At 69.4% G+C, this 56,624-nt stretch carries 49 protein-coding genes and 1 tRNA gene (2 of these 50 running past the window's edge); 27 read left to right on the forward strand and 23 right to left on the reverse strand.

What is annotated here, in order from left to right; genetic code table 11:
* From AC6CH0_RS11210 to AC6CH0_RS11220, 3 genes are all read right to left on the reverse strand, one after another.
* Positions 1–186, reverse strand: the beginning of a protein-coding gene (locus tag AC6CH0_RS11210; protein WP_498100704.1) for an O-antigen ligase family protein. Its footprint begins 1,155 nt before the window's first position; the window shows 186 of its 1,341 coding nt (coding positions 1–186); it begins with the start codon at positions 184–186; the stop codon falls past the left edge of the window.
* A gap of 52 nt (positions 187–238) precedes the next feature.
* Positions 239–1,600, reverse strand: a complete 1,362-nt coding sequence (locus AC6CH0_RS11215) for an O-antigen ligase family protein (RefSeq protein WP_498100706.1) — start codon at positions 1,598–1,600, stop codon at positions 239–241.
* Positions 1,601–1,691: 91 nt separating this feature from the next.
* Positions 1,692–2,870, reverse strand: a complete 1,179-nt coding sequence (locus tag AC6CH0_RS11220) for an acyl-CoA dehydrogenase family protein (RefSeq protein ID WP_498100708.1) — start codon at positions 2,868–2,870, stop codon at positions 1,692–1,694.
* Between the two features lie 105 nt (positions 2,871–2,975).
* On the opposite strand from AC6CH0_RS11220, the gene manA reads away from it, so the two are divergent.
* Positions 2,976–4,229: a mannose-6-phosphate isomerase, class I gene (gene manA / locus AC6CH0_RS11225; RefSeq protein ID WP_498100710.1), complete on the forward strand. Its 1,254-nt coding sequence runs from the start codon at positions 2,976–2,978 to the stop codon at positions 4,227–4,229.
* Here manA and AC6CH0_RS11230 read toward each other — a convergent pair.
* A complete protein-coding gene (locus AC6CH0_RS11230) occupies positions 4,226–5,182 on the reverse strand; it encodes a GlxA family transcriptional regulator (protein ID WP_498100712.1) in 957 nt (318 codons plus the stop codon). The two genes, manA and AC6CH0_RS11230, sit on opposite strands and share 4 nt — an antisense overlap.
* Before the next feature lie 87 nt (positions 5,183–5,269).
* Here AC6CH0_RS11230 and AC6CH0_RS11235 point away from each other — a divergent pair, with 87 nt between their 5' ends.
* From AC6CH0_RS11235 to AC6CH0_RS11255, 5 genes are all read left to right on the forward strand, one after another.
* Positions 5,270–5,419, forward strand: coding sequence for a hypothetical protein (locus tag AC6CH0_RS11235; protein ID WP_498100714.1), 150 nt, complete (start codon positions 5,270–5,272; stop codon positions 5,417–5,419).
* Positions 5,420–5,542: 123 nt separating this feature from the next.
* Positions 5,543–6,511, forward strand: coding sequence for a UDP-glucose 4-epimerase GalE (galE, locus tag AC6CH0_RS11240; RefSeq protein WP_498100716.1), 969 nt, complete (start codon positions 5,543–5,545; stop codon positions 6,509–6,511).
* A 152-nt stretch (positions 6,512–6,663) separates the two neighbouring features.
* Positions 6,664–6,984, forward strand: a complete 321-nt coding sequence (locus tag AC6CH0_RS11245; RefSeq protein ID WP_498101116.1) for a WhiB family transcriptional regulator — start codon at positions 6,664–6,666, stop codon at positions 6,982–6,984.
* Between the two features lie 164 nt (positions 6,985–7,148).
* Entirely contained in the window at positions 7,149–10,307 is a 3,159-nt protein-coding gene (locus tag AC6CH0_RS11250; RefSeq protein ID WP_498100718.1) for a glycosyltransferase family 2 protein, read from the forward strand.
* Positions 10,297–11,769 carry a DUF5719 family protein gene (locus AC6CH0_RS11255; protein ID WP_498100720.1) on the forward strand — a complete coding sequence of 491 codons (1,473 nt, stop codon included), beginning with the start codon at positions 10,297–10,299 and terminating at the stop codon, positions 11,767–11,769. Before AC6CH0_RS11250 ends, AC6CH0_RS11255 begins: the two co-directional genes overlap by 11 nt.
* 10 nt (positions 11,770–11,779) lie before the next feature.
* On the opposite strand, the gene AC6CH0_RS11260 is transcribed toward AC6CH0_RS11255, so the two are convergent.
* Positions 11,780–12,223 carry a hypothetical protein gene (locus AC6CH0_RS11260; protein WP_498100722.1) on the reverse strand — a complete coding sequence of 148 codons (444 nt, stop codon included), beginning with the start codon at positions 12,221–12,223 and terminating at the stop codon, positions 11,780–11,782.
* Positions 12,224–12,285: 62 nt separating this feature from the next.
* Here AC6CH0_RS11260 and AC6CH0_RS11265 point away from each other — a divergent pair, with 62 nt between their 5' ends.
* From AC6CH0_RS11265 to ahcY, 3 genes are read left to right on the forward strand one after another with little or no spacing between them, the layout of a single operon-like run.
* A complete protein-coding gene (locus AC6CH0_RS11265; RefSeq protein WP_498100724.1) occupies positions 12,286–12,501 on the forward strand; it encodes a DUF3499 family protein in 216 nt (71 codons plus the stop codon).
* The gene (locus AC6CH0_RS11270) at positions 12,498–13,931 is read left to right on the forward strand and encodes a phosphomannomutase/phosphoglucomutase (protein WP_498100726.1); all 1,434 of its coding nucleotides are present in this window, start codon (positions 12,498–12,500) and stop codon (positions 13,929–13,931) included. The genes AC6CH0_RS11265 and AC6CH0_RS11270 overlap by 4 nt, the downstream gene beginning before the upstream one ends.
* 45 nt (positions 13,932–13,976) lie before the next feature.
* Positions 13,977–15,455: an adenosylhomocysteinase gene (gene ahcY / locus AC6CH0_RS11275; protein ID WP_498100728.1), complete on the forward strand. Its 1,479-nt coding sequence runs from the start codon at positions 13,977–13,979 to the stop codon at positions 15,453–15,455.
* Positions 15,456–15,524: 69 nt separating this feature from the next.
* Here ahcY and AC6CH0_RS11280 read toward each other — a convergent pair whose 3' ends face one another.
* Entirely contained in the window at positions 15,525–16,367 is an 843-nt protein-coding gene (locus AC6CH0_RS11280; RefSeq protein ID WP_498100730.1) for an RDD family protein, read from the reverse strand.
* A gap of 17 nt (positions 16,368–16,384) precedes the next feature.
* Here AC6CH0_RS11280 and AC6CH0_RS11285 point away from each other — a divergent pair, with 17 nt between their 5' ends.
* Entirely contained in the window at positions 16,385–17,380 is a 996-nt protein-coding gene (locus tag AC6CH0_RS11285) for a stage II sporulation protein M (protein WP_498100732.1), read from the forward strand.
* A gap of 99 nt (positions 17,381–17,479) precedes the next feature.
* Here the strand turns inward: AC6CH0_RS11285 and AC6CH0_RS11290 are convergent, their stop codons facing one another.
* From AC6CH0_RS11290 to AC6CH0_RS11310, 5 genes are read right to left on the reverse strand one after another with little or no spacing between them, the layout of a single operon-like run.
* A complete protein-coding gene (locus AC6CH0_RS11290; RefSeq protein WP_498100734.1) occupies positions 17,480–18,817 on the reverse strand; it encodes a DUF58 domain-containing protein in 1,338 nt (445 codons plus the stop codon).
* 1 nt (position 18,818) lies between these two features.
* Positions 18,819–19,808 carry an AAA family ATPase gene (locus tag AC6CH0_RS11295; protein ID WP_498100736.1) on the reverse strand — a complete coding sequence of 330 codons (990 nt, stop codon included), beginning with the start codon at positions 19,806–19,808 and terminating at the stop codon, positions 18,819–18,821.
* Positions 19,805–21,091, reverse strand: coding sequence for a DUF4350 domain-containing protein (locus AC6CH0_RS11300; RefSeq protein ID WP_498100738.1), 1,287 nt, complete (start codon positions 21,089–21,091; stop codon positions 19,805–19,807). The genes AC6CH0_RS11295 and AC6CH0_RS11300 overlap by 4 nt, the downstream gene beginning before the upstream one ends.
* The gene (locus AC6CH0_RS11305) at positions 21,088–21,774 is read right to left on the reverse strand and encodes a DUF4129 domain-containing protein (protein WP_498100740.1); all 687 of its coding nucleotides are present in this window, start codon (positions 21,772–21,774) and stop codon (positions 21,088–21,090) included. Before AC6CH0_RS11305 ends, AC6CH0_RS11300 begins: the two co-directional genes overlap by 4 nt.
* Positions 21,771–22,991, reverse strand: coding sequence for a hypothetical protein (locus tag AC6CH0_RS11310; RefSeq protein WP_498100742.1), 1,221 nt, complete (start codon positions 22,989–22,991; stop codon positions 21,771–21,773). The genes AC6CH0_RS11305 and AC6CH0_RS11310 overlap by 4 nt, the downstream gene beginning before the upstream one ends.
* Before the next feature lie 158 nt (positions 22,992–23,149).
* Here AC6CH0_RS11310 and mtrA point away from each other — a divergent pair, with 158 nt between their 5' ends.
* The 6 genes from mtrA (at position 23,150) to secA (ending at position 31,943) form a co-directional block, all read left to right on the forward strand.
* Positions 23,150–23,830, forward strand: coding sequence for an MtrAB system response regulator MtrA (mtrA, locus tag AC6CH0_RS11315; protein ID WP_498100744.1), 681 nt, complete (start codon positions 23,150–23,152; stop codon positions 23,828–23,830).
* An 8-nt stretch (positions 23,831–23,838) separates the two neighbouring features.
* Entirely contained in the window at positions 23,839–25,578 is a 1,740-nt protein-coding gene (gene mtrB / locus AC6CH0_RS11320; protein ID WP_498100746.1) for an MtrAB system histidine kinase MtrB, read from the forward strand.
* Positions 25,571–27,259, forward strand: coding sequence for an LpqB family beta-propeller domain-containing protein (locus AC6CH0_RS11325; protein WP_498100748.1), 1,689 nt, complete (start codon positions 25,571–25,573; stop codon positions 27,257–27,259). The genes mtrB and AC6CH0_RS11325 overlap by 8 nt, the downstream gene beginning before the upstream one ends.
* Before the next feature lie 95 nt (positions 27,260–27,354).
* The gene (locus AC6CH0_RS11330; protein ID WP_498100750.1) at positions 27,355–28,206 is read left to right on the forward strand and encodes a ComF family protein; all 852 of its coding nucleotides are present in this window, start codon (positions 27,355–27,357) and stop codon (positions 28,204–28,206) included.
* A gap of 23 nt (positions 28,207–28,229) precedes the next feature.
* Complete coding sequence (gene hpf / locus AC6CH0_RS11335) at positions 28,230–28,937, forward strand: ribosome hibernation-promoting factor, HPF/YfiA family (RefSeq protein WP_498100752.1); 708 nt, start codon at positions 28,230–28,232, stop codon at positions 28,935–28,937.
* 222 nt (positions 28,938–29,159) lie between these two features.
* The gene (gene secA, locus AC6CH0_RS11340; protein WP_498100754.1) at positions 29,160–31,943 is read left to right on the forward strand and encodes a preprotein translocase subunit SecA; all 2,784 of its coding nucleotides are present in this window, start codon (positions 29,160–29,162) and stop codon (positions 31,941–31,943) included.
* Between the two features lie 128 nt (positions 31,944–32,071).
* Here the strand turns inward: secA and AC6CH0_RS11345 are convergent, their stop codons facing one another.
* On the reverse strand, positions 32,072–32,524 hold the full coding sequence (locus AC6CH0_RS11345; RefSeq protein ID WP_498100756.1) for an Rv3235 family protein: 453 nt from the start codon (positions 32,522–32,524) through the stop codon (positions 32,072–32,074).
* 181 nt (positions 32,525–32,705) lie between these two features.
* Here AC6CH0_RS11345 and AC6CH0_RS11350 point away from each other — a divergent pair, with 181 nt between their 5' ends.
* Positions 32,706–33,305 carry a hypothetical protein gene (locus tag AC6CH0_RS11350; protein WP_498100758.1) on the forward strand — a complete coding sequence of 200 codons (600 nt, stop codon included), beginning with the start codon at positions 32,706–32,708 and terminating at the stop codon, positions 33,303–33,305.
* A 66-nt stretch (positions 33,306–33,371) separates the two neighbouring features.
* On the opposite strand, the gene AC6CH0_RS11355 is transcribed toward AC6CH0_RS11350, so the two are convergent.
* A complete protein-coding gene (locus AC6CH0_RS11355; protein WP_498100760.1) occupies positions 33,372–33,665 on the reverse strand; it encodes a helix-turn-helix domain-containing protein in 294 nt (97 codons plus the stop codon).
* Positions 33,666–33,789: 124 nt separating this feature from the next.
* Here AC6CH0_RS11355 and AC6CH0_RS11360 point away from each other — a divergent pair, with 124 nt between their 5' ends.
* The 3 genes from AC6CH0_RS11360 to AC6CH0_RS11370 are packed head-to-tail and all read left to right on the forward strand — an operon-like array spanning position 33,790 to position 37,188.
* Complete coding sequence (locus tag AC6CH0_RS11360; protein ID WP_498100762.1) at positions 33,790–34,419, forward strand: SAF domain-containing protein; 630 nt, start codon at positions 33,790–33,792, stop codon at positions 34,417–34,419.
* Position 34,420: 1 nt separating this feature from the next.
* Positions 34,421–35,668 carry a CpaE/TadZ family protein gene (locus AC6CH0_RS11365; RefSeq protein ID WP_498100764.1) on the forward strand — a complete coding sequence of 416 codons (1,248 nt, stop codon included), beginning with the start codon at positions 34,421–34,423 and terminating at the stop codon, positions 35,666–35,668.
* Between the two features lie 26 nt (positions 35,669–35,694).
* A complete protein-coding gene (locus AC6CH0_RS11370) occupies positions 35,695–37,188 on the forward strand; it encodes a sensor histidine kinase (protein ID WP_498100766.1) in 1,494 nt (497 codons plus the stop codon).
* 81 nt (positions 37,189–37,269) lie between these two features.
* Here the strand turns inward: AC6CH0_RS11370 and sigJ are convergent, their stop codons facing one another.
* Entirely contained in the window at positions 37,270–38,187 is a 918-nt protein-coding gene (gene sigJ / locus AC6CH0_RS11375) for an RNA polymerase sigma factor SigJ (RefSeq protein ID WP_498100768.1), read from the reverse strand.
* 104 nt (positions 38,188–38,291) lie between these two features.
* Here sigJ and AC6CH0_RS11380 point away from each other — a divergent pair, with 104 nt between their 5' ends.
* Both AC6CH0_RS11380 and AC6CH0_RS11385 read left to right on the forward strand, forming a co-directional pair.
* Entirely contained in the window at positions 38,292–39,227 is a 936-nt protein-coding gene (locus AC6CH0_RS11380) for an NAD-dependent epimerase/dehydratase family protein (RefSeq protein ID WP_498100770.1), read from the forward strand.
* Positions 39,228–39,350: 123 nt separating this feature from the next.
* Entirely contained in the window at positions 39,351–40,271 is a 921-nt protein-coding gene (locus AC6CH0_RS11385; RefSeq protein WP_498100772.1) for a cation diffusion facilitator family transporter, read from the forward strand.
* Positions 40,272–40,346: 75 nt separating this feature from the next.
* Here the strand turns inward: AC6CH0_RS11385 and AC6CH0_RS11390 are convergent, their stop codons facing one another.
* The 3 genes from AC6CH0_RS11390 to AC6CH0_RS11400 all read right to left on the reverse strand — a co-directional run bounded on the left by AC6CH0_RS11390 (position 40,347) and on the right by AC6CH0_RS11400 (position 42,461).
* On the reverse strand, positions 40,347–41,087 hold the full coding sequence (locus AC6CH0_RS11390) for a DedA family protein (protein WP_498101118.1): 741 nt from the start codon (positions 41,085–41,087) through the stop codon (positions 40,347–40,349).
* A gap of 174 nt (positions 41,088–41,261) precedes the next feature.
* Positions 41,262–41,915 carry a biliverdin-producing heme oxygenase gene (locus AC6CH0_RS11395; protein WP_498100774.1) on the reverse strand — a complete coding sequence of 218 codons (654 nt, stop codon included), beginning with the start codon at positions 41,913–41,915 and terminating at the stop codon, positions 41,262–41,264.
* Between the two features lie 72 nt (positions 41,916–41,987).
* The gene (locus AC6CH0_RS11400; protein WP_498100776.1) at positions 41,988–42,461 is read right to left on the reverse strand and encodes a MarR family transcriptional regulator; all 474 of its coding nucleotides are present in this window, start codon (positions 42,459–42,461) and stop codon (positions 41,988–41,990) included.
* A gap of 76 nt (positions 42,462–42,537) precedes the next feature.
* Here AC6CH0_RS11400 and AC6CH0_RS11405 point away from each other — a divergent pair, with 76 nt between their 5' ends.
* Together AC6CH0_RS11405 and AC6CH0_RS11410 are read left to right on the forward strand one after the other, a co-directional pair.
* Complete coding sequence (locus tag AC6CH0_RS11405) at positions 42,538–43,743, forward strand: FAD-dependent oxidoreductase (protein ID WP_498100778.1); 1,206 nt, start codon at positions 42,538–42,540, stop codon at positions 43,741–43,743.
* 10 nt (positions 43,744–43,753) lie between these two features.
* Positions 43,754–44,620 (forward strand): LLM class flavin-dependent oxidoreductase, encoded by an 867-nt coding sequence (locus AC6CH0_RS11410; RefSeq protein WP_498100780.1) that lies wholly within the window; start codon positions 43,754–43,756, stop codon positions 44,618–44,620.
* Positions 44,621–44,660: 40 nt separating this feature from the next.
* Here the strand turns inward: AC6CH0_RS11410 and AC6CH0_RS11415 are convergent, their stop codons facing one another.
* Together AC6CH0_RS11415 and AC6CH0_RS11420 are read right to left on the reverse strand one after the other, a co-directional pair.
* Entirely contained in the window at positions 44,661–45,359 is a 699-nt protein-coding gene (locus AC6CH0_RS11415; protein ID WP_498100782.1) for a response regulator, read from the reverse strand.
* Positions 45,352–47,025 (reverse strand): ATP-binding protein, encoded by a 1,674-nt coding sequence (locus AC6CH0_RS11420; protein ID WP_498100784.1) that lies wholly within the window; start codon positions 47,023–47,025, stop codon positions 45,352–45,354. The genes AC6CH0_RS11415 and AC6CH0_RS11420 overlap by 8 nt, the downstream gene beginning before the upstream one ends.
* A 163-nt stretch (positions 47,026–47,188) precedes the next feature.
* On the opposite strand from AC6CH0_RS11420, the gene AC6CH0_RS11425 reads away from it, so the two are divergent.
* Together AC6CH0_RS11425 and AC6CH0_RS11430 are read left to right on the forward strand one after the other, a co-directional pair.
* Positions 47,189–48,616 carry a cation:dicarboxylate symporter family transporter gene (locus AC6CH0_RS11425; RefSeq protein WP_498100786.1) on the forward strand — a complete coding sequence of 476 codons (1,428 nt, stop codon included), beginning with the start codon at positions 47,189–47,191 and terminating at the stop codon, positions 48,614–48,616.
* Positions 48,606–49,502: an HpcH/HpaI aldolase/citrate lyase family protein gene (locus AC6CH0_RS11430; RefSeq protein WP_498100788.1), complete on the forward strand. Its 897-nt coding sequence runs from the start codon at positions 48,606–48,608 to the stop codon at positions 49,500–49,502. Before AC6CH0_RS11425 ends, AC6CH0_RS11430 begins: the two co-directional genes overlap by 11 nt.
* A 4-nt stretch (positions 49,503–49,506) precedes the next feature.
* On the opposite strand, the gene AC6CH0_RS11435 is transcribed toward AC6CH0_RS11430, so the two are convergent.
* From AC6CH0_RS11435 to AC6CH0_RS11450, 4 genes are all read right to left on the reverse strand, one after another.
* Entirely contained in the window at positions 49,507–49,656 is a 150-nt protein-coding gene (locus AC6CH0_RS11435) for a hypothetical protein (RefSeq protein WP_498100790.1), read from the reverse strand.
* Positions 49,657–49,815: 159 nt separating this feature from the next.
* The gene (locus AC6CH0_RS11440) at positions 49,816–54,024 is read right to left on the reverse strand and encodes a metallophosphoesterase (RefSeq protein ID WP_498100792.1); all 4,209 of its coding nucleotides are present in this window, start codon (positions 54,022–54,024) and stop codon (positions 49,816–49,818) included.
* Complete coding sequence (locus tag AC6CH0_RS11445; protein WP_498100794.1) at positions 54,021–56,021, reverse strand: purple acid phosphatase family protein; 2,001 nt, start codon at positions 56,019–56,021, stop codon at positions 54,021–54,023. Before AC6CH0_RS11445 ends, AC6CH0_RS11440 begins: the two co-directional genes overlap by 4 nt.
* A 337-nt stretch (positions 56,022–56,358) precedes the next feature.
* Positions 56,359–56,440 (reverse strand) — tRNA-Leu (locus tag AC6CH0_RS11450).
* Between the two features lie 152 nt (positions 56,441–56,592).
* On the opposite strand from AC6CH0_RS11450, the gene AC6CH0_RS11455 reads away from it, so the two are divergent.
* Positions 56,593–56,624 carry the 5' end (the start) of a TadA family conjugal transfer-associated ATPase gene (locus AC6CH0_RS11455; protein ID WP_498100796.1) on the forward strand. It continues 1,201 nt past the right edge of the window, so 32 of the gene's 1,233 nt are visible here — the first part of the coding sequence; its start codon is at positions 56,593–56,595; the stop codon falls past the right edge of the window.

The raw sequence follows: 56,624 nt of genomic DNA on the forward strand, positions 1-56,624 counted from the left end.
GCCCGCCGTGCCCATGAGCGTGCCCAAGGCATGCGTCGAGAATGCAAGGCCGACGGCGAGCAGCGTCAGCGCTTGGGCGAAGCGTGCGGATCCGGCGAATTCCCGCACTGCGGCGATGACGCGCGTCGAGCGACTCGCCGGTGTGCGGTCATCGCCTCGTCCGCTTCCCCCGTCGAATGCCTTCATCGACGTACAGCTCCGAGGCGAGAGTACGCGCGCGGGCGGGTGGGCGGGCACATCATCGAGCCACCTCTGGCGGCGGCATCCGCGATGCCGGAACCCGCATCGGTGCCGCCGGGAGTGGTTCATGCTCCCACTGCCGCCGTTTCGTCGCCCAGGCGACCGCGATGAGCAGCAACCAGCCGCTTTCGACGAGGATGCGGCTCTCGGCGAGGCTCTGCCCGATCAGCGCGATGAGGACGAGCAGCGGCACGAGGGCGGCGGCGGAGTGGGGGAGCGGCCTCCCAGCGGCATCCATCGGTCGGTCGACGGCGAGGAACCACGAGCGCCAGAGCGCGCCGATCACGATCGAGGCGAATGCGATCACGCCGATGACCCCGAGCTGCATCCAGACGTCGAGCCATGCGTTGTGCGCCTGGAGATATTGCACGCCCTTGCGCACCGCGAGGCCGTCGAACGGCTCCACCCAGGGCGCCCAGTATCCGACCCAGCCCCAGCCGAACCAGGGTCGTTCCGATGCCAACCCGGTCACGGCGCTCCAGATGTCGAACCGCCCGGTGAGGTCTTCACTCTTGCCGAAGAGCTCGAGAAGTCGGCTCCAGAACGCGATGAGCAGCACGACGGATGCCACGAGCGCGCCGCCCGCCGTCCAGTAGACCGCTGCTCGTCGATCCGGCCCCACGCGACGGGCCCAGAGTGCGAAGCCCACTGCGGCGAGCACGAGGACGCCGACCAGGATCACCGTCGCCGACCGGGTGAGCAGCATGACTGCTCCGGCGGTGACGACCCAGCCGATGCCGGATGCCCGGCGCACACTGCCTGCGGCAAGCATTGCTCCGAAGACGATGAGCCCGAGCAGCGCGATCATTCCGAGCAGGTTGCGGCTTGCGACGATCCCCTCGATCGGGCCACCGTCGAACAGCAGACCCCGCGACCAGTAGAACGCCATCGGGATCTTGTCGCCGGTGACCTCGAAGTCGGGGAAATTCGGGATGACTGGCCCGCCGACGAAGACCGCGACCCACAGCTCGAATGCGAGCGAGAGTCCGAGCACCCACTTGATCGCCCCGCCGAGGCAGCGCACGAACCGAGCCCAGTCGAGGCACAGCACGAGTGCAACAGCAGTGAAGCTCGTAGCGAGCGTGATGCCCACGCCCAGCGCGGAGGCGCCCGGGTAGAACGACCAGGCGATCGAGATCGTCGCCAAGATCAGGAAGACGAGCGTCGATTTCGGCACTCGGCGCCAGACCCACGTCGGGCGGAGCTGTGCGACGAGCGCGACGGCGCCGACGAGCACGAGCACGACCACGACGCCGAAGCCCCACCAGCCGAGGAGGTTGCGCCAGAACTGCCCCGCGAGCACCGTGAACAGCGCGAACGTCGCGTACGCCGTGATCCAACGTCGTCGGGCGATGCTCATGCGGTACAGGCTATCGCGGTGCGCATTGCGACCAGATGACGGATGCCGTGACGGGAACGCCCCGCCGCGGCATCCGCTGCCGTGCCCGACGTCAGACGAACGCCGCCCTGCCGGTGATCTTGCGACCGACGATGAGCGTGTTCATCTCCCGCGTTCCCTCGTACGAATAGAGCGCCTCGGCGTCGGCGAAGAAGCGGGCGACGTCGTACTCGAGCGTGATGCCGTTGCCGCCGACCGCCTCACGGGCCCACGCAACGGTCTCGCGCATGCGCGCCGTCGTATACGCCTTGGCGAGCGCCGAGTGCTCGTCGCGCTGCTCGCCCCGGTCGAGCATCTCGGAGACGCGTACGACCATTCCGATCGACGCGGTGATGTTGCCGAGGCACTTGACCAGCAGGTCTTGGATCAGCTGATGCGAACCGATCGTCTTGCCGAACTGCACGCGCTCGCCGGCGTACTTCACGGCGGCTTCGTATGCGCCGATCGAGGTGCCGACGGCCGCCCATGCCACCTCGGCGCGGGTGAGCCGCAGGACGCTCGCGGTGTCGCGGAACGAGTTCGCGTTCGCGAGGCGGAGCGACTCGGGCACGACGACGTTCTCGAGGGTGATGTCGGCGTTCTGCACGGCCCGCAGGCTGATCTTGCCCTCGATCTTCGTGGCGGTGTAGCCGAGGGTCGCGGTCGGCACGATGAAGCCCTTGACCTGGTCGTCGGCGACGTCTTTCGCCCAGATGATCGTGATGTCCGAGAACGTGGCGTTGCCGATCCAGCGCTTGGAGCCGTTGAGCACCCACGTGTCGCCGTCGCGCCGCGCGGTCGTGCGCAGGCCCTGCGCCGAGTCGGAGCCCGAGAGCGGCTCGGTGAGCCCGAACGCGCCGATCACCTCGCCGCTCGCGAGCTTCGGGATCCACTCGTCGCGCTGCTCCTTCGAGCCGCACACGCTGATCGTGCCGGTGGCGAGCCCGTTCTGCACGCCGACGAAGGTCGCGACCGACGGGTCGACCCGGGCGAGTTCGAGCGCGACGAAGCCGCGGAAGACGGCCGAGTTCTCGAACGGCCTGGTCTCCTCCCAGTTGTACGAGAGGGTGCCGAGGTCGGCGAGGGGCTTCACGATCTGCATCGGGAACTCCGCGCGCTCCCAGTAGTCGCCGATGATGGGCTTCACGTCGGACTCGAGCCACGCGCGCAACTCGGCGAGCGCTGCTTTCTCCCGGTCGCTGAGGAGGGACTCGTAGGCGTAGAAATCGCTTGCGAGAGGCTCGAAGGTCATGACAGCTCCAGTACGTCGTCGGATGTCCCGAGCCTATGTCGCGACCGGGCGACCGACTGCGGCGTTGGTAGTTTTGACCCAAACGATCGAGAGGAACACCCGAGCATGTTTGTGGCCATCGGCAACACCCCGCGGGACTACGCATGGGGCTCTACGACGGCGATCGCGGAGTTCCGTGGCGCCCCGGCGTCCGGTGGACCTGAGGCGGAGCTCTGGCTCGGGGCGCACCCGGCTTCACCGGCGCAGGTGCTCGACGCGGCATCCGTCGGTCACGGCGACCTCGCCGCGTGGATCACCGCTGCGCCCGAAGCCGCCCTCGGATCGCAGCTCGCGGTGCAGGGCGCCCGCTTGCCGTTCCTCCTGAAGCTGCTCGCAGCGGCCGAGCCGCTCTCGCTGCAGGCCCACCCGACGCCCGAGCAGGCTCGTGCTGGCTTCGCCCGCGAGGAAGAGGACGGCGTGCCGCTCACGGCGTACGACCGAAACTACAAGGACCAGTTCCACAAACCCGAGCTGATCGTCGCGGTGAGTGAGACGTTCGACGCGCTCTCGGGATTCCGCCCGCTCGATGAGGTGCGCGGCGTGCTCGAGGTGCTGCGGGCCGCGGATGCCGCGTCACCGGAGCCGGAGGCCGGTGCCCTCGATCTCCTCGAGGGTCACCTCACGGGGGAGCACGCCCTGCGCGATACCGTCGAATGGCTGCTCCGAGACGGGCGCGGTGGCGACACCGGTGAAGCGACGTGGGTCATCGAACGGGTCACCGCTCTCGCGGCGTCCGAGACCGCTCTGGCATCGGGATTCGCCCGGTCGTTCGAGACGGTCGCCGCGCTCGCCGAAACCTACCCCGGAGACCCGGGCGTCGTCATCTCGCTCCTGTTGAATCGGGTACGCCTGCAGCGCGGCGAGGCGCTCTACCTCGCCGCGGGCAACATCCACGCCTACCTCGACGGGCTCGGCATCGAGCTCATGGCGGCGAGCGACAACGTGCTCCGCGGTGGCCTCACTCCGAAGCACATCGACGTCACCGAACTCATCGACGTGCTCGACTTCACCCCGATCGCGCCACCGCTGCTGGCACCCGAGGAACCGTCGCCGGGCGTCACCGTCTTTCGGCCGGATGTGCCCGACTTCGTGCTCTACCGGGTCGAGCCGGGCACGGATGTCTCTCGCGTCGTGCTCGAGGGCCCCGCGATCGTGCTCGTGGAGGGTGGGGGCGTGGCGTTGCAGGGCGAGGGCGGCGATGTCGCCCGACTCGCACGCGGCGAGTCGGCGTACATCACGCCCGATGAGGGTGCTCTCGCGGTCACCGGCCCCGGCATCGCGTGGATCGCGACGACCGGGACCGCGACTCCCGCAGGCTAGGAGGCGACCCGCACGCCGAAGAGCCGGCGGTACGCCGTCGGCGTCGTCTGCAGCACCTTCACGAAGTGGTGACGCATGACGGCGGCGGCGCCGAAGCCGGTGTCACGTGCGATCTCCTCGAGCGTGAACGAGGTCTCTTCGAGCAGCTGCTGTGCGCGAAGCAGGCGTTGCCGGTTGAGCCACGCGTTCGGCGTGGTGCCGGTCTCGGCTCGGAACCGCCGGGCGAAGGTGCGCGGCGACATGAGCGCCTTCCGGGCGAGGAGGTCGACGGTGAGGTCTTCGTCGAGGTGCTCGATCATCCACTCGGTGATTCTCGCGAACGAGTCGCTGCGGCATTCGACGACCGGCGTCTGGATGAACTGCGACTGGCCCCCGTCGCGCTGGGGAGGCACGACCATGCGGCGGGCGATGTTGTTGGCGGCGCTCGCGCCGAGCTCAGTGCGCACGATGTGCAGTGCCGCGTCGATGCCGGCCGCGGTGCCGGCGCCCGTCACGATCTTGTCGTCGTGCACGAAGAGCACGTCGGCGTCGACCACGGTCTCGGGGAACATCTCTGCGAGCAGGTCGGTGTACATCCAGTGCGTGGTGGAGCGGCGGCCGTCGAGCACGCCGGCGTGGCCGAGGGTGAAGGCGCCGGAGCAGACCGAGAGCACCCAGGCGCCCCGCTCGACCGCGTGACGGATGACGTCGAGCACCCGGTCGTCTGGCCGGGTGCCGATGAGCGAGGCGGGAACCGCGACGAGGTCGGCGGTGTACGCCGCGTCGAGCCCCTCGTGGACGACGACGTCGAAGCCGAGTTTCGTCGGGATGGGGCCGGGCTCTGCGGCGACGACACTGAAGTCGAAGTTGGGTCCGCCGGTCTCGGTGCGATCGATGCCGAAGACCTCGCAGATCACGCCGAACTCGAAGGGCGCCATCTGCGGCATGGCGATACAGGCGACGGACTGGAGCATGGGTGCCTCCGGGTTTGGCAGGAATCGATCGTTTGATGGCTACTCTGCCACTGTCGGCAGGATCTGACAAGCCATAGATTTACTGCCATGACCACGATCATCTTCCTCGTTCTCGCGGGACTCGCCGTCTGGGGTGTACTCGCCACCGTGCTCCGACTCGACACCGACGGCTATGGTCGCCCCGAGATCCGTGACCGCACTCGGCACGTCGAGCACCAGCAGGTGCGCCGGGCCTGAGCACTCCGCGGGCCGAGCTCGGCGTATCTGCTGCATCGCCCGGGGCCGCCGAGAGGCTCGCGCCCGCACTCCGGCGGATACGATCGTTCCCGGTGTGGAGACTCCGCGCCGGGAGGCGGGAACATGAGCTGGCTGGTCACCGGAGGAGCGGGATACATCGGGGCGCACGTGGTGCGCGCGTTCAACGCGCAGGGCATCGATGCGGTCGTCCTCGACGACCTCTCCTCGGGGCGACATGATTTCGTCCCCGAAGGCACCCCGATCGTCCATGCCAGCATCCTCGATGGCGGCGCCGTGGAACGCGCGATCGATCGCTACGAGGTGCAGGGCGTCGTGCACCTCGCGGGCTTCAAGTACGCCGGAGTCTCGGTCGATCGCCCGCTGCACACCTACCAGCAGAACGTGACAGGCACCGCGACGCTGCTCGCCGCCATGGAAGCCAAGGGCGTCGACCGCATCGTCTTCTCGTCGAGTGCTGCGGTCTACGGAACTCCCGACGTCGATCTCGTAACCGAATCGACGGCGAAGCAGCCGCAGTCGCCCTACGGCGAGTCGAAGCTGATCGGGGAGTGGTTGCTGGCCGACCAGGCGAAGGCCCGTGGCCTCGCGCACACGAGCCTCCGCTACTTCAACGTCGTCGGGTCGGGCACGCCCGAGGTCTTCGACGTGAGCCCGCACAACCTCTTCCCCCTCGTCTTCGACGCGCTGCTCGACGGGCGCACCCCGCGCATCAACGGCGACGACTACCCGACGCCCGACGGCACCTGCGTGCGCGACTACATCCACGTCGCCGACCTCGCCGAGGCCCACGTCGTCGCGGCTCGGCGTCTCGACGCAGGGGAGCCGCTGGAACCCGTCTACAACCTCGGTTCGGGCGACGGGGTCTCGGTCGGAGAGATCATGGAGGCGGTCGCCGAGGTGACGGGCATCGCCTTCACCCCGGAGGTCGCGCCGCGCAGAGCGGGTGACCCCGCGCGCATCGTCGCATCCGGTGAGCTCGCTGCCCGCGACCTCGACTGGCGCATGCGGCACACGCTCGCCGAGATGGTCGAGAGCGCCTGGCGAGCCCGCCGCGCGGCGTCCGATTCATAACGTCTGGTCAACACCCGGCGTGTCGATGCGGCCTTCAAGCCTCGACAGGGGCTTGAGGGTTTACGATCTGCGACTTGACTCTCACGAATTACACCGGTGTAATTGTCATGACACACCCTCTGGGTGGTCGGTACAACTGGGTGGGAGACGATATGGGCAATCCTGAATATCGTTCTGGAGTACCTGACGATTGGTTCGTCGATCCGGTCAGGCTGGGCGTTCCGGGGGTTCGTTCGGTCGCAGACGATGACAATCAGCTGGCATGGCAGAGCGACGCGTTGTGCGCGCAGACCGATCCTGAGGCGTTCTTCCCCGAAAAGGGCGGATCGACGAGGGACGCGAAGAAGATCTGCACCGGATGCGAGGTGCGGAACCAGTGCCTCGAGTACGCGCTCGGCAACGACGAGCGCTTCGGCATCTGGGGCGGTCTGTCTGAACGTGAGCGTCGCAAGCTCCGCAAACGAGCGGTCTGAGTGGCGGGGTCTGCTTCGGCCGGCCCCGCACTCGTTCGGCACGGCGTGGCAAGACCTCGCCGGGTGCCGCCTCGACCCGATCGAGGCGCGTCTCGCGGTTTCGAGGCACGCCACGCCCGGCTCGGTGACGGATGCCGCGGAGTGCGCCGCTTAGGCTGACCCCGATGTTCCCCAGAGTCACCGCCGTCCTCGTCGCACATCATGGTGGCGACCACCTCAGACGCACCCTCGAAGCGCTCCGCGCTCAGCGTCGTATGCCCGATGCGCTGATCGTCGTGCTCACGGAGGCCGACTCGGAAGCCCGTGAGCTCGTCGCCTCTGCGTCGCCCAGCCACATCGTCGAACTCTCGCAGCGGCTCTCGTTCGGTGAGGCGCTGCGCGCCGCGGAGCGCGTGCTCGACGCGCCGACGTCCGACGGGGATGCCCTCTGGCTCCTTGCGGAGGACTCGGCTCCTGCGCCCGATGCGCTGGAGCGCCTCGTCGCGACCCTCGAGACGGCCAAGTCCGTGGCGATCGCCGGCCCGAAGCTCCGCACGTGGGACGATCCCGATCGCATCGCGACGTTCGGTCGCACGATCACGCGATTCGGTCGCAGCGTGCCGCTCGTCGCCGACGAGCTCGACCAGGGCCAGCACGACGGACTGAGCGATGTCCTGGGGCTCGATCCTGCGGCGATCCTCGTGCGCCACACGGTCTGGCGCTCGCTCGGCGGCTTCGACCCTGGCCTGCCCACCGTCGACGACGCACTCGACTTCTCGATCCGGGCACGTCTCGCCGGTCACCGGGTGTCGGTCGTGCCCGAAGCGCACGTGCACTTCGCAGGTGATGGGGTCGCCGGGCCGACGACCGATCCGCGGGCGCGCGCCCATCGGCGTCGAACGCGGGCTGCCCGCGCCGCTGCACTGCATCGTCGACTCGTCTACGCGCCCGCCGCCGCGGTGCCGCTGCATTGGTTGGTCTTCCTGCCGCTCGCGATCATCAGATCCATCCGGCTGCTGCTGGTGAAGTCACCGGGCGCGATCCCCGGGGAATTCTCCGCCGCGTTCGGCACGATGTTCTCCGGCATGCGCATCGCCCGCTCCCGACGCACGCTCAAGTCGGCACGCACGGTCGGCTGGTCGGCGATCGCGCCACTGCGGATGCAGCCCGATGAGGTACGGCGCCGTCGCCAGCATGCTGCGGAGGCACGACGGGCCCGGGCGCGCGGGCGGAAGCACGAGCTGCAGTTCCTCGGAACGGGCGGCGGCTGGGTGCTGCTCGCATCGGTCGCGGCATCCGTGGGCCTCTTCACCTGGCTGCTCGGCGCGCGAGGGCTCAGCGGCGGCGGCATCCTGCCCCTGTCGAGCGGACTCGGCGAGCTCTGGCGGAACGCCGGATACGGATGGCGCGACATCGGCGTCGGCTTCGTCGGCGCTGCCGACCCCTTCGCCGGCGTGCTCGCGGTGCTCGGAACGATCGCGTTCTGGGCCCCGTCGTTCGGCCTGGTACTGCTGTGGCTCCTCGCCGTGCCGGTCGCGACGCTCGGCGCATGGTTCGCAGCTTCGCGACTCACCGAGCGTGGTTCCGTGCGAGCTGTCGCCGCGTTGCTCTGGGGCCTCGCACCGCCCTTGCTCGTTGCGCTCGCCGACGGCCGGCCGGGCGCCGTGCTCGCGCACGTCTTGCTCGGCTGGCTCGCCTTCGCGGTGTTCGGCGCTGCCACGTCATGGGCTGCCGCCGCGACGGCGTCGTTGCTCTTCGCCGCGGTGGTCGCCGCAGCTCCGAGCCTCGCACCTGCACTGCTCGTCGCCTGGCTGGTCGGGCTCGCCGTGAGCGGACGCGCCGCAGTTCGCCTCGCCGGCCTGCCACTGCCTGCCGTGGTGCTCTTCGGGCCGCTCGTCATCGCCCAGCTCGGCCGCGGAACGCCGCTCGCCCTGCTCGCCGACCCTGGTCTGCCGCTCGACAGCACCGCACCCTCGGTCTGGCAGCTCGCGCTCGGCTTCCCCGGAGCGCCCTGGGGCGGGTGGGGTGAGTTCCTCGCCGACACGGCGCCCGTGGATCCGAAACTGCTCGTCACCGTGCTCATGCTGCCGCTCCTCCTCACCGCGCTCGCCGCAGTGCTCGCGCCGGGCATCCGGGGGGCGGCGCTCAGCCTCGGTACCGCGCTGCTCGGATTCGCGACGGCCGTCGCGGCGGCCCATCTCGCCGTGGCCCTCGCCGGTCCCGCAGCGGTGCAGCTCTGGCCGGGTGGCGGCCTCAGTATCGCCTGGCTGGGTATCGTCTTCGCTGCCGTGGTCGCTCTGAATTCCCTTCGTCGCGGCGGAGCCGTCATCCCGTGGGTCGTCGCCGTTGCGGCTTTCGTCGCCGTGCTGCCAACCGGACTCGGCATCGCGACAGCATCGACGGCGATCGCACCCGCTGCGGAGCGCACCCTTCCGGCGTTCGTCGGTGCGGAGGCCGACGGCGATCCGCGCGTGACGACACTGCGCATCCAACCGGAGTCCGACGGCAGTATTCGTGCGACGCTCGAACGGGGTGCCGGCACGACACTCGATGAGCAGTCCACGCTCGAGCAGACCCGCGTGGAGATGACCGACTCGGAGCGGGAACTGGCCGAGGTGGCAGGCAATCTCGCCTCCCGCAGCGGCTTCGATCCTGATGCCGCGATTCGCGAGTTCGGCGTCTCGTTCGTGCTCCTGACCGCACCGGCGGGCGACGACCGCGAAGCCGAGGCGACGACCGAGCGGGCACGCACCGCTCTCGACGGGAACGCGGCACTGGTCTCGGTCGGGGAGACCGACTTCGGCACGCTCTGGCGCTTCGGCGCCGCGGAACCGGATGCGCCGGCGGCGAAGATTCCCGCCGGAGCGGGCGGTGCGCTCGCGGGGGTGATCACCGCGGTGCAGATCATCGTGCTCGGCGCGACCCTGCTGCTGTCCATTCCGACCGGAGCCGGTCGCGAGGCGGATCGGCGTCCGCCGCGTCGCCGACCCGTGCTGCGGCGGCCGCAACGGAAACCTCGCGGGAAGCCTGCGGCGGGGCAGGGCGACGAGGTGCACACCGAGTCGACCACCGACGCGGGCGATGAGCCGGCGACCCCGCCGGTCGACCGCGTTGCAGAGAGCGATCCTGTCGAGGCTGCGTCTGCGGACGATGCCGACGCAGATCCGCGGGCGCCCGACGAGCCCGAGTCGGCCGAGGGGGTCAGCCGGGCCGAGCCGGCCGATCACGACGCCGAGCCCGATGCCGGCGATGCCTCGGCGGAGATCGCCGCCGAGCCACCGCCGGCCGCGGCGCCCGCCTCAGCCGAACCCCGCGATCCGAAGGGAGACGACGATGCGCGTTGACCGCCGCACCCTCGCCCGCATCGGCGGACGCGCCGCCGGGTTCCTCGTGGCAGCGGCGCTGGCCGCCGCCGCCCTCGCGGCAGCCGCCCTCGTCCCGTGGCCGGAGCATCGCGCGGATCCATCGTCGCTCGTCGTGCAGCCTGCCGAGAGCAGGCAGCAGCGCGTCTGCGCCGGCCCCTTGCTCACCCTCGCCGACGACGCAGCCGCTGCCACCACCGTCTCCTCGATCGGCGCGGCCGAGCTCATCGCGGGCGCCGACCCCGACGACGTCGAGATCACCGAGACGCCGCTCGTCGCGCCCGGCAACCCTCAAGCCGATCGCGACGGCACCCCGGTGGTGATCAGCGTCGAGCCGGGAACCGTCGAGGCCGGCATGCTCGCCGGTGCGCAGTCGCAGTCGGCCGGCACCGAGACGATCGCCGGATTCGCCGCGACTGCATGCGCGGAGGCGAGTGCCGAGTCGTGGCTCGTGGCGGGAGCGACGACGCTCGGGCGAACGAGCCTCGTGTCGCTCGCGAACCCCACCGACGTCGCCGCCACCGTCGATGTGCGCGTGATCGGCGAGACGGGCGCCGTCGAGGCGGGGTCCTCGCTCGGCATCATCGTTCCGGCGGGCAGCCAGCGGGTGGTGTCGCTCGCGGGTCTCGCCCCGAACCTGACCTCGCCCGTCGTGCACGTGACCAGCACAGGTGGCATGATCGCCGCGGCGCTCGAGCAGTCGGCCGTCGACGGGCTCGCGCCTGCCGGTGTCGAGTTCACAGGTGCCGCCGCGACACCGGCCTCGAGCCAGGTGATTCCCGGCTTCCTCGTCGCCGAATCCGGTGGTGTCGATCCGGCCGACGACCACGCCGACGGCGATGACTTCCCCGCCGTCCGGTTGCTCGCCACCGGCGATGAGCCGGTCGACGTCTCCATCGGTCTCATGCCCGAAGGCGGCTCGGGTGCCGGAGGTTCCACGATCGAGGTGACGCTGCAGCCCGGCCGCACGACCGATGTGCCGCTCGGAGTGCTCGAATCCGGCGCCTACACCGTGCGACTCGATGCAGACGGCCCGATCGTGGCCGCTGCGCGCGCGACGACCGGGACGCCCGCTGCCGCGCCCGCTCCGGGGCAGCCGGATTCCGCGGGATCCGTCGATCTCGCCTGGACCGTGTCGACGACTCCGCTCCTGGCCGACGCGGTCGTCGCCGTGCCCGACGGGCCGTCGCCGGCGCTGCATCTGGCGAACGCCGGCGGCGATGAGGCCCAGGTGGAGTACACGATCGACGGGGAGACCCGGACCGTGAACATCGAGGCGGGCAGCGCGACTTCCGTCGACGTCGAGGCCGGCGTGATCATCAGGCTCACCGGCGTCGAGGGCGTGCACGCTTCGGTCTCGTTCACCGACGCGGGAGAGCTCGCGTCATTCGGCGTGCAGCCGCCCGGACCGCTGGACTCGCCGATCCGGGTGTTCCCGCGGTAAGCGGGTCGCCTCAGAGGTGCCGGTACCGGCCGGGAGCGAGCTCCCAGGGGTCTTTGCCGAGCAGATCGGCGATCGCGCGGAACACGCAGCTCTCGATGAGCAGCTTCTCTTCGCGTTCCTCGCCCTCCTGCAGTCGCAGGAACCGAACGATCGGCAGACGGTAGAACACGATGCGGCGTTCGTCGTGGAAGACCTTCCAACGGTCGACGTGGTCGTCGTGGATCGCCTCGGCCGGGCCCTGCGCCACCTCGAAGACGACGCCCTCGAGCTCGGGCCAGAGGCCCCTGAGGTAGGCAGCGGTGGTACCGACGGTGAGCTCGAACTCGTCGAGCCGGTTGTGCAGCATCGGCAGGTGCGGGCCGGTCACGGCTGAACGAAGACCTCGGCCATGGCGATCTCGGGCGAGTCGCCGGGGCGAGCGCGGCTCGGGGGCGACACGACGAGATCGGGGCATGGCTCCATCGTACTGAGTCGTTCCCTGCGAACGGCCGCGGCGCTCGCTACTCTGGTGGAGCCATGAGACGTTGTTCGCGCACCGCCTGCGCCGCCGAAGCGGTCGCCACGCTCACGTTCGACTATGCCGATTCCATGGCAGTGCTCGGGCCGCTCGCGCTCACCCGGGAGCCGCACGGCTACGACCTCTGCGCCCGTCACGCCGAGCGCACCTCCGCGCCCGTCGGCTGGCAGGTCGTGCGGCACGTGAGCCTCGGTGAGGTAGGTTTCAAGTCATGAACTCCGCTGCTCCATCGGGCGCTCGTGCGCGCCTCGACGCCATCGTGAAAGCCTACGACGTGCGAGGAATCGTCGGCGAGGGGCTCACCACTGAGACGGTCGAAGCGCTTGCCGCGGCGTTCGTCGACGAGGTCGGCGCGGCCGGCGGCCGGGTCGTCGTCGGGCACGACATGCGCGACTCCTCGCCCGGGTTCGCCGAGGCGTTCGCGCGCGGTGCCGTGGCGCGCGGAGCCGACGTCGTGTCCATCGGGCTCTGCTCGACCGATGAGAGCTACTTCGCGTCCGGGTCGCTGGACGCTCCTGCCGCGATGTTCACCGCGAGCCACAACCCCGCCGCATACAACGGCATCAAGTTCTCGCGAGCCGGAGCCCAGGGCATCTCCCTCGACACCGGTCTCGCCGCCATCCGCGATCGCGCCCTCGACTACCTCGAGCAGGGCATCGCGGCGGTTCAGGTGCCGGGTTCGGTCACGCACGTCGACGTGCTCGCCGACTACGCGGCGCACCTGCGTTCGCTCGTCGACCTCAGCGACGTTCGTCCGTTGAAGATCGTCGTCGACGCGGGCAACGGCATGGGCGGGCTGACGGTTCCAGCCGTGCTCGGCACCGCCGCCGGCCTGCCCGGGCTGCCGCTCGAGATCGTGCCGCTCTACTTCGAGCTCGACGGCACGTTCCCGAACCACGAGGCGAACCCGCTCGAGCCCGCGAACCTCGTCGACCTGCAGCGTGCCGTCGTCGAGAACGGAGCCGATCTCGGACTCGCCTTCGATGGCGACGCCGATCGCTGCTTCGTCGTCGATGAGCAGGGCGGCGCGGTGAATCCGTCGGCCGTCGCAGCCATCGTGGCGCTCCGCGAGATCGCTCGGGTGCGTGCGGCGGGCGAGAGCGATGTCTCGGTCATCCACAACCTCATCACCTCGCGATTCGTACCCGAGGTCATCGAACAGGCCGGTGCCGTGCCGGTCCGCACCCGCGTCGGGCACTCGCTCATCAAAGACCAGATGCGGTCGACGGGTGCCGTCTTCGGTGGTGAGCACTCGGCGCACTACTACTTCCGGGACTTCTGGGGAGCCGACAACGGCATGCTGGCCGCGATGCACGTGCTCGCCGAGTTCGGCGCGCAACTCGCACCGCTCTCAGAGATGTCGACGCGGTTCACGCCGTACGCGCTGTCGGGCGAGATCAACTCGGTCGTCGACGACGTGCCGTCGGCCTACACGCGCATCGTCGAAGCGTTCACCGGCCGTGCGGAGTTCGACGAACTCGACGGGCTGACGGTCACGGGCACGACCGATGGCGACGAGCCGTTCTGGTGGTTCAACGTGCGCCCTTCGAACACCGAGCCGCTGCTGCGCCTGAACGCCGAAGGCCGAGACGCCGCAACGATGACGGCGGTTCGCGACGAGGTGCTCGCACTCATCCGCGGCTGATCGGCGGGGCGACTCGCGCGGCCCGAGCCTGCGAGAATGGTCGGCATGGATGCTGCCGTCACCACCTCCCTCCCGTACAAGGTCGCCGACCTCTCGCTCGCCGAAGCCGGCCGCCACCAGCTGCGCCTCGCCGAGAACGAGATGCCGGGCCTGATGGCCCTTCGCGCGGAGTTCGGCGAATCGAAGCCACTCGCCGGAGCCCGAATCGCCGGCAGCCTGCACATGACGGTGCAGACCGCGGTGCTCATCGAGACGCTCGTCGCGCTCGGCGCGCAGGTGCGCTGGGCGAGCTGCAACATCTTCTCCACGCAAGACGAGGCGGCCGCGGCCATCGTGGTCGGCCCCGATGGCAGCGTCGACGCGCCCGCCGGCGTTCCGGTCTACGCGTGGAAGGGCGAGTCGCTCGAGGAGTACTGGTGGTGCACCGACCGCATCTTCGACTGGTCGGCGGAGGCGGCGGCATCCGGCGCTGACTGGATCGGCCCGAACATGATCCTCGACGACGGCGGCGACGCGACGATGCTCGTGCATCACGGCCGGGACTTCGAGGCGGCCGGCGTCGTGCCCGCGGCGGCCGATGACGCGAGCCACGAGTACCGGGTCGTCCTCGATACGCTCCGCCGCTCGCTCGAGCTCAGCTCCGACCGCTGGACCCGTATCGCGGCAGAGCTCCAGGGCGTCACCGAAGAAACCACGACCGGCGTGCACCGGCTCTACGAGCTGCACGCGAACGGCGAGCTGCTCTTCCCGGCGATCAACGTCAACGACTCGGTCACGAAATCGAAGTTCGACAACAAGTACGGCATCCGCCACTCGCTGCCCGATGGCCTGAACCGCGCCACCGACGTGCTCATGGGAGGCAAGGTCGCTTTCGTCGTCGGCTACGGCGACGTCGGCAAGGGTGCAGCAGAGGCACTGCGCGGGCAGGGTGCTCGGGTCATCGTCTCCGAGGTCGACCCGATCTGCGCGCTCCAGGCGGCGATGGACGGCTACCAGGTCGCTCGACTCGGCGACGTCGTCGGCGATGTCGACATCTTCGTCACCTGCACCGGCAACAAAGACGTCGTGCTCGTCGAGCACATGCTCGGCATGAAGCACCTCGCGATCGTCGCGAACGTCGGCCACTTCGACAACGAGATCGACATGGCCGGGCTCGAGTCGCTCGCCGGCGCCGAGCGCATCGAGATCAAGCCGCAGGTGCACGAGTGGCGGCTGCCGAACGGGCGCTCGATCCTCGTGCTCTCGGAGGGGCGGCTCATGAACCTCGGCAATGCCACGGGGCATCCGTCGTTCGTCATGTCGAACTCGTTCACCAACCAGGTGCTCGCGCAGATCGAGCTGTGGACCCGACCCGAGCAGTACCCGGTCGGCGTCTACGTGCTGCCGAAGCACCTCGATGAGAAGGTCGCCCGGCTGCACCTCGACTCGCTCGGGGTCGAACTCACCGAGCTCACCGTCGAACAGGCGGCGTACATCGGCGTTCCCGTCGACGGGCCGTACAAGGTCGACCACTACCGGTACTGATCCGGTGCAGGATGCCGCGATTCCGCGGCATCCGTTCGGCCGGTGGCATGTACGACCGACCGCGTGAGCCTACCGCTCGGGGAACCCGGGTGGCGTCGCGGTGAGCACCGGCGCGAGCGCCGTCATGCGCGCGTCGACGAGGGCGAGCGCGGTGGCGTCGCGATCGCGCCGAAGGGCGGCGACGCCGGCGAGGAACCGCTCGGGTGCGGCATCGGGCAGCGGCGAGACGAACGGCGCGACCTCGACGGCGAGGGATGCCGCGACGCGTGCGCGACTGTCGGGCACGAGGTGCCCGGCGTTCGTGAAGAATGAGGCCACTCGACGTGCGAGCGGGTCGGGCAGCCGGCCGACGTCGGCGATGGCGGCCCACCCGGCGAGTTCGGCCGGTACGCCGAACGCGGTCGACGGGAGCTTCGGCACGCGCTCCACCTGGGCATGGGTGCCCGCGAGCAGGTCGCCGAGGCGCTTCGACGACGGGTTCAGGAAGCCGACGAGCACGGCGAGGCCGCCGAAGGTGAGGTAGATCTCGACGACACCGGTGAGCGCGCGGATGAAGGCGTGCCGGAACCCGATGGCGCCGCCGTCATCGCGAACCACCCGCAGACCCAGGGCGAGCTTGCCGAGCGATCGGCCCCGGCTCGACGTCTCGACCGCGGTCGGAACGATGACGATGCAGGTCACGATGCCCGCAGTGAGAATGGCCTGGAACCCGGTCGGGTCGACGCCGAGACCCGCGAGTGCGAACAGCAGGCCGATGATCAGAACCACCGTGACGAGCACGTCGATGGCCGCGCCGCCGGCTCGGATGAGCGCACTCGCCGGGCGGATGTCGAGGGAGACGGCTTCGCCGGTGAGCACGCCTTCGTCGTCGAATCGGGCGATGCGCTGTGCGCCGACGGGGGCTTGTGCCATGGGTAGTATTCAAGCAGATGGACCTCGATGCGCTCGCCTCCGCCCGACATGACGACTGGGAGCGGCTCGACGCGCTCGCTCGCCGCCGGCGTCTGGCCGGCGACGAGACCGACGAGCTGATCGAGCGCTACCAGAGCGCCGCATCCGACCTCTCGCTCGTGCAGACCACCGCGGGTTCGACCGCCCTGGGTGACCGCCTGTCGGTCTCGCTGGCTCGTGCGCGACTGGCCTTCACCGGCGCGCCCGAGAACCCGCTGCGCCAGTTCACCCGCTTCGCTGTCGTGAGCCTGCCTGCGGCGTTGTACCGGCTGCGATGGCTGACGCTCGCGGTCGCGGTGGTGACCGTGGCCGTCGCTGCGCTCTACGCATGGTGGCTCGGCGGCGACCCTCGCGCCCTCGCCTCCATCGGCAGCGAGGCGGAGCTCCGCCAGATCGCAGAGGAGGGGTTCGTCGCCTACTACTCCGAGAATCCTGCTGCGTCGTTCGCGGGTGCGGTGTGGACGAACAACGCGTGGATCGCCGCGCAATGCGTCGCGTTCGGCATCCTCGGTGTCTGGGTGCCCTGGGTCATCCTGCAGAATGCACAGAACCTCGGCATCAATGCCGCCGTGATGTTCGCCTACGACGAGGCCGACACCTTCTTCCTCTACCTCGCGCCGCACGGCCTGCTCGAGCTCACGTGCGTCTTCGTGGCTGCGGCCGCCGGCCTTCGGATCTTCTGGGCATGGGTCGCACCGGGCGCGCGCTCTCGCGGCGTCGCCCTGGCCGAAGACGCCCGGTCGCTCTTCAGCGTCGCGCTCGGCCTCGTCTTCTTCCTGTTCGTCTCCGGCATCATCGAGGCCTTCGTGACGCCGGCACCCTGGCCGTGGCCGGTGAAGATCGGCATCGGCGTCGCCGCGCTCGGTGGGTTCCTCGCGTACATGCTCGTGCTCGGCGGCCGGGCGTGGCGGGCCGGCGAGACGGGCGACCTGGTCGAGTTCGACGCCGGCGCGCGTCGCATCGTGGCCGGCTGAGTTCCTGCAGCGCTCGATCGGCCGCGACGAAGCATCGGCGATGCGTTCACGGGGTGCCGGCGCGGGCGCGTGAGGCGAGAATCAGCGATGGCAGGCGGCTCAGAGCTTGCCGGATGCCTTCAACTCGAGGTAGAGGTCGGCCAGCGCCGGTGGCAGTTCCTGAGGGGCAGCCGTGACCGTGAGCCCGCCCAGTCGACGGATCGCCGCACCCACGCGCTCGCCGTCGAGCAGTCCCCGCTCGGCGGCGGCCGCCACGTAGACCTGCTCGAGGTCGTCGCGTGCGCGACCGGCCTCGATGAGTGCCGGGTCGGCGACGGATGCCACGACCACCGTGTGCCGAGCGGTCAACTGCGGGAGCACCGAGAGCAGCCCTCGCGCACTTCCGGGCGAATCCGCCGCGGTGAGCAGCACGACGAGCGCGTGCCGGCTCGTGATGCGCCGCACCTGCCCGGGCACGGACGCCCAATCCGCTTCGATCAGTTCGGCATCGATGCCGGCCATGGTGTCGACCATGCGGGTCAGGAGTTCGGGTCCGCTGGCACCGTGCACGCGACCCCGCAGGCGGCGATCCCAGGCGAGGAAGTCGACCCGGTCGCCGGCGTGCGAGGCGAGTGCGGCGAGCAGCAACGAGGCCTCGAACGCTGTATCGAGGCGTGGCTCGTCGGCGATGCGGGCGGCCGCGGTGCGTGACGTATCGGTGACGATCACGATGCGTCGATCGCGTTCGGGGCGCCACGTGCGCACCATGAGCCGCATGTTGCCCGGCACCTCGGGGTCGGTGTGACGCGCGGTCGCCCGCCAATCGATCGAGCGCACGTCGTCGCCGCGCACGTACTCGCGGATCGAGTCGAACTCGGTGCCTTGGCCTCGGATGAGTAGAGGCGTGCGTCCGTCGAGTTCACGCAGGCGCGTGAGTCGCGACGGCAGGTGCACTCTGGAGTGGAACGGCGGCAGCACGCGGAGGCGCCCGGGGGAGGCGAGCGTGGCCTGTCTCGACCAGAGTCCGAGTGGACCCGCCGAGCGCAGCGTCACCTGCTCGGTGCGGCGGTCGCCGCGCCGCCAGGGCGTCAGCTGGAGAGTGAGGCGACGACGTTCTCCGGCTGGCACCCGCAGTCGCGCGCGGTTGCGCCCGGCGACTCCGGCCGACGGCTCCCAGCCGTCTCGCACCGTGGCCCGGAGCATCCGCTGCCCGAGGTTCTCGACGCTGAGCACGGCCGTGATCGTCTCGCCGAGCCGCACCCGGTCGGGCACTTCACGTCGCAGGGCGACCCGCCGTGGCGACGCGGCCAGCGACAGGTCGAGCACGCCGGCGCCGATCGCGAGCACGAGCCAGCCGAGGAGCGCAAGCCAACCTTCGGGCGCGCCGACGGAGCCAGCCACGACGACGGGCACGACGCCGAGCGCGACGAGGAGTGCGAACCGACCGGAGATCGTCATATCAGAGCGGCACCTGCACCTGCTGCACGATGGACTGCAGCACCGCATCGACCGACACGCCCTCGAGCTCGGCCTCGGGCCGCAGCTGTACGCGGTGCCGCCAGACGGGCAGGAGCATCGCCTGCACGTGGTCGGGGGTGAGCGATTCGTAGCCGGTGAGCCAGGCCCACGCCTTCGCGGCGGCGAGCAGGCCGGTCGTGCCGCGCGGGCTCACTCCGAGACGTATCGAGGGGCTGCGACGCGTCGCGCGCGCGAGATCGACGAGATAGCCGAGCACGTCGTCCTCGACGCGAACGGCGGATGCCGCGGCGCGCGCCGCCGCGAGTTCGGTCGCGCCCAGCACCGGCGTGACGCCCGCAGCGGCGAGGTCGTGCGGGTCGAAGCCATCGGCATGACGGCGGAGCAGCGACAGCTCGGCATCGCGCTCGGGCACATCGAGCACGAGCTTCAGCAGGAACCGGTCGAGCTGCGCCTCGGGCAGCGTGTACGTGCCCTCGTATTCGATCGGGTTCTGGGTGGCGGCGACCATGAACGGGTCGGGGAGGGGGCGGGTCACCCCGTCGGCTGAGACCTGGCGCTCCTCCATCGCCTCGAGCAGCGCCGACTGGGTCTTCGGCGGTGTGCGGTTGATCTCGTCGGCGAGCAGGATGTTCGTGAACACCGGTCCCTCGCGGAACGCGAAGTCGCCGGAGCGCGGGTCGTACGCGAGCGAGCCGGTGACATCGCCCGGCATCAGGTCGGGGGTGAACTGCACGCGCCGAGTCTCGAGCTGCAGGGTGCGGCTGAGCGTTCGTACGAGCAACGTCTTCGCCACGCCGGGCACGCCCTCGAGCAGCACGTGGCCGCGGGTGAGCAGGGCGATGATGAGGCCCGTCACGGCGCCGTCCTGGCCGACGACGGCCTTGCCGACCTCGGTGCGGACGCGGTTGAGCGCGGCGCGGAGCTCTTCGTCGGTCGCTGCGCCCGTCGGTGCGGAGATGGGGTCGGTCATGGTCGCCTTCCTGTGGGGTCGTCGCGATCGAGAGGTGCGTCGGGGCTCGTAGCGGAGCGCGCGGAGCTGCGCGGGTCGAGCGTGCGTTGCACTTCGGCCTCGAGGCGGGCGAGTTCGCCCGCGAGCTCCACGAGTTCGCGGTCGTGGGCCGGCTGTGCGTCGGCGAGCAGCCGACGAACGGATGCCTCGTCGCGGCCGGTCGCCCGTGCTGCGGCATCCGTCACCTCGGCGAGCTCTGCGGAGCGGGGGAGCCGAAGCACGCGTGCGATACGACGGATGGTGCCGATGCGCAGCTGGTCGAGCGCGTGGGTGCGCGAAGCGGTGCGCGCGTAGAGGCGTGCGCGGCCGGCACTCGTCTCGCCGGCCGGCACGTGCACGGGCAGGTTCTCGACGACGAGCGGCCCGAACCGTCGGCCGCGCCAGATACCGGCGACGATGACCACCACGATGGCCAGCACCATGACGGGGCTCACCCAGCCGGGCGTGAGCTCGCCGATGGTGGGGGCATCGGCTGCATCGGCGTCGCCCGGGCCCGGCAGGTACCAGACGAGCTCGTCGGATGCGCCGGTGAGTCCGATGGCGAGTGCGGCGTTGCCCGACTCGACGATGGCCTCGTTGGTGAACGGGGTGGCGGAACCGACGATCGTGAGGTCGCCGCCGTTCGGACCTGCACCGGCGACGACCGCGAAACCGAAGTCTCCGTCACGGAAACAGCCCTGCCAGCCGTCGTCGGCCGCCTCGTCGTCGATCGTGAGCAGGCGCTGCCCCTCGGAGAGCGCTTCCGCGCGCTCCGCCGGGCCGAGCTCGCACTCGACGTCGTCGATCGTGCCGCTCGCGGCGCCCGCGAGGCGCACACCGGGAGCGAGTGCCTCGAGTGCGGCGAAGCCGGGCTCGACCACGACGAGGCGCTCGGATGCCGCGGCGAGTTCGCCGAGTCGCCGATCGTCGAGAATGCCGAACTCGTCGTACAGCAGCACCGTGGCACCGCGCTCGGCGCCCTCGACGGCGAGTTCGAAGGTGCGCGCCTGTTCGACCGCGACGCCGTGCGAGCGCAACACCTCGACGAGCGCCTTCGCGCCGGCGGGTGCGGGATTGTCGGCCGCGAGCGGTGCGCCGGGCTGTCGCGCCCCGCCCTGGATCGCGATGACGAGCAATGCGCCGAGCACGAGCACGGCGGCGATCACGAACCAGGCTCGGCGGCGGCGGAGGAACGCGCGAACCGTGGGCGTCACCGCAGGAGCCGTGGTCGCCGCTTCGCGGGCGGCGGTCGCGGGCGCGGTCATGGAGCGACCTCGGCATCTTCGCGGTGGGCTGCTGCGGCTGCATGCTGTTCGGCGCCCGCCGGTCGAGCGTCCGAGATGGAGCGCTCGAGCGTCGTCACTCGCTCGTAGTCTTCGGCAGAACCGCCGCGGCCGAGATAGCGAACGCCGTCGAAGTCGGCCGCCGCGGAGTCGAGACCGGCGCCGAGGTCGGGGAACGACCGCGCTGCGGCGACCGAGAAGCCTCGCGCCGTGGTGCCGGGGTGCACCGTGACGACCTCGCGGTCGACGAGGCCGCGAACGAGTGCACGGAATCGCTCCTCGATCGCGAGCGGCCAGTCGGCCGCGGCCGCGGCATCGGCGGCGGCTCGCCGGAGTGTCTCGAGATCGCGCCGGTCGTGATCGTCGAAGAGCGCCACGTCGCTGCGACGGCGACGGCGCAGCCGGGGCAGCCCGAACACCAGGAGACCGACGACCACCACGGCGATCGCGAGCAGCACGAGGAGCAGCGTGAGGAGCGGACCCGGCAGCCCTGTGGCCCCGTCGAACAGCCCGAAGAACCAGTCACGGATCGCCTGCATGGCGAGATCGAACGGATTCGGCTTCGCGGCCTGGTACTCGGGCTTCATGAGCTCGTCTTCGAGCCACCGGCGCGCCTCGGGCGCGTCGGGGTCGAGCGGCGTGCCGCGGAGCCTCGTCGGGATCACGTCGTCGCGGGAGCAGCGCCCGGGTAGGTGGCCGCGGTGGCCGGTGCCCGGTAGGGATCCGACACCGGATGCCCGGCGTCGCGCTGCTCGATGTGCCGCACGAGCTCGAGGTCGAGCGCCTCTTTCCGCATGCGCAGGTCGATGTAGATCACGGCGATGAGCGCAGCCTGCACGACCGCGGTGATCGCCCCGATCAGGAGCGAGAGGATCATCGTGACCACGAGCGTCACGACGGTGATCGCGATGGCCGCGCCGTTGCCGGTCGGATCGATGATGGCGGCGACGATGGTGCCGATCAGCGACACCGGTTGCACGACGACCTGGGCGGCGAGGTTGAGGATGAAACCGACCAGCAGCAGCGTGCCGAACGTACGCCAGAAGAACCCGTCGGTCAGGCGCCAGGAACGGCGCATCGCGGTGCCGATGCCGGCACCCTCGAGCACGATGACGCTCGGAACGAGTGAGAGCTTCGTGCCGAGCCACGCCACGACGACGAACACGCCCAGCCCGGCGAACAGCAGCACGAGGACCGTGACGATGATCGTCACGGGATCGAAGAACGTCGCGACCACGATGATGGCGACGAAGGCGGCGAAGATGAGGACGATCGCGGCGGTGATCATCGCGGTCCAGCCGAGCAGTGGCCAGATGCGCTTCGCCGCACGTTTCCAGAGCGCGCCGAATCGAAGCCGTTCGCCGAGCGTGCCGCTCGCCACCTCGATGACCATCACGCCCTGCAGGAACGCGCTCGCGATGAGGGAGACGATCACCGGCACGAGCATCAGCAACAGGAATCCGCCGATCGCGCCCGACATCAGCGCATCGGCGTCGTCGGAGTTCGTGGCTCCCTCGACGCGGGTGATGATGAAGATCGAGAACGGCACGAAGACCGCGAGCGTCGCGACGACCGAGATGAGCTGCACCACGAGACCGGTGCCGAAGGTCGCGGCAGGATTGCGGCGGAGCACCTTGAACGGCGCCCAGAGCACCGTCCCGAAGCCGAGCGGGTGCAGCGGGATGAGACCGGGCTTCGGCGGGGGCGTCCAGCCCAGCGTGCCGACGGACTGCGGCGCCGGGGCCGCCCAGTTCTCCACCGGGGGAGCAGGCCAACCGCCCGGCGCCTGTGCCGGCTGGGGAATCGGCGTCTGTGGAGCCTGCGCCGGGCCAGGGTTGGGGGCGGAGGCGCCGCCGGGCGCCTGCCAGTCGTGGTCTGACACCTATGGGGCTCCTTCCGGCGGATTCCACCATGCTCGCACATTTCGTCCGGCCGCCGATGCCCCTCCACCGGGCGCTCGGGTAGCCTGCAGGCAGTGACCGACTACGCTTGACGCACTGGTTTCGGCCGCGGGCCGGCAGTGCTGACAGGAATGAACGGATGACTCCACGCGTACTCGTCGTCGACGACGACACGGCCCTGGCCGAGATGATCGGCATCGTGCTGCGCACCGAGGGCTTCGAGCCCTTCTTCTGCGGCGACGGCACGAGCGCTCTCGCGGCGTTCCGCGAGACGAGGCCAGACCTCGTGCTGCTCGACCTCATGCTGCCCGGCATCGACGGCATCGAGGTGTGCGGGCGCATCCGTGCCGAGTCGGGCACGCCGATCATCATGCTCACCGCGAAGACCGATACGGCCGACGTCGTCAAGGGACTCGAATCGGGTGCCGACGACTACATGGTGAAGCCGTTCAACCCGAAGGAGCTCGTCGCCCGCATCCGCACCCGGTTGCGCCCGGCACCCGATCCGGTCGCGGCGACCCTCGGCATCGGCGACCTCACCATCGACGCTGCTGGTCACGAGGTCCTCCGCGGAGAGACCCGCATCAACCTCACGCCGCTCGAGTTCGACCTGCTGCTCACGCTCGCCTCCAAGCCGCAGCAGGTCTTCACGCGCGAGATGCTGCTCGAGCAGGTGTGGGGCTATCACTACAAGGCCGACACGCGCCTCGTGAACGTGCACGTGCAGCGACTCCGCGCGAAGGTCGAACACGATCCCGACAACCCGCGCATCGTGATGACCGTGCGCGGCGTCGGCTACCGAGCCGGCGCGACCACCTAGGCGAGCGGATGTCGCAGGCGGAGGCCCCGGCCTTCTTCAGCACGGGATCATGGCGCGAGCTGATGGCTCGCGCTGCCGCCCTGCCTCGGCAGGTGACCGAGCTCTGGCGGCGCTCCCTGCAGTTCCGCACCGTCGTCATCACGCTGGCGCTCTCATCGCTCTCGATCTTCGTGATCGGGCTCTACATCTCGTTCAGCGTGGCGTCGGGGCTCTTCCAGACCCAGCTCGACGACGCGCTCGACGACGCCAACAATGCGACCATCGCGGCCGAGAGCATCCTCGAGGCGGCCGACGCCGCCGATCGCGATTCACTGCCGCAGGTGATGGCGCAGGTCGAGAGCTCGGTGCGCACGGTCTCGGGCAGCTCCGCGATCGGGTACTTCCGGCCTGACGACGCGTCGAGCGGCGCGCCGCCGACCCGCATCGCGCGGAATCTAAGCAAGGTCGTCACTCCGGAACTGCGCGAGCAGGTGCGAACAGGCGACGGCGCACAGTACTGGCAGTCGGTCTCCCTCGAGGGCGACGACGGCGCAGGCGACCCCGGCATCGTCGCCGGCAGTACGATCTTCGTGCCCGGCGCCGGAGAGTACGAGCTCTTCATCGGCTACAACTTCGCGGCGGCGCAAGAGACGCTGGCGTTCATGCAGCTCGTCGGTCTGATCGGAGCGGCGGCACTGCTCGTGCTCCTCAGCGCGATCACCCTGCTCGTCGTGCGCTGGGTCATCGAGCCGATCCGCTCCGCGGCGACCACGAGTCGCCGGCTGGCTGCGGGCGACCTCGGTGTGCGCATGCCCGAGAAGGGCGAAGACGAGCTCGCGACGCTCGCGGCCTCGTTCAACGGCATGGCCGACAGCCTGCAGGCGCGCATTCGCGAGCTCGCCGAGCTCTCGGTGATGCAGCAGCGGTTCGTCTCCGACGTGTCGCACGAGTTGCGCACCCCGCTCACGACCATCCGGCTCGCCGGAGACGTGCTCTACGGCCAGCGCGAGGACTTCCCCGGCCCCACTTCCCGCACCGTCGAATTGCTGCACACGCAGACCGAGCGGTTCGAGACGCTGCTCTCCGACCTGCTCGAGATCAGCCGGTACGACGCGGGTTCGATCGAACTGGCGACCGAACCGACGAACCTCGTGCATCTGGCGGGCGACGCGATCGAGTCGATGCACGAGCTCGCGCACAGCCGCGGCAGCGAGTTGCGACTCGATGCCCCCGGCGGTCACCTCGACGCGAAGGTGGACCCGCGCCGCATCCGCAGGATCGTGCGCAATCTGCTCGGCAACGCCATCGAGCACGGCGAAGGCCGTCCCATCGTCGTGGCCGTCGACAGCAACGAGAGCGCCATCGCGCTCTCGGTGCGCGACTACGGCCTCGGCATGACCGCCGATGATGCGGCTCGCGTGTTCGACCGTTTTTGGCGGGCCGACCCGAGCCGCACTCGCACGATCGGCGGCACCGGCCTCGGCCTCGCGATCGCCCTCGAAGACGCCGTCGCTCACGGCGGCACCCTCGAGGTGTGGTCCCGACGCGGCTCGGGAACGGTGTTCCGCCTCACCCTGCCGCGTGACGCCGCCGACGCAGAGGTGGTCTCACCGTTGCCGCTCGAGCCCGATGACATCGATGCGAATGGACCGCCGCGGACCGGGGTGGTACGCGCTGTCGAGACGGAGACGAAGATCGAGACGGATGCCGCGGGGCGGGCGGCTGCAGCGAGGCGGGCCGATGCCCGGCGGGAGGTGCACGATGCGTAGACGTGTGATCGGGGCGTCCGTGGTGCTCGTCCTCTCGGCGCTGCTCGTCGGCTGCGTTTCGATACCGAGCTCGGGCGGAGTGAATGCGGGCGGGCCGGCGGCCAACGAGGAGCCCCCCGAGCTCGACACGATCGTGCCGCCGCCCGCGAAGGATGCGACGCAGGAGGAGATCCTGCAGGGGTTCTTCGCGGCGGCGGCGAGTCCGCGTAACAACTACCAGGTGGCACGTCAGTTCCTGACGCCGGCGTTCTCCGAGGAGTGGCGCGCCGGTGATGCTACGACGATCGACGTGCGGGCCGACCGCGAGTTGACGACGGTGAGCGAGACCTCGATGGCCGTCGAAGCGACTCCGGCGGCGTCGCTCACCGAGAGCGGGCAGTACGACGTGTCGGAGTCCAGCGCGCCGCTCTCGTTGTCGTACACCTTCAAGCAGATCGACGGGCAGTGGCGCATCTCGGCGGCGCCGCCGGGTCTGCTCATCGACGAGACGACGTTCACCCAAGTCTTCCGAAGCTACGCCCTCTATTTCTTCGACCAGGGTTTCGACCACCTGGTGCCCGACCTCCGCTGGTTCGCCGGCCGCGATTCGGCGCAAACGAGCATCGTGCGGGCGCTGCTCGCCGGCCCCGCGGAGTGGCTCGACCCCGGGGTGGTCTCGGCGTTCCCCGACGGTGCACGACTCGACTCTGCGTCGGTGCCGATCGCAGGCCGAGAGGCCAGCGTCGACCTCTCCGGAGCTCCGTCCGACGACGTCTTGACGGTGCAGCGCATGGAGTACCAGTTGCAGCAGAGCCTCGATGGCGTTCCCAATGTTGACGGGGTCGCGCTGTCGCTGAACGGTGTCGCGCAGGACGTTCCCGAACTCTCGCCGGCCCCGCTGAGGAATTCGCCCGTCGATCCGCGCCCCGTAGTCTTCGACGGCACGACGTTCGGCTATCTCGCTGCGTCGAGCGAGGGCATCGAACAGATCCCCGACGTCTCGCCGCAGGTCGAGTCGCTCGCGCCCACCGGCGTGTCGCTCGGGGCGGGAGGCGAGGCCGCTGCGGTGCGCAACGCCGAGGGGGTCTCTCTCGTGCGCGCCGGCGAGGAGCCGGTGCTGCTCGATCCGCGCGACGGGCTCATCGTGCCGGCCATCGACGGCGCGGGATACGTCTGGTCGGTGCCCGCCGCCAACCCCGATCAGCTGGTCTGGTTTCCGGCCGACGGATCGGCAGAGGGCGTGCAGATGCCGGTGCCGTGGACGGCATCGTCGATCGCGGCGCTCGAGATCTCGCGGGACTCCACTCGCCTCGTCGCCCTGCTCGGCGACGGCGCGAGCACGCACTTCGTCGCCGCATCGATTCAGCGCGATGCCGCCGGCGTGCCGATCGCCCTGAGCACGGTCACGCTCGGCCTCGCGGATGTCGCGGGCGTACCCCTCGACGTCACGTGGCTCGATGCCCGTACGGTCGCTTCGCTCACGGCGCTCCCCGGCGGCGGCACGCGAGTGATCACGCAGGAGCTCGGTGGCTTCGCCCTGCCGAGGCAGGGGCCCGAGGGCGGCATCGCCATCGACGGCGGCAACAGCGTGCGCGACATTCGGGTGCTGCTCGGCAACGGCGACCTCGACGCGCCGAGCGGCGTCGGCTGGCAGGCGCGGGCGAGCGGCATCCGGCTGCTCGCGGCGCAGCAGCCGGACTGATCCGACCCGTCCTCCACAGGACCCGATCGGGCGCCGTCGTGCGGTGCGTGCGGCAGGTCAGGTCAGGCCCGCTCGGGTCGCACCAGAGTCATTCCATGGATCACGGGCTCGAGGCCGCGCGCCGCACCGTTCGAACGCGACTGCTCGACCTCGGCGGGCCCGTCGGCGATGCAGCGCGCGACGCCGTCGCCGTCCTGTTGCCGGTGACCTGCTCAGGCTGCGGGGAGCCCGACCGAAGCGTCTGCAGCGACTGCCGCCGCTCGCTCGTCGCACGCCCGCGTCGGGTGGAGCGCGCCGGCATCGAGATCTGGGCGGGCCTCGAGTACGCCGGCATCGTCGCCGCGGTCCTCGGCGCGTTCAAGGACGGCGGGCGCACCGATGCCGCGCGGGCACTCGCGCCCGCCCTGCACGCGACACTGCTCGCCGCGCTCGCCGAGGTTCAGAACGGTCGGCCGATCGAGGTGTGCACGATTCCCTCGTCGCCCACCGCGCGGCGTTCGCGCGGTTACGTCCCCGTCGAGGTGCTGCTCGGGCGATGCGGCATCCGCTCGACGCCGGTTCTCGCCCTCGCGCGGGAGCATGTCGATCAGGCGGGCCTCGACGTCGATGCCCGACGGCGGAACGCGATGGGTGGACTGGTCGCCCGGGGCGGTCGCAGGTGGAGCCTGCACGCGGCAATCGGCGCGGAACCACCGGCCGCCGACCTCAGAGGGCGCCGTTTCGTGCTCGTCGACGACATCGTGACGACGGGCTCGACGCTCGCTGAAGCCGTGCGTGCGCTCGCCACGGCCGGCGCCGAGACGGCGGCGATCGCGGTGCTCGCCGAGACGCCGCGGAGGTTCCCGCGACGTGCAGGGATCTCACGGGAAACGTTCCGTGACTTTGCCGCGCAAGGGGGCTACCGTGGCAGGACAGGCGTGGTCGATCCACCCTTCAGAACCGGGTGACACGTCGGTGAACGGAGGTCGTCATGGAACTGAACATCGTCGGACGAAACCTGGGGATCACGGACCGATTCCGCGCGTACGCGGCGGAGAAGTCCGAGAAGGTGACGCATCTGGCCGAACGCGCGATCTCACTCGACGTGAAGCTCAGCCGTCACAACGAGAAGAACGGCAACCCCGGCCCCGACCGCGTGGAACTCACTCTCGTCGGCAAGGGACCAGTGGTCCGGGCCGAGGCAGACGGCTCCGACAAGTACGCGGCGTTCGACGTCGCGCTCGGGCGATTGCTCGAGCGCATCCGGCGGGCGAAGGACCGCCGCAAGGTGCATCGCGGCGGGTCTCGTCGACCCACCTCGCTTCGCGAGGCGACCGATGGCGGATTCTCCGACGTCGGCGTGCAGGCCGCGGCATCCGAAGTGCTCGCGCAAGTGCGAACCGGCAGCATTCCGGTCGTCGACGAAGCCGAGCCGCACGTTGAGGAAGACGAGGTGTACTGCCCCGTCGTCATCCGGCGCAAGGTGTTCGCCTCCACGCCGATGACGGTCGACGACGCCCTGTACTTCATGGAACTCGTCGGGCACGACTTCTACCTCTTCGTCGACGCCGAGTCGGGTCGGCCGAGCGTGGTCTACCGGCGCAAGGGCTGGGACTACGGTCTGATCGGAATCGACGAGCAGGCCGAAGAGCGATCGCCCGCGACCTCGCCCGTCGATCTTCAGCGGGCGAGCGCATGACGCCAGCGCGCTGAGCGGCCGGCTCGACGGTTCGCCGCCCCGAGCCTGCCGCCCCTGTGTCCTGAGCCCGTCGGAGGACATCGGCTTCGCCGGTCCTTCGGCGGGCCAGGGCGCCCGGCCTGTTCACCGCTAGCATGGCTATGATGGCCGTCTGCATGGCGGCAACGGGCGTGCCCGGCTTCGACCCGCGGCCGTGCGCCCAACGACAACAGGAGAACATTCGTGGCTTCGATTCTGGAAAGGGTCCTCCGCGTCGGTGAGGGCCGAACCCTCAAGCGGCTGGAGAACTACGCAGCGGCGATCAACGCCCTCGAAGACGGATTCAAATCCCTCAGCGACGACGAACTGCGGGGCGAGACCGTCGAGCTGCGTGAGCGCTACTCCAACGGGGAATCGCTCGACGACCTGCTGCCCGAGGCGTTCGCCGCGGTGCGCGAGGCCAGCCGTCGTACTCTCGGCCTGCGTCACTTCGACGTACAGCTGATGGGCGGCGCCGCCCTGCACCTCGGCAACATCTCCGAGATGAAGACCGGTGAGGGCAAGACCCTCGTCGCGACCACTGCTGCGTACCTCAATGCGCTCACGAGCCGCGGCGTGCACATCATCACGGTCAACGACTTCCTCGCGAGCTATCAGTCCGAGCTCATGGGCCGTGTCTTCCGCGCGCTCGGCATGACCACCGGATGCATCGTGGCCGGCCAGAACCCCCAGGTCCGTCGCGAGCAGTACGCCGCCGACATCACCTACGGCACGAACAACGAGTTCGGCTTCGACTACCTGCGCGACAATATGGCGTGGCAGGCGAGCGACATGGTCCAGCGCGGCCACTACTTCGCGATCGTCGACGAGGTCGACTCGATCCTCATCGATGAGGCCCGCACCCCGCTCATCATCTCCGGCCCGGCGTCAGGAGAGGCCAACCGCTGGTTCACCGAGTTCGCCGGCCTCGCCAAGCGGCTCGTGCCCGATGTCGATTTCGAGGTCGACGAGAAGAAGCGCACCGTCGGCGTGCTCGAACCCGGCATCGAGAAGGTCGAAGACTATCTCGGCATCGACAACCTGTACGAGTCGGCGAATACGCCGCTCATCTCGTTCCTCAACAACTCGATCAAGGCCAACGCACTCTTCAAGCGCGACAAGGACTATGTGGTCATGAACGGCGAGGTGCTGATCGTCGACGAGCACACCGGCCGCATCCTGGTCGGCCGCCGCTACAACGAGGGCATCCACCAGGCGATCGAGGCGAAAGAGGGTGTGCAGGTCAAGGCCGAGAACCAGACCCTCGCGACCGTCACGCTGCAGAACTACTTCCGCCTGTACTCGAAGCTCTCCGGCATGACCGGTACCGCCGAGACCGAGGCCGCCGAGTTCATGGCGACCTACAAGCTCGGCGTGGTCGCGATTCCCACCAACAAGCCGATGGTGCGCATCGATCAGCCCGACCTCGTCTACAAGAACGAGGAGGCGAAGTTCGCCCAGGTCGTCGAAGACATCGTGGAGCGGCACAAGCAGGGCCAGCCGGTGCTCGTCGGTACCACCAGCGTGGAGAAGAGCGAGTACCTCTCTCGCCTGCTCGCCAAGAAGGGCGTCCGGCACGAGGTGCTGAACGCGAAGAACCATGCGCGCGAGGCCGCGATCGTTGCTCAGGCCGGCCGGCACGGCGCGGTCACCGTCGCGACGAACATGGCCGGTCGAGGCACCGACGTCATGCTCGGCGGCAACGCCGAGTTCATGGCTGTGCAGCTCATGCACGAGCGTGGCCTCAGCCCGGTCGACACGCCCGAGGAGTACGAGGCTGCTTGGGACGAGGTGTTCGAAAAGGTCAAGGCCGAGGTCGCCGTCGAGGCCGAGAAGGTGCTCGAGGCCGGCGGGCTCTACGTGCTCGGCACTGAGCGTCACGAGTCGCGACGCATCGACAACCAGCTGCGCGGTCGCTCCGGTCGCCAGGGCGATCCCGGAGAGAGCCGCTTCTACCTCTCGCTCACCGATGACCTCATGCGCCTCTTCAACGCGGGCGCCGCCGAGAGCCTGATGTCCCGTGGTGTTCCCGACGACGTCGCCATCGAGTCGAAGGTGGTCTCACGTGCCATCCGTTCGGCGCAGTCGCAGGTCGAGGCGCGCAACGCCGAGATCCGCAAGAACGTGCTGAAGTACGACGATGTGCTGAACCGCCAGCGCGAGGCCATCTACGGCGATCGTCGGCACATCCTCGAGGGTGACGACCTGCACGAGCGCACGCAGAAGTTCCTCGAAGACGTCATCGACGAGGTGCTCGACAGCCACACGGCGGAGGGCACTCCCGAGGAATGGGACTTCGACGCGCTGTGGACCGAGCTCAAAACCCTCTACCCGATCGGCATCACCATCGACGAGGTCGTCGCAGAAGCCGGCGAGAAGGGTCGAGTCAACCGCGACTTCATCCGTCGCGAGATCCTCTCGGACGCCAAGGTCGCCTACGCTCGCCGAGAGGAGCAGCTGGGGTCGCCCGCCATGCGCGAGCTCGAGCGACGGGTCGTGCTCTCGGTGATCGACCGGCGCTGGCGCGACCACCTCTACGAGATGGACTACCTGAAAGACGGCATCGGCCTGCGTGCGATGGCGCAGCGCGACCCGCTCGTCGAGTACCAGCGCGAGGGCTACGCGATGTTCCAGCAGATGATGGGCTCGATTCGCGAAGAGACCGTCGGCTTCCTCTTCAACCTCGAGGTCGAGGTGGCTCCCCAAGCCGGGGCCGGGGCGACGATCCAGGCGAAGGGTCTCGGTCGACAGGGTGCTGCAGAAGACAAGCTGAGCTACTCGGCGCCGAGTGATGCCGGTGGCGTCGAGGTGCGAAACCAGCGCGGCCAGGTGCAGCAGGCCGCGACCCAGCGTGCGCGCCGTGCAGTCGCAGAGAGCCAGGCGCCGGCAGCTGAAGAAGCTCGCGGCGCATTCGGGCAGCGCACCGGCGGCGAGGTCGAGCCGAAGAATCGTGCCGAGCGTCGAGCTCAAGATCGCAAGGGTCGCTGACCCGTCGGCTCATCCCACGCGAGGGGCCCCGGCCCGGTGCAGTGCACCGGGCCGGGGACTCTCATTTGCTCGGCGCGCCCGCGTGGCCCGGGCGCGTCGGTACAGTGCGTCGCTCGCGGAGACGCGGGTCAGAGCACGCCGATGGCGCTGGCACGCCAGCGCTGATCGAAGCCCTCGATGCGGATGGCGACCGCTCGCGACCGCGCCTTCTGGTGCACCATCACGACCGCTTCGACGACGCCGTCGGCGGGTTCGCAGATGTGCACGCGGCCGACTGAGAATGCCGGCCGCTGGGGGGATTGCCCCTTGACTCGGCGGGCGCGTGCCGCGAGTACCACGCGCTTGGAGAGGTTGCGATAGACGTCGTCGTTCACCCACCTCGCGAGTTGCTCGAGATCGCGAGCGCCGGACAACGCCTCGATGATGCAGTGGGTGAGGTTGCGCAGCATCGGCTCAGGGTCGGGCAGTTCGGTGCGGCGCGCGGGTTGGCGCGCGAAGTACTCGTCGTCATCGTCGAGGTAGTGCGCTGCGGATCCTCGGATCACTGCGGTTCGGATGGCGATCGCGTCGCGTGCGGTCATCTGTGCTCCAACGGGGAGGAGGGTTCGCCTGCCCTTCGGCGTGGCGATGGGATCACCCCCGGATGGGGGACATCCGGGGGTCCCTGAATGAACCGTATTGAGGGCCCGGAACCGTGTCAAGAGATTTCCGCGCCTGTGGAAAACGTTCCTGCCCGTTCATCGATGCCTGTAGCGTCGCTGCATGCGCTGGGACCTGTTGTTCGACGACCTCGAGTCGCAGATCGACCAAGACCAGCGCGATGAGGAACGAGCGCTCGCCATCGAAGAGGAGCGCTTGCGACTCGGCCGTCTGACGCTTCGCGATCGACTCGCGGCCATCGCTCGCTCGGCGTCCGACGACCCCGATGCGTTCGTCAGCATCGAGCTGCACGGTGGCCGCGTCCTCGCGCTCCGGCCTCAGGTCTTCGGCCGCGATTGGGTGAGTGGCCGTACCGTCGGCCCCGGTCCGGCGAGCCTGCAATGCGTGGTTCCGATCGCAGCGATCGCAGCGCTGCAGCCGACTCGAGATCAGCTGGAACCGAGCCTCGAATCCGTGCCGGAGGCAGCAGCACGTCTCGCCGAACGCCTTGGACTCCCGTTCGTGCTGAGAGACCTCTGTCGGCGCCGAACGCCGGTGCGGTTGAGCACCATCGACGGCGTGACGCACGGGACGATCGATCGAGTCGCGCGCGACCATGTCGACCTCGCATTGCACGAGCCGGGCGCGAGCCGGCGTGAGAACGCGGTGCACGGCTACCGCATCGTGCCGCTCTCGCGGCTGCTCGTGGTCGACTTCCGCTGACACGGTCGACGCCGCCACGGCTCAGTTCCTCACGCCACGGCTCGTCCCGATACGCGAAGGCCCTGGTCAATCGATGGGACGGATGCGTCCGTTGCGCACGCCCGAGAGCTCGACGATGTTCGCGTATTCGCCCTGGTTCCACGCCGCGTGCTTGCGCGTCTCTTCGTATTGGAGCTCGATCCAGACCTCGAGCTGCGAGCGCTCGATGCGCCAGGGCCCGGCCGTACCGACCCGGATCGCCGGCAACTCGCCGGAGCGAACCAGCTCGTCGACGGTCGCCACATCGACGGAGAGAATCTCGGCCGCGTCTGCGAGCGTGAGGAAGCGGCCGATCTCGTCGCCCGAACCTGGAGAGGTCATGACTCGATTATCGACCGATCACGGGTCGGTCGGGGTGACTGTGGATAACTTCCGGCCAGACTCCCGGCTTCGGGTGACGATAGACGCCGGCGCGACACGCGCGCCGCTGAAGGGAACGTACAGGATGGCACGTCGACAGGAACGAGGAGAGCGAGGCGCCCTCCGACTCGACCCGCGACTCATCATCGGGATCGTGCTCATCGCCGGGTCGACGCTCGGCGTCTGGACCCTCGTGTCGGGCCTCGACGACGGTGTCGAGGTCTACGTCGCTCGCGACACGCTCACGCCAGGCACGCGCATCCACGTCGGCGACCTCGCGACGGAGTCGGTGCGCCTCGGCTCGACCGGGGCGCAGTATCTCGCCGTCGGCGATGTTCCGGCCGAGGGCCTCGTCGTCGCGCGCACGGTCAACGCCGGTGAACTCGTACCCGAAGCCTCCGTCGATGACGCTGATCGCACCGGGCTGGCGACCGTCGTCGTTCCGAGCAGGGGCCCGCTCGCGGCCGAGATCGCCGCCGGGGCGAGGGTCGACGTCTGGACCGCGAAGCAGGTCGAACGCGGAGGATTCGAGCCACCCTCGGTGCTCGTCTCGGGCGCAGAGATCGCGGGCATCATCGAGAGCGAGGGCATGGTCTCGACCGACGGCGTCTCGGTCGAGCTCCTGATCCCGCGCGAGAAGGTCGCTGCCCTGCTCGAAGCGCTGGCCGCGGGCGATGCGATCGATCTCGTGCCGGCGCGCTCGACGGGGGAGTGAGGTGGCACGCCTCGCCCTCGCGCTCGACGGCGCGACCGAAGATCGCCTCCTCGCCGACATCGTCGAGCACGGTCACACGATCCTCGCTCGGCTCGTCGGCTGGCGCGACCTCCTCGACAGCCTCGATGTGCTCGCGCCAGAGGTCGCCATCGTCGGCGGTGGCAGGGGCACGCTCAGCGCCGAGCTGCTGACCACGTGCGACGAGCGCGGCGTCAGACTGGTGGCGCTCGCCGCGAGCGACGCCGAGCGCAGCCACGCGGCGCAATTGGGCCTGCACGAAGTCGTCGATGGCGCAGCGCCATGGAGCGAGATCGAGACGCTCGTGAGCGGCGGCGTGCCGGTGCCGTCGCGTCTCGGCGACCTCCGCGTGAGCCGCGACCGCGCCGCATCCGTCATCGCGGTCTGGGGCCCGGGCGGTGCGCCCGGGCGCAGTACTCTCGCCGTGAACCTCGCCGCTGAGATCGCGGCGACGGGGCACACTGTCGCGCTCGTCGACGCCGACCCGTACGGCGGCGCGATCGCACCCTCGTTGGGCTTGCTCGACGAGGCGCCCGGGTTCGCTTCAGCGTGCCGGCTCGCGGGGGCCGAAGCGCTCGATCGCCCAGAACTCGAACGCATCGCCCAGCGGTACTCGGCGCCGCGGGCCGCGTTCAACGTCTTCACGGGGCTGGTCGGCCCGAGCCGCTGGCCGGAGCTCTCGCGCGAGCGCGTCACGGCGGCGCTGGGCACGATGCGGTCGTGGGTCGAGTACGTCGTCGTCGACACCGGCTTCAGCCTCGAGCACGACGAGGAGCTGACGAGCGATCAGTTCGCCCCCAGACGCAATGCCGCCACCTTCGCCGCGCTCGCCTCGGCGGATCGAGTGATCGCGGTGGGCCTGGCCGACCCCGTCGGGCTCTCGCGACTTCTGCGGGGGCATGGTGAGCTGGTCGAGATCGTCGAGCCCGAACGGGTCGATGTCGTGATCAACCGCGTGCGCACCAGCGCGCTCGGCATCGACGCTCATGCCCAAGTGCGCCAGACGCTTCGCCGCTTCGGGGGCGTCTCCGAGGCGACGCTTCTTCCGCATGACGCCAAGGCGACCGATGCTGCGATCCTGACGGCGCGAACCCTGCGCGATGCCGCACCGCGGTCCCCGTTGCGCGCCGCGATCCGCGACTACGCGCTCGAAGGCCTGCTTCCCGTGCCGCAGCCGGCGCGGCGTCGGGGCTTCGCGTTTCCGGCATTGCGCCGGGCTGCGACAGGCTGAGCGCCTTCCCGCAGTACGCTTGTTCGGTGTCGACCCTCAGTGATCTCGTCCTCGCCCAGGGCCGCAGCAGTCAGGCCGACGTCGATTGGCTGCACATGCTCGTCGGCGACCTGCAGTTGCTCGCCGATCTCGCGTTCGCCGATATCGTGCTGTGGGTTCCATCGGGTGACGACGCGTTCGTCGCGGTCGCCCATGCGCGGCCCTCGAGCGCCGCGACGCTGTTCTACCGGGACTTCGTGGGACAGGAGATCAAGCCCCAGTGGCGTGAGCTCGTCGGCCAGGCGTACGAGAGTGCACGCATCGTCGATTCATCCGCCCCCGACTGGTACGAGGAGATGCCCACTCGGGTGCGGGCCGTGCCCGTCATGCGGCGGCTCACCACAGGGGGTACCAACGTCGCCCCGGCTCCGGTGGCCGTGATCACCCGCCACACGAACCTCGGCGCCACCCGTACGCCGAGTCGGCAGGAACTCACGTTCAACGAGTGCGCCGAAGAGCTCTTCCAGATGATCGCCTCCGGCGACTTCCCCGATCTCGGAGCCCCGACGGGGCCTCGCCGCGGCGCTCCACGCGCCTCCGACGGCCTCATTCGGCTCGATGTCGACGGCATCACGACCTTCGCGAGCCCGAACGCGCTCTCGGCCTTCAACCGCATGGGCTTCGATGACGAGCTCGAGGGCGAATCGCTCGCCGAGGTGACCACGCGACTGCTCGCAGGCAAGCTCGTCGTCGATGAATCGCTCCCGCTCGTGGTCACGGGCCGGGCTCCGTGGCGCACCGACGTCGAGTCGCGCGGTGTCACCGTGTCGCTTCGCGCCATCCCGATTCGTCATCGGGGCGAGCGCATCGGAGCCATCGTGCTGAGTCGCGACGTCACCGAGCTCCGCCACCAGGAGCAGGAACTCATCACGAAAGACGCGACGATCCGCGAGATCCATCACCGGGTGAAGAACAACCTGCAGACGGTCGCCTCCTTGCTGCGCATCCAGGCCCGCCGCACTCACTCGAACGAGGCGCGCGAGGCGCTCACGCAGGCCATGCGCCGCGTGGGCGCGATCGCCGTCGTGCACGACACGCTCTCCGAGGGTCTCACGCAGAACGTCGACTTCGATGCGGTCTTCGACCGTGCGCTGCTGCTCGTCGCCGAGGTCGCCTCCGCGCACAACACCACGGCGCATCCGAAGCGCTCGGGTTCGTTCGGAGTGCTGCCGAGCGAGTACGCGACGCCGCTCGCCCTCGCCCTCACCGAGCTCGTGACGAACGCGGTTGAGCACGGTCTGGCCGGTCAGGAGGGCGATGTCGAGATCACCGCCGACCGCTCGCCGACGACCCTCACCGTGCAGGTGCGCGACACCGGTTCGGGCCTGCCCGAGGGCAAAGTCGGTGAAGGACTCGGCACGCAGATCGTGCGCACCCTGATCCAGGGCGAGCTCGGCGGAACGATCGACTGGCACACCGTCGTCGGCCGCGGCACCGAGGTCACGATCGACGTGCCGTTGCGCTGGATCGCGGCGGTCTGACACTCGGTCGACGGCTGCCGGTCGCCCGGCGGATCGCGCGCGGAGCTTCAGCGTCGGGTGGCCCGGGGCTCGCCCTGCGACTCAGGCGCGGCCGTTGCCGCCCATGAGAGCGAAGAGGTCACCGACCTCACCGAGGTGCGCGAGCTTCTCGGGGTTCAGCTGGTTCCCGATGACCTGAACAGAGCCGCCGTCGAACTGCACCATGACGACGCTGAGCAGGGCGCCATCCGGGCCGTGCACCCACAGCGCCGGGGCGCCGTTCGTCGATCGGCGTTCGAAGCTCATTCCGAGGTGAGCGCCGCGTCGAACCAGCCCGGTGAGGAATCGGGCGACGGCCACCGCGCCGTGCACCGGCTGGCGGATCGCCGGAACCCTGCCGCCACCGTCGCCGTAGAACACGACGTCGTCGGCGAGCGCCGCGACGAGGCGATCGATATCACCGGCCTCGAGCGCGGCGAAGAACGCGTCGGCCAGGAGCGTGTCGCGGTCGGCCGCGCCATCGAATCTCGGGCGCCCATCGGCGATGCGCGCCTTCGCCCGGTGGAAGATCTGGCGGCACGCGGGCGCGTCGCGATCGACGATCTCCGCGATCGCCGGGTAGTCGAACGCGAACACCTCCCGAAGCAGGAACACCGCACGTTCGACGGGGCCGAGACGCTCCAGCACGGCGAGGAAGGCGAACGAGAGGGTCTCGTCGCGTTCGATGCGGTGCGACGGGTCCGCGTCGTCGTCGGGCAGGGGCTCTGGCATCCAGGGGCCGACGTAGATCTCGCGATTGCGACGCGCCGACTTCAGCACGTCGATCGCGAGCCGTGTGGTCACCGTGACCGCGAAGGCGTCGGGGTTTCGGATGGCCTCACCGGCTGCCTGCCGTTCCTGCAGCCGCACGTAGGCGTCTTGTACGACGTCTTCCGCCTCGACGACGCTGCCGAGCATGCGGTAGGCCACTGAGAACATCAGCGGACGCAGCGCATGCTGCGCCTCGCTAGTGATCGTCATGTCTTGAGAATGTCACATCGCGTCGAGCGGTCACAAAAGTGTCGAGCGGTCACAAAAGTACGGCATCGCTCGTCGGAGGGGGTGAGAGAGAAGGAGACCGAACTATGCGAGTGTTCATCGCCGGCGCAACAGGCGCCATCGGATCGAGGTTGGCGCCCCTGCTCGCGGCTGCCGGCCACGAGGTGGTCGGCACCTCGAGGAGCGCTGATCGATTGGGGGCGATCGAGGCGACAGGCGTGCGAGGGGTGGTGATGGATGGCCTCAACGCTGCATCCGTGCGTGCTGCCGTGCTCGACGCCCGCCCCGACGTCATCGTGCACGAACTCACCGGCCTGGCCGGGCCGCCGCTCGATTTCAAGCACTTCGACCGCTCCTTCGCCGCGACGAACGAGCTGCGCACGCGCGGCACCGATCACCTGCTCGCGGCAGCCGCCGAGGCGGGAGTCGGCAGGTTCATCGCCCAGAGCTACGGTGGATGGCCGAATGAGCGCACGGGCGGTCCGGTGAAGACCGAGGAGGATCCGTTGGATCCGTACCCGACGGATGCTTCGCGCAAGACGATCGCGGCGATCCGGTACGTCGAGGCGGCGACCGCGGCCGTCGGCGGTCTCGCTCTGCGATACGGAACGCTGTACGGCCCCGGGCAGGCCATCGGGCGTGGAGGTGCGATGGTCGGGATGGTCTTGGCGGGCAGACTCCCACTGGTGGGTCGCGGCACCGGCATCACCTCGTTCTGCCACATCGACGACGCAGCATCAGCCACCGCTGCGGCCGTCACCGGTGGCGCCGCCGGGGTGTACAACATCGTCGACGATGAGCCGGCGCCGGTCTCGGAATGGCTTCCCGCGCTCGCTGAGGCCGTCGGGGCGAAGGCGCCGATGCGCGTGCCGGTGTGGATCGCGAAACCGCTGATCGGCGAGCACGGGGTGTCCTTCATGACGATGGTGCGCGGTTCGTCGAACGCGAAGGCCAAGCGCGAGTTGGCGTGGTCGCCGGCCTGGCCGAGCTGGCGAGACGGGTTCCGCACCGGCCTCGGGTGATCCCGGTGCAGTCGCCCGCCCTGCAGCCCGTCCGTCGGTTACCGACGGCCCGGCGCCAGGCCTGAGAACGCGACTCATTCCTATCTTGAGCCCCGCGCCGATTCCCGGCATACGCTGGGCCGTATGGCACACGATCACGACCACGCCGCGACGGCGAATCGCACCCGGCTCTGGGTGGCGATCGCCATCATCGGCGCGTTCCTGGTGGTGCAGCTGATCGGGGCGTTCTTCAGCGGGTCGCTCGCATTGCTCGCCGATGCCGGGCACATGACGAGTGACCTGATCGGCCTCGTCGTCGCCCTCGTCGCCGCGGTGGTCGCCGCTCGGCCGGCGACCGATCGCCAGACCTATGGGTATCGGCGGGCGGAGGTGTTCGGCGCGCTCATCAACGGCGTGATCCTCGTCGTCGTCGCGGTCTCGGTCGCGATCAGCGCCGTCGGCCGGCTCCTGACCGGTGCCGAAGGTGAGGCGCACGAGGTGCAGGGCGTGCCGATGCTCGTGGTGGCCGCCATCGGTCTCGCGGCGAACGTGGCCGCGATGCTGGTGCTGCGCGGTGGCGCGAAGGACTCGATCAACCTGCGGGGCGCATACCTCGAGGTGCTCGGCGATCTCATCGGCTCGGTGCTGGTCATCGCTGCGGCGCTCGTGATCGTGTTCACCGGCTTCGATGCGGCCGACCCGATCGCCTCACTCGCGATCGCCGCGCTCATCGTGCCGCGCGCGCTCTCGCTGCTCCGCGATGTGGCGCGGGTACTCTTCCAGTCGGCGCCGGCCGATACCGACGTCGCCGAGATCCGCACCCACATCTTGAGCACGACCGGGGTCGTCGCGGTGCACGACGTGCATGTGTGGGCGATCACTTCGGGGTCGCATGTCTTCAGTGCGCACGTCGAGGTCGAACCCGAGGTGTTCGCGTCGGGTCGCGCGGGGGAACTGCTCGATGAGCTCGGCGGATGCCTCAGCGAGCACTTCGACGTCGCGCACTCGACGTTCCAGCTCGAGCCGGCAGGGCGCGCCGAATTGGAGCAGCGGCAGCACCCGTGATCGGAACCGCGGCAACTGTCGAAGCTGCGTGAGCCGCCACAGCGTCTGCGACGACGGATGGCGGTGAGTTGCGCGCTACCGCTCGTCGGGGCCGCGGTCGAAGACCTCGGGGTCGAGCACGAGCTGCTCGGCCTCTTCGTGGTCGGTGACCACATCGGCACCGGCCGCTGCGGCCTTGCGTGCCTTGTGCGCCGACGAGAAGTAATGCCAGAGCGTCGGGATGAGGGTGAGCACCACCGCGCCGAGCAGGATGACATCGATGTACTCCTGCACGAAGTCCGCGATCGGCGGGATGTACCCGATGAGGAATCCGAAGTACGTGAGGCCGACACCCCAGATGATCGCGCCGATGAAGTTGTAGAGCGTGTATTTCTTGTAGTTCATGTGGCCGACGCCCGCGGCGACCGGCGCGAAGGTGCGTACGATCGGAACGAATCGGGCGAGGATGATCGCGAGCGCGCCGAATCGCTCGAAGAACGCGTTCGTGCGTTCGACGTTCTTGACGCTGAAGAGACCGGATTCCTTGCGTTCGAACACGCTCGGACCGAACTTGTGGCCGATGAGATACCCCACCTCGCCGCCGAGGAACGCGGCGAGTCCGATCGCGAGGCACACCCACCAGATGTCGACGCCGAAGACGAGCGAGGTGTGCGTGAGCAGTCCGGAGATGACGAGCAGCGTGTCGCCCGGCAGGAGGAACCCGACGAGGAGGCCCGTCTCGGCGAAGACGATCGCGCAGACCACGACGAGTGCCCACGGGCCGGCGCCGGCGATGATGGTCTCAGGATCGAGCCACGGAATGAGCGCGGTATGGATCACGGGAGGGATCTCCTGTCGTCGTGGGGCACGGCGCAGCGTCGACCAAGAAGGCGTAGCCAGCAGCGGTGTGGTGTTCGTTGCAGTCTACCGAGACCGGTTTGCGAGCGACATCCGACTGGAGGATGACCCGGCACGCTGGCCGTGGTCTGCAGGAAGGGTGCGCGGGCCGGGTCAGGCCGCGAGCGCCTCGAAGATCGCGCCGTTCAGTCGGAACGACTCGCGGACCTCGGCGACCAGCACGTCGACCTGCTCGGGCGACAGGGCGAGGTCGTTGATGGCTTCGCGGTAGCCGCGCTTGTAGCGCACCACGCCGTCTTCGGCGATCTCGAATCGGTAGAAGCCGAGCTGCTCGGGCGCTGCGCCGTAGTGCCGGGCCACGAGCCGCGCGATCGCCTGGCCGCCGGAGAGGTCGCCGAGGTAGCGGGTGTAGTGGTGCGCGAGGTAGCGGACGTCGTCGTCGGCGATCGCGCGGAGGTGTGCAGCGTACGCGGCGGTGGCCGCCAACGGCGGGTGCGTGGTGCGCCAGTCGGCGGCGCCGAGTGCGGCGAGGTCGGACTCGATGGCGGCCATGCGTGCGAGTTCGGGGTCGAAGATGGCAGGGTCGCCATCTCGACTGCCTCGTTGTTCGAGCGCCTCATACACCCACCCGAACTGCGCGAGATACCGCGTGTACTCCGCGAGCGAGAGCTCGCCGCCCATGAGCTGCACGATATAGCCACGCGACTCGGCGGCGCGGTGATCGTCGGCCGACGCCGCACGCACGAGCGCGGCGACATCGAGCGGCTGTGCATCGGAACGGGTCGAAGCGGGGGGAGCGATCGTCATGATGAGGCGACCCTTCGGGTTAGGTAAGGATTACCTCACTAGCCTAGAGGGCGTTCGGGCGCGAGGGAAGTGTCAGCGGTCGCGGAGTAGTTCGATCTCCTCGCGATTCACCGCGGCGGCTCGCGAGAGGAGTTCGTTGGCGAAGGCGAGCTGTTCGTCGGTCAGGGTGTCGAGGTAGGCGTTCCAGCGTGCGCCGACGCGCCCGTAGACCTCGCCGAAGCGGGCGAAGATCGCCGCGGCATCCGCGGTCACGATGACCCGGCGCCGGTCGTTCGGGTCTCGGTCGCGGCTGACGAGGCCCTCGCGTTCGAGTCGGTCGATGACCGTCGTGATGGCTCCGCCGGCGGTGAGTCCGGCGCGCTCGGCCAGCTCTCCGGGCGTGGCGGGCCCCTCGGCGAGCAGCAGGCCCGCGCACTGCAGGTCGGTGCTGTTCACTCCGCCCCACTTCGCGACGGTGTCTTGGAAGAGCACGGCGCGAGCCATGAACTCGCGCATCACCTCGCCGGCCCGCTCGAGCTCGCGTGCACGCGTTGACGGTTCGGTCATCGAACGCTACTCTCTCTATTATCGAGAGACTCGATTATCGAGACTCTTGCCCAATGCTCTACCGAAGGAGCATCCCATGCCACGCGCGCTCATCGTCGGAGGCGGGGTCGCCGGCACCGCAACCGCCCTGTTCCTCCAGCGAGCCGGATGGGAGGTCGAGATCTTCGAGGCGAAGACGGCACCTGACGACTACGCCGGCCTGTTCCTCAACCTCGCCACGAACGGGCTCGCGGTGCTCGACCAGCTCGGACTTCGGGAGCAGCTCGTCGAGGCGGGACATCGCGCGCCGCAGATGGTGATGTGGTCGAGCACGGGAAAGCGACTCGGCACCGTGCCGAACGGGCCGCCGGGTGCACCCGAGCGCGGGAGTGTCGTGGTGCGCCGCGGCATCCTGCATCGGGTGCTGCGCGAGGCCGTCACCGCAGCAGGCATCCCATTCCGGTTCGGCGCCCGCCTCGAACACATCGACGAGACGGATGCCTCGGTGCGCGCGACCTTCGCCGATGGCAGCACCGCGACCGGCGATCTGCTGATCGGCGCCGACGGCGTCAGCTCGCCGACGCGCCACAAGATCGATCCCGATGCCCCGACACCCGCCTACAGCGGCCTCGTCGGGCTCGGGGGCTTCGCGCATGTGCCGGGGCTCGCGCCCACGCCCGGCGAGCAGCACATGGTGTTCGGGCGGCGCTCGTTCTTCGGGTACCTGGTGCGCGACGACGGAGAGGTCTACTGGTTCGCGAACGTCTCGCGCACCGAGATCGATCGCCCGGCAGTGCGCTCCGTGACCGGCGAGCAGTGGCTGGCGCAGCTTCGAGAGTTGCACGCAGATGACCCGCATCCGGTGCCGCAGATCCTCGAGCATGCGGTGGGAGAGCTCCGCGGCTACCCGATCGACGAGCTGCCGCACGTGCCCCACTGGGCGAGGGGGCGCCTGGTCGCCGTCGGCGATGCCGTGCACGCCATCTCGCCGAGCGCGGGCCAAGGCGCATCCCTGGCGCTCGAAGACGCGATCACGCTCGCACGGTGTCTGCGCGAAGAGCCCGACCACACGGCCGCGCTCGCGGAGTACCAGCTGCTGCGACAGGCTCGGGCCGAAGCGATCGTCGGCTACGCGCAGGCGATCAACGCGCAGAAGCGGGTCACCACGTCGCGGCTCGGCATCGCCGTTCGCGACGCGATACTGCCGATCTTCCTGCGGAAGGCGCGCGACGACACTCGCAATGACTGGCTGTACAACCACGAGATCGCGTGGACCGGACCCGTTGTCGGAGGCCGGCGGTAGCGTCTGCCGGATGAAGCACGGATTCATCTTCACCGGCACCGATCCTGAACTCGCGGTCGAGCTCGCGGCGCTCGCCGAAGCGCACGGCTGGCAGGGCTTCTTCGTGTGGGAGGGCATCTGGGCGACCGACCCGTGGGCCACGCTCGCGGCGGCCGCGATGGTGACCGATCGCATCCGGCTCGGCACCATGCTCACGCCGGTGCCACGGCGCCGCCCGTGGGAGCTCGCCGGGCAGACGATGACCGTCGACCGACTCTCGAAGGGTCGCGTCGTCCTCGCTGCCGGGCTCGGCGTGTCCGAGGCCGAGCCGAGGTTCTGGATCTTCGAAGACGATCCCGGGCGGCGGCACCGCGCAGAGCTGCTCGACGAATCGCTCGAACTCCTGCAGCACCTCTGGCGCGCGGAACCGTTCGAGTACGAAGGTCGGCACTTCCGGGCGCGACGCGCCGATTCGATGCTGCCGCCTGCGATCGTGCAGGAGCCGCGCATTCCGACCTGGGTCGTCGGCCTCTGGCCCCGCATGAAATCGATGCGACGCGTGGCCGCGTACGACGGGTGGATTCCGAATTACGCGCCGCCCGGCGCATCGCCATCGAGTCCCGAAGAGCAGGCGAGCCTCTACACCCCTGAGATCGCCGCAGAGGCGATCGCGTGGATCCGAGCCGAGCGCGCCGCAATGGGGCTCGCCGACCGTCCGTTCGAGGTCATTCACGAGGGCACCACGAGCGGCACCGACGCCGCCGCCGACGCGGCGCTCGTGCAGCCGTGGGCAGACGCGGGCGCCACCTGGTGGCTCGAGTCCGACTGGAGCGTTCCGGCCGATGCGGTCGCCGAGTACGCGCGCGAACGACTCCGCGCAGGTCCGCCACTCCAGTAGACCCGAGGCCGGCACGAGGCCGTCGCGAATCGGGGCGTGCTCAGCGACGGCGGTACTCGACCTCCGGCCGACCGGGGGTTCCGTACCGGCCGGCGCGCTCGACGACGCCGGAGTCGGCGAGATGCTCCAGGTAGCGGCGGGCGGTCACGCGCGAGAGGTCGAGCGTCGCAGCGAGCTCGCCGGCCGACATCGCGCCGGCAGGAGCGTCTCGCACGGCTGCGCGCACCCGGTCGAGGGTCTCGCGGGTGAGGCCCTTCGGGAGGTCGGTGCCTGAGCTGGTGCGGAGGGCGGCGAACGAGGCATCCACCTCCTGCTGGTCGGTGACGCCGGCCGAGCCCACCCGCGCGTGGTAGTCGCGATAGGCGTGCATCTTCTCGGCGAACGCCGCGAAGCCGAACGGCTTGATCAGGTACTGCACGATGCCGAGCGAGACGGCCGACCGCACGACGGCAGCGTCGCGCACCGCGGTCACCGCGATGACGTCGATCTCGATGCCGGCGGCGCGAAGCGAACGGCAGAGCTCGATGCCTGTCGTGTCGGGAAGGTTCACATCGAGGAGGATGAGGTCGAACGGGGGAGTGCGCCCCTCGCGGGCGTCTCGGAGCAGCCGGAACGCCTCGTGTCCGGTGTGTGCGATGCCGGCGGAGACGAACCCCTCGACCCTCGTGACATAGGCCGCGTGGGCATCTGCGGTGATCGGGTCGTCTTCGACGACGAGCACCCGAACGCGCTCAGTCATCGGGGCCCGCCTCCGCGACGGCAGATGGGGCGAGCACGATCGGCAGGCGAACCTCGAACATCGAGCCGAGCACCTGGATGTCGCCGCCGAGGCGTGAGACGGTCTGGCGCACGAGGGCGAGCCCGATACCGTGGCCGGCGGCCTGCTTCGTCGTGACGCCGAGCTCGAACACGCGGTCGCCGGCATCGGGGCCGCCACCGGTGTCACTCACCGAGATGTGCAGCACGCCGGCCTCCTGGTCGACGTCGACGGCCACATCGACGCGCGGTGCCGGGGTCATCGCCGCGGCGTCGAGGGCGTTGTCGATGAGGTTTCCCACGATCGTGATGAGGTCGCGGGCTGAAACGGACGTGGCCTCGAGCCGGTCGGGCAGCTCGAGCTCGAAGGCGATGCCGCGTTCGCTCGCCTGCGCGGCCTTGCCGAGGAGCAGGGCGAGCAGCACCGGTTCTTCGACGGCGGACAGGAGCCGGTCGGCGAGGGCCTGGCTGAGCGCGAGTTCGGAGCTCGCGAGCGCCGCGGCATCCGCTGCCCGATCGAGCTCGATGAGGGCGATGATCGTGTGCAGGCGATTCGCGAACTCGTGCGCTTGCGAGCGCAGGGCGTCGGAGAGCGTCGTCATCGTCTCGAGCTCACCGGTCAGCTCCTGCAGCTCGGTGTGATCGCGTAGCGTGGTGACCGAGCCGATTCGGCCGCTGGAGGCACCACCGGCGCCCCGGTCACGACGGCGCTCGCGCGCTCGATCGCGCGAGACGATGACGTCGCGGTCGACCACGAGCACGTGCGTCGGCGTGATCGCGATCGCGTCGACGACGGCATCGGCGCGCGAGAGCACCTCGGCGACCGCCGGCGGCAGGTCGAGCTCGGCGAGCGGCACCGGTGCCGGCTCGGCCGCGCGGTGTTCGCGACGTTCGCGCCGCGGCAGGCCGAGCAGCTCGGCGGCGCGGTCGTTGTAGAGCACCACGGCGTTCGAGCGGTCCTGCAGCACGAGTCCCTCGCCGATGGAGTGCATCACGCCCTCGTAGTACGAGAACATGCGACTCATCTCCTCTGCGCCGCGACCCCACGTGACCCGGCGCAGGTAGCGGCTCAGCACCCACGCGATGATCGCCCCGACGCCGATCATGGCGAGCGCCGCGAGCAGCACCGCTGCGATGCGCGCACCGAGCGCGACCTGCGTGTTCGAGACCGTGACGCCGACCGCGACGAGGGCGATCACCTCGCCGTCGTCGGCTTCGACCGGCACGACCGCGCGCACCGAGGGGCCGAGCGTGCCCGTGTACGTCTCGGTGAACTCGTCGCCGTCGAGGGCGCGGTCGATGTTGCCGAGGAACTCCTGCCCGATCTGCTCGGGATCGGGGTGCGTGTAGCGCACGCGGTCGGGCGCCATGATCGTGATGAAGTCGATGCCCGCCTCCGCCATCACGTCGAGTGCGTACGGCTGCAGGCGCGCCGAGGGGTCGGAGTTGCCGAGGGCGGTCTCGACGAACGGGTCGGCGGCGAGCGTCTCGGCGACGGCGAGGCTCTTCGCGGCAGCGTCCCGTTCGACATCGCCGCGAGCGTCGGCCCAGATCCACACGACGGTGAGCGTCGCGAGCGTCACGATCATCACCAGTTGCAGCGCGAAGAGCTTCGCGGCGATGCTCCAGCCCCGAACCCACCGCACCATGATCCACCTCGCTACGCCGCTCGAGATCACTCTAGACACGCGTGGGTTCGGCCGCCGCGAACAGTATGAACAGAACCGGATGCCGCGGCATCCGTGGTCGCATTCTGGGTCGATACCGACTCATCGCCGACCGGCGATGACCGACCACGGAAGGCAGACGGCAATGGCGCTCCAGTCTCAGACCTCGGGCACGAAGCCCCGACGGAGGATCGATTCCTCGCACTACCTCTACATCGCGGTCATCGTGGCCGTGCTCGCGGGCGTCACGGTGGGACTCGTCGTTCCCGACTTCGCCGTCGGGCTGAAGCCGATCGGCGACGCCTTCGTGCTGCTCATCAAGATGATGATCGCCCCGATCATCTTCTGCACGATCGTGCTCGGCGTCGGGTCGATCGCGAAGGCCGCCACCGTCGGAAAGGTCGGCGGGCTCGCGCTGCTCTACTTCATGGTGATGTCGACGTTCGCGCTCGGCATCGGTCTCGTGGTCGGCAACCTCATCCACCCGGGTGAAGGCCTGAACATCGGCAGCGCATCGTACGACACGAGCACGCTCGAGCCGAAGACCACGACCGAGTTCCTCCTCGGGATCATCCCCGTGTCGATGCTGTCGTCGCTCACCGACGGCAACATCCTGCAGGTGCTGTTCGTCGCCCTCCTCGTGGGCTTCGCGCTGCAGAGGATGGGGTCGAAGGGCGCGCCGATCCTCGGTGCGATCCGCCAGATCCAGGCCCTCGTGTTCCGCATCCTCGCGATGATCATGTGGGTCGCGCCGATCGGCGCGTTCGGCGCCATCGCGGCGGTCGTCGGCAACACCGGCGTTGCTGCCATCATCAGCCTCGGCACACTCATGATCGCGTTCTACATCACGTGCGCGATCTTCATCGTCGTCGTGCTCGGCTCATTGCTCTGGGCGGTCGCGCGGGTCAACATCTTCCGCATGATGAAGTACCTCGGCCGCGAGTACCTGCTCATCGTCTCGACGTCGTCGAGCGAGGTCGCGCTGCCTCGCCTGATCGCGAAGATGGAGCACGTCGGCGTCTCGAAGTCGGTCGCCGGAATCACGGTGCCGACCGGCTACTCCTTCAACCTCGACGGCACCGCGATCTACCTCACGATGGCGTCGCTGTTCATCGCGAGCGCGATGGGCACCCCGCTCGCGCTCGGCGAGCAGATCGGCCTGCTGATCTTCATGATGGTGGCCTCGAAGGGTGCGGCCGGCGTGACCGGCGCGGGCCTCGCGACGCTCGCCGGCGGTCTGCAGGCGCACCGGCCCGACCTCGTCGACGGCGTCGGCGTGATCGTCGGCATCGACCGGTTCATGTCGGAGGCGCGTGCGCTCACGAACTTCACGGGCAACGCCGTGGCCGCCCTGCTCGTCGGCACCTGGACGAAGGAGCTCGATCGCGAGCAGCTGCGCAGCGTGCTCGCCGGTGAGCGGCCCTTCGACGAGACGACGATGAGCGTCGACGACCACCTCTCGACCGACGAGCAGGTCGAGCTCGAGCTCGAGCAGCGCCCGTCGACCGAGGCGATCGCCGCGATCGTCGGCGAACTCGAGCACGAGAAGGCGGGGCAGGGCCGTGGCCGCTGACGTTCGCGTCGCCGCCGCGGCCCCGGCGGGCACCGTTTCGACGGTGCCCGCCGGGCTCGCCCGCTCCTGGCTGCTCGTGCCGGGGTCGGTGGACGACCTCCGGGGCAGGGCGGCCGCCTCCCGTGCCGATGTCGTCGTCGTCGACCTCGAAGACGGCGTCGCGGCGGCCGAGAAGGGGCGTGCACGTCGCGCCCTCGCTGCGGCTGCCGAGACCGGGCTTCGGCCGTGGGTGCGCATCGGTGACGCTGCATCCGATGAGTGGCGAACGGATGTCGCGCTCCTGCGCGGCCGTGACCTCGTCGCTGGCGTTGTGCTCGCCAAGGTCGAGGCGCCAGATCACGTGCGACGCACCCTCGATGCGCTCGACGGCGCGGTGCCGATCGTCGCGCTCGTCGAGAGCGCGCGCGGCATCGAGGCGGCGCTCGAGATCGCGGAGACGCCCGGCGTCTCGCGTCTCGCATTCGGCAGCGGTGACTTCCGCCGTGACACGGGCGCTGCCGACGGCCAGCTCGCGTTGCTCTACGCACGGTCGCGACTCGTCAGCACGAGTCGCGCCGCCGGCCTGCCGGGGCCGATCGACGGGCCGACCGTTCGACGCGAAGAGACGGTGCTGACGGATGCCTCGCAGCACGCGGCATCCCTCGGCATGACCGGTCGGCTCTGCCTCCGTGAAGAGCAGATCGATGCGGTGAACGCCGCTCTCAGCCCATCGGGCGACGAACTCGCGTGGGCGCTCGACGTGCTCGAGACGCTCGAGCGCTCCGGCATCCGCGATGGGAGCGACCTGCCCCGCATCGCGCGCGCACGGTCGATCTGCGGAGCGGCCGAGACGTTCGGCATCGAAGCGGTTGCCGCAGGCCCGCACCGCTCCGACTACGCGCGCTGAACGCTCAGTCGGAGGAGTCGTTCTTCGTGATCTCGTTGCCGTCGGCGTCGTACTCGATCCAGGCGTCGTCGATTTCCGGCGACTGGGACGGTGGGCGATTGGGATCCCGGTCGAGATCGAGCGGCTCTTCCAGTGGATCGACGAAATCGGTCATGGTCTGATCCTCTCCTGCGTGGGCTGCCGGTGATCCGACGCTAGCGCGTCCCGCGAAGGTGCGGTAGGGCTTGCGCGGCACGACTGCCTTCAGCGGCCGGGAGAGCGTGAATCGCCCCGCTCGGTGGAGCGGGGCGATTCACTTCGTCATCACCTGGTGTCAGCCGGCTGCGCGCTGCAGTCTGATCAGGCCGGTCGGGAAGCGATCGCGTGCCGAGACGTACACGATTCCCCTCGCGTCATCGACCGCGACGCCGTACACCTTGTTGCCGAACGCCGTGGCGGGGTAGTCGGCGATCATGGCGAGGTCGGTGGCGTTCAGCACCAGCACCCCGCTGGCATCGAAGGCGTCGCTCTGGTGGCCGAGGTAGAGCCGATTCGCGATCGGGTCGACCGCGATCGAGCGCAGGTCCGGCGACGGCGACGTGAGCGTCTCGGCGATCAGCGAGTAGTCCGCACCGTCGTACACGCGAACGGATGCGGTCGCCGCCGTCACGTCGGAGTTGCTGACGTAGATGCGTGTCGCGATCGGGTCATAGGCGATGCCGTGCGATCGCCAGTTCGCACCGGGCGTGGTGACGGTCGTGAGCACGGAGCCGGTCGTCGCATCCATGACATCGAAGCCGGAGGCCCGACTGGCACCGAAGACCCTGCCGCCCGCCAGGTCGACGTCGATGCCGCGCACATTCCCCGAGGGGAAGGTGAACGGGCCTCGCACCAGTGAGGCGTCGTCGAGCTTCAGCACCGCCCAAGCCGCGCCGTATGCAACGTACAGCTCGCGCTTCTCGGGGTCGATCGCCACGTCTCGAACACCCTCCGCCTCGCCGCCGGGCACCAGGTGGGTGGCGACGATGGCATCAGTGACCGGGTCGATCTCGAGCACCCGCGCCGGCCGCTGCTCGTTGCCGACGAAGAGGTGCCCGTTCGACGGGTCGACGACGGAGCCGACGGGCTTGACGTCGAGGTCGGGAGCCGACTCGGCCGACGGGATCGCCGTGAGCGGCGACGGGGTGTAGTCGAGCCCGGTCGGTGGGTCCGTCGGGTCGGTCGGGTCGGTCGGGTCGGTCGGATCCGTCGGGTCCGTCGGGTCCGTCGGGTCCGTCGGGTCCGTCGGATCCGTCGGGTCGGTCGGTCCGCCGGCGCCCAATCGCTGACTGACGGTCACCGAGACGGCGTCGAGTTCGGAGCCGGGCGGGTTGAGGCGGAAGTCGCGGTTGGAGACGAACACCCGCTGGTGCTCCTCGTCGACCGAGATGCCGTAGCCGTCCTTGCCGTACTCGGGGTCGTCGAAGTCGCCGAGCTGCTTCCCGGTCTTCGGGTCGTGCACGGAGAATCCACCCGACCCGTCAGCCGTTCCCGTGTATCCGACGTAGAGCAGGCCGTTGGTCGAGTCGACGTCGAGCTGACGCGGATTCGCCCGGCTCGTCTGCTCCCACAACGCGGCGTAGCCGTTGTCGACATCGAAGGCGGCGAGGTTGGTGGCATCGGGCACATCGCTGAAGTAGCTCGTGGTGATGATGCCTTCGGTGGGGTCGGCGGCGACGTAGTAGGCGTCGGCGGTGCCGTTGATGACGCCGAGCGAGGCGCCGGTCGTGGCGTCGAGGACTTCGACGCCGCGTGATGGCACCGCGCCGTAGACGAGCCCGCGCACGGGGTCGACGTCGATGGAGCGGTTGGATTCGATGAACGGGAAGGGCCCGCGTACGACCTGGCCGAAGGTGGCATCCGCGATCGAGACGACGACCCAGTTGCGGTTCTGCTGGCCGACGTAGAGCAGTTGCGCTTCATCGTCGATGCCGAGGTCGCGGATGTTCTCGGGCAGTTCCATCTCCCTGAGCACCTCGTCGGTCTCGGGGTCGATCTCGAAGATCTTCCGCGAGTTCTGATCGCCCAGGTAGAGCACGTCCCTCGACTCGGAATACGCCGAACCCGCAGGCAGCTTCGCGTTCACCTTGTTCACCGAATCGAGCGACGAGATCTGCTCGTACTCGTACCCGGCCTCGAGCACCCGCTCGCTGATCGTGACCGCGACGGCGTCGAGTTCGGAGCCGGGCGGGTTGAGGCGGAAGTCGCGGTTGGAGACGAACACCCGCTGATGCTCCTCGTCGACCGAGATGCCGTAGCCGTCCTTGCCGTACTCGGGGTCGTCGAAGTCGCCGAGCTGCTTCCCGGTCTTCGGGTCGTGCACGGAGAATCCACCCGACCCGTCAGCCGTTCCCGTGTATCCGACGTAGAGCAGGCCGTTGGTCGAGTCGACGTCGAGCTGACGCGGATTCGCCCGGCTCGTCTGCTCCCACAACGCGGCGTAGCCGTTGTCGACATCGAAGGCGGCGAGGTTGGTGGCATCGGGCACATCGCTGAAGTAGCTCGTGGTGATGATGCCTTCGGTGGGGTCGGCGGCGACGTAGTAGGCGTCGGCGGTGCCGTTGATGACGCCGAGCGAGGCGCCGGTCGTGGCGTCGAGGACTTCGACGCCGCGTGATGGCACCGCGCCGTAGACGAGCCCGCGCACGGGGTCGACGTCGATGGAGCGGTTGGATTCGATGAACGGGAAGGGCCCGCGTACGACCTGGCCGAAGGTGGCATCCGCGATCGAGACGACGACCCAGTTGCGGTTCTGCTGGCCGACGTAGAGCAGTTGCGCTTCATCGTCGATGCCGAGGTCGCGGATGTTCTCGGGCAGTTCCATCTCCCTGAGCACCTCGTCGGTCTCGGGGTCGATCTCGAAGATCTTCCGCGAGTTCTGATCGCCCAGGTAGAGCACGTCCCTCGACTCGGAATACGCCGAACCCGCAGGCAGCTTCGCGTTCTCGCGATTGACCGAGCCGATGCCGCCGATCACTCGGTAGTCGACCGTCTGGGTCGGTTCCTCGGGCCCGCCGGGCCCGGGGTCGGGGTTCGGGTTGCAGCCGAGGCACGGCTGTTGGGTTCCCGGGTCGATCTTCTGCGGTGGCGCGTCATCGGTCACGGCCTTGCCGGACTCGTTCTTCACGATCGTGAGCCCGTCGAAGTACTCGCCATCGGCGGTACGTGCTTCGTAGCGAAGCTCGTCGCCCGAGACGTCGATCAGCTGGTAGAGCTGCTTGCCGCCTTCGAGCCGGCGCAAGTGGGCGCCGTTCTCGTTCCAGAGGCGCGGCCCGACGCCCGAGTACATCTTCGAGCCGACGACGGAGATCGCGTAGACCGGCCCGTCGTAGTTGAGGTCGGCGTTCCACTCTGCCGGGTTGCCCTCCTCTGCGGCATCCGTGTTACCTCGACCGTAATTGTGGTCGTGGCCTTGCAGCACGAGGTCGACGTTGTGCTCCTCGAAGAGTGGCAGCCATGCTTCGCGGATCGCCCGATTGTTGCGCCCCTCGTCGAGCGAGAAGATCGGGTGGTGGAAGAAGACGACCGTCCACTTGTTGGGGTTGTCCTCGAGGGTGGTCTTCAGCCACTCGGTCTGCACGGCGAGGGCGGATGCCTCGGTGATGTTCGAGTTCAGCGAGATGAACCGCACGCCCTGGTAGTCGCTCGCGTACACGGTGCCGTCGAGCAGCGCTTCGACCTCGGCCGAGCCGGTCGGACCGTTGTCGGGGTAGGCGAATTGCGCCCGCCACTGCTTGGAGAGCTCGGTGCCCTCGTACTCATGGTTTCCGGCTGCCGCGAGGAAGTTCTGCGTGCCGAACTGGTAGCCCGCCGCGTCGAACACCTCGCCCCATTGCGTGTCATCGTGTGCGTCGTTGATGAGGTCGCCGGCCTGCAGCACGATGCTCGCATCGGGCCGGTCGCGGAACGCATTGCGAATCACGCGGGAAGCGTCGGACTTGATGCCGTTCTGCACATCGCCGAGGTAGATGAACGAGAAGTCCTCCGGCCCGGCAGCAGCGGTCGTGAAGTGCTGCCACTCGCTGAAGTTCGTGCCGTCACCGACCCGGTACTGGTACTGCGTCGCCGGCGTCAGCCCGGCGAACTCCACGGTGTGGAACTCTTCCGAGTAGCCGTGCGCGGTGTCGACCTGCTCGTGATCGACGGCGTTCACCGTCGTGAGGTCGGTGCGGTACGGCTCAGCCGTCGCGACGCGAAGCTGCGCCTGGGCGGTGGTGACACCCGTGCTCGTGCGCCAGGTCACGGCCTGCGAGGTCGCGAGGTCGCCCGAGGGAGTCAGCACGATGCGGTCGGGGATGCGCGACGGCCCATGCTGCTCGAGTGGCGTGGCCGTCGCAGCGACGGCGGATGGCGCAGGTCCGATCAGCGGCGTGATGAACGCCGCGGTGAGCGCGGCCGCAACGAAGACGGAGGTGAACCTCGTTCGCCGGGGGCGTGCGGGCACCAGCTTCATGGAACGGCCCTTCTCTGATGGTGCGGTGGGGGAGGGGAGGATGGCGCTCATGCGTCGCCCTCCTTGCGGAAGCGCAGGCGGCGCGCGACGACGAGACCGGCGAGGCCGAGCAGCAGCGCGCCGCCCGCGATCGCGATGCCGGTGCCGACCCATGCAGTGCCCGTGTTCGCGAGGTCGCGCACTCCGGTGCTCGGTGCACCGGCAGCGAGGATCGTGATGGGCGCCTGCGCGGTCGCCCCCGATTCGAGTCCGCGCACCACGATGGTGTGCGCACCTGGCGTCACACCCGCGGGGATGTGCGCAGTGTAGGTGAAGGCTCCGTCGTCGTCGGCGGTCGGGAAGCCGAGCACGATCGGATCCGAGTGGAGACTGACCTCGAGGTCCTCGTTCGGGAGGAAGCCCGACCCCTTCATCGGCAGCGATCCTCCGGCGGCCACGCCGGTGGCTCCCAGCTCGAGCGGGCCGGGGTTCGCGGTCGGGGGAGTCGTCGGCGGCTGCGTGGTCGGCGGAGTCGTGGTCGGCGGCTCGGTCGTCGGCGGTGTCGTCGGCGGCGTCGTGGCGCCCGGCACGACCGGTGTGGGCCGCTCGGGCGCAGTGCCGTCACCGCGTCCGGAGCCGGGACCCGATTCACGCCCGTCGGCGTCGTCGGTGACGAGCTTCACGCCGTCGTCGGTCTTCGTGATGGTGAACGCATCGAACAGCGCTCCTGTGACGTCCCGGCTCTCGAGGTGGATCTCGTCGTCGGTCACGTCGACGGTCTGGAACATCTGGGTGTCGCGGTTCATCGCGCGCAGATTCGCATCGTTGTTGATCCAGTTGTTGTTCGCCGGGTCGTCGGGAACGTACATCTTCGGCCCTGCAACGGTCACGAGGTAGACGGGGCCGGTGTGGCTCGTCTCGGGGTCGGCCCCCTCGGGAAGGTTCTCTTCATTGGCGAAGAGGTTGCCACGCCCGTAGGCGTGATCGTGGCCCTGCAGCACGAGATCGACATCGTGCGACTCGAACAGCGGCAGCCAGGCGTTGCGGATCGTCGCGTTGTCGCGCCCCGAGGTGACGGAGAAGATCGGCTGGTGGAACGAGACGACGGTCCACTTGTTCGGGTTCTCGGTGAGCACGCGGTCGAGCCACGCCGTCTGAGCGGCGAGATCTGCGCCGCCGATCTGCGAGGCATTCAGCGACACGAATCGCACACCCTGATAGTCGACGTAGTAGGTGTTCTCGCTGAACGTCGCTTCGATGGCCGCCGTATCCGCCGGGCCGTTCTTCGGGTACTCGAACTGTGCGCCCCAATACCTCGTGAGCTGCGGGCCCGGGTAGTACTCGTGGTTGCCAGGGGTCGCGATGACGTTCATGTAGGCGTTCTGGTAGCCCGCGGCCGAGAACCACTCGCCCCACTCGGCGTCGGCCACATCGGTGTCGATGAGATCGCCGAGGTGCACGACGGCCTTCGCATAGGGCCGTGCTTCGAAGGCGGCCCGGAACGCACGCGATGCGTAGGACTTCACGTCGTTCTGGGCGTCGCCCTGCACGATGAAGCTGAACGGTGCTGCAGCGGATGCCGCGGTGCGGAACTCGAACCACTCGCTCCACGTCTGCCCGTCGCCGACGCGGTACACGTAGCTTGAATCCTGGGCGAGCCCCGTCATCGTCGCGGTGTGGTAGCCGATGGTGTACTTCAGGTCGGTTGCGAACTCCTGCGTCGACGTGGCGTCGATCGTCGTCCACTCGGTGATCGGCCCGTCGCTCAGCGGGGCGAACTGCGCCTTCGGCGTGACCACGTCGGTCGAGGTGCGCCACGACACGTTCTGCGTGGTCGCCGGTGTCTCGCTCGGCGTGAGGATGACCCGATCGGGCACGGCACTCGCGACATGCACGGTGGCCGGATTCACGGGCGGCGGGGCCAGGCCGCCACCGGCGGCCATGGCGAATCCGCTGCCGATGCCGGTCAAGGCGATCGCGATCGCCGCGCCTCCGGCGATCAGCGCGCCCCGCCGTTTCGGCTTGGGCTTCGGCGGCTGGGCGGGTCGTTGCTGGGTATCACCGGTCATCGCAGTGCAGTCCTCGGGTCTCGACATGGAGAAAGCTCGTCGCGGCGCACTCGAGAACGAGGCACCGAGAAGTGACGCTATCGATCGCAGAATCGGGGAGTCGCTTCGTCTGGCGTGTCTTCAGCGGCCGTTCAGCGCGCGCGGAAGAAGTTCGCGAAGGCGCCCTGCAACAACCGTTGACGAGGGGGATGTGCGCAGATACGGGTCGAGACGCTCAACGTCGTCGTCGACACGCGAAGACCGCTCTGGAGCGTACCCCGAACGGGGGTGATCGTGGGAGGGAATCCACCGGGCGTTCACGCGGCGTTCGGCGCCGCGACGCGCGCCGAGACGGGGGTGCGGAAGGTGGGACTCGAACCCACACGCCCGAAGGCACAGGAACCTAAATCCTGCGTGTCTACCGATTTCACCACTCCCGCGAGTGCCCGATCAGTTTAGGTGCTGCGCGGGGCGCGCCCGCGAAGCGGCCGGGCGGATGCCGCGATCGACACGCTGCCGTTCGGAGCGGGCTGCAATGGGTCTTGTGGATAACTTCGGAGTGCGTCATCCGCTGCACCGCATGATGGATGCCATGACCGACCCCGTGCGCACCATCGCCGATCG

The organism is Agromyces sp. GQ35 (assembly GCF_059758475.1).

Bases quoted from the DNA above. Each gene is read 5' to 3' on its own strand.
- AC6CH0_RS11215 (WP_498100706.1), bottom strand. From the start codon at position 1,600: ATGAGCATCGCCCGACGACGTTGGATCACGGCGTACGCGACGTTCGCG.
- AC6CH0_RS11220 (WP_498100708.1), bottom strand. From the start codon at position 2,870: ATGACCTTCGAGCCTCTCGCAAGCGATTTCTACGCCTACGAGTCCCTC.
- manA (WP_498100710.1), top strand. From the start codon at position 2,976: ATGTTTGTGGCCATCGGCAACACCCCGCGGGACTACGCATGGGGCTCT.
- AC6CH0_RS11230 (WP_498100712.1), bottom strand. From the start codon at position 5,182: ATGCTCCAGTCCGTCGCCTGTATCGCCATGCCGCAGATGGCGCCCTTC.
- AC6CH0_RS11235 (WP_498100714.1), top strand. From the start codon at position 5,270: ATGACCACGATCATCTTCCTCGTTCTCGCGGGACTCGCCGTCTGGGGT.
- galE (WP_498100716.1), top strand. From the start codon at position 5,543: ATGAGCTGGCTGGTCACCGGAGGAGCGGGATACATCGGGGCGCACGTG.
- AC6CH0_RS11245 (WP_498101116.1), top strand. From the start codon at position 6,664: ATGGGCAATCCTGAATATCGTTCTGGAGTACCTGACGATTGGTTCGTC.
- AC6CH0_RS11250 (WP_498100718.1), top strand. From the start codon at position 7,149: ATGTTCCCCAGAGTCACCGCCGTCCTCGTCGCACATCATGGTGGCGAC.
- AC6CH0_RS11255 (WP_498100720.1), top strand. From the start codon at position 10,297: ATGCGCGTTGACCGCCGCACCCTCGCCCGCATCGGCGGACGCGCCGCC.
- AC6CH0_RS11260 (WP_498100722.1), bottom strand. From the start codon at position 12,223: ATGCCCCGATCTCGTCGTGTCGCCCCCGAGCCGCGCTCGCCCCGGCGA.
- AC6CH0_RS11265 (WP_498100724.1), top strand. From the start codon at position 12,286: ATGAGACGTTGTTCGCGCACCGCCTGCGCCGCCGAAGCGGTCGCCACG.
- AC6CH0_RS11270 (WP_498100726.1), top strand. From the start codon at position 12,498: ATGAACTCCGCTGCTCCATCGGGCGCTCGTGCGCGCCTCGACGCCATC.
- ahcY (WP_498100728.1), top strand. From the start codon at position 13,977: ATGGATGCTGCCGTCACCACCTCCCTCCCGTACAAGGTCGCCGACCTC.
- AC6CH0_RS11280 (WP_498100730.1), bottom strand. From the start codon at position 16,367: ATGGCACAAGCCCCCGTCGGCGCACAGCGCATCGCCCGATTCGACGAC.
- AC6CH0_RS11285 (WP_498100732.1), top strand. From the start codon at position 16,385: ATGGACCTCGATGCGCTCGCCTCCGCCCGACATGACGACTGGGAGCGG.
- AC6CH0_RS11290 (WP_498100734.1), bottom strand. From the start codon at position 18,817: ATGACGATCTCCGGTCGGTTCGCACTCCTCGTCGCGCTCGGCGTCGTG.
- AC6CH0_RS11295 (WP_498100736.1), bottom strand. From the start codon at position 19,808: ATGACCGACCCCATCTCCGCACCGACGGGCGCAGCGACCGACGAAGAG.
- AC6CH0_RS11300 (WP_498100738.1), bottom strand. From the start codon at position 21,091: ATGACCGCGCCCGCGACCGCCGCCCGCGAAGCGGCGACCACGGCTCCT.
- mtrA (WP_498100744.1), top strand. From the start codon at position 23,150: ATGACTCCACGCGTACTCGTCGTCGACGACGACACGGCCCTGGCCGAG.
- mtrB (WP_498100746.1), top strand. From the start codon at position 23,839: ATGTCGCAGGCGGAGGCCCCGGCCTTCTTCAGCACGGGATCATGGCGC.
- AC6CH0_RS11325 (WP_498100748.1), top strand. From the start codon at position 25,571: ATGCGTAGACGTGTGATCGGGGCGTCCGTGGTGCTCGTCCTCTCGGCG.
- AC6CH0_RS11330 (WP_498100750.1), top strand. From the start codon at position 27,355: ATGGATCACGGGCTCGAGGCCGCGCGCCGCACCGTTCGAACGCGACTG.
- hpf (WP_498100752.1), top strand. From the start codon at position 28,230: ATGGAACTGAACATCGTCGGACGAAACCTGGGGATCACGGACCGATTC.
- AC6CH0_RS11345 (WP_498100756.1), bottom strand. From the start codon at position 32,524: ATGACCGCACGCGACGCGATCGCCATCCGAACCGCAGTGATCCGAGGA.
- AC6CH0_RS11350 (WP_498100758.1), top strand. From the start codon at position 32,706: ATGCGCTGGGACCTGTTGTTCGACGACCTCGAGTCGCAGATCGACCAA.
- AC6CH0_RS11355 (WP_498100760.1), bottom strand. From the start codon at position 33,665: ATGACCTCTCCAGGTTCGGGCGACGAGATCGGCCGCTTCCTCACGCTC.
- AC6CH0_RS11360 (WP_498100762.1), top strand. From the start codon at position 33,790: ATGGCACGTCGACAGGAACGAGGAGAGCGAGGCGCCCTCCGACTCGAC.
- sigJ (WP_498100768.1), bottom strand. From the start codon at position 38,187: ATGACGATCACTAGCGAGGCGCAGCATGCGCTGCGTCCGCTGATGTTC.
- AC6CH0_RS11380 (WP_498100770.1), top strand. From the start codon at position 38,292: ATGCGAGTGTTCATCGCCGGCGCAACAGGCGCCATCGGATCGAGGTTG.
- AC6CH0_RS11385 (WP_498100772.1), top strand. From the start codon at position 39,351: ATGGCACACGATCACGACCACGCCGCGACGGCGAATCGCACCCGGCTC.
- AC6CH0_RS11395 (WP_498100774.1), bottom strand. From the start codon at position 41,915: ATGACGATCGCTCCCCCCGCTTCGACCCGTTCCGATGCACAGCCGCTC.
- AC6CH0_RS11400 (WP_498100776.1), bottom strand. From the start codon at position 42,461: ATGACCGAACCGTCAACGCGTGCACGCGAGCTCGAGCGGGCCGGCGAG.
- AC6CH0_RS11405 (WP_498100778.1), top strand. From the start codon at position 42,538: ATGCCACGCGCGCTCATCGTCGGAGGCGGGGTCGCCGGCACCGCAACC.
- AC6CH0_RS11410 (WP_498100780.1), top strand. From the start codon at position 43,754: ATGAAGCACGGATTCATCTTCACCGGCACCGATCCTGAACTCGCGGTC.
- AC6CH0_RS11415 (WP_498100782.1), bottom strand. From the start codon at position 45,359: ATGACTGAGCGCGTTCGGGTGCTCGTCGTCGAAGACGACCCGATCACC.
- AC6CH0_RS11420 (WP_498100784.1), bottom strand. From the start codon at position 47,025: ATGGTGCGGTGGGTTCGGGGCTGGAGCATCGCCGCGAAGCTCTTCGCG.
- AC6CH0_RS11425 (WP_498100786.1), top strand. From the start codon at position 47,189: ATGGCGCTCCAGTCTCAGACCTCGGGCACGAAGCCCCGACGGAGGATC.
- AC6CH0_RS11435 (WP_498100790.1), bottom strand. From the start codon at position 49,656: ATGACCGATTTCGTCGATCCACTGGAAGAGCCGCTCGATCTCGACCGG.
- AC6CH0_RS11440 (WP_498100792.1), bottom strand. From the start codon at position 54,024: ATGAGCGCCATCCTCCCCTCCCCCACCGCACCATCAGAGAAGGGCCGT.
- AC6CH0_RS11445 (WP_498100794.1), bottom strand. From the start codon at position 56,021: ATGACCGGTGATACCCAGCAACGACCCGCCCAGCCGCCGAAGCCCAAG.